General features: G+C 48.6%; 30 protein-coding genes and 1 tRNA gene. 15 read left to right on the top strand and 16 right to left on the bottom strand.

Features of this window, described 5'->3' with window-relative positions; all coding sequences use genetic code 11:
* Window positions 1–161 precede the first annotated feature (161 nt).
* From CSQ88_RS13455 to CSQ88_RS13425, 7 genes are all read right to left on the bottom strand, one after another.
* A complete protein-coding gene (locus CSQ88_RS13455; RefSeq protein WP_099398613.1) occupies window positions 162–437 on the bottom strand; it encodes a hypothetical protein in 276 nt (91 codons plus the stop codon).
* Window positions 434–826 carry a phage holin family protein gene (locus tag CSQ88_RS13450; RefSeq protein WP_143449480.1) on the bottom strand — a complete coding sequence of 131 codons (393 nt, stop codon included), beginning with the start codon at window positions 824–826 and terminating at the stop codon, window positions 434–436. The genes CSQ88_RS13455 and CSQ88_RS13450 overlap by 4 nt, the downstream gene beginning before the upstream one ends.
* Before the next feature lie 2 nt (window positions 827–828).
* Window positions 829–1,128, bottom strand: a complete 300-nt coding sequence (locus CSQ88_RS13445; protein WP_099398611.1) for a YqjD family protein — start codon at window positions 1,126–1,128, stop codon at window positions 829–831.
* A gap of 71 nt (window positions 1,129–1,199) precedes the next feature.
* A complete protein-coding gene (gene nadC, locus CSQ88_RS13440; protein ID WP_099398610.1) occupies window positions 1,200–2,033 on the bottom strand; it encodes a carboxylating nicotinate-nucleotide diphosphorylase in 834 nt (277 codons plus the stop codon).
* A 70-nt stretch (window positions 2,034–2,103) separates the two neighbouring features.
* Window positions 2,104–3,456 carry a phosphomannomutase/phosphoglucomutase gene (locus CSQ88_RS13435; RefSeq protein ID WP_218963086.1) on the bottom strand — a complete coding sequence of 451 codons (1,353 nt, stop codon included), beginning with the start codon at window positions 3,454–3,456 and terminating at the stop codon, window positions 2,104–2,106.
* Window positions 3,457–3,466: 10 nt separating this feature from the next.
* On the bottom strand, window positions 3,467–4,465 hold the full coding sequence (locus tag CSQ88_RS13430; RefSeq protein WP_099398608.1) for a YheT family hydrolase: 999 nt from the start codon (window positions 4,463–4,465) through the stop codon (window positions 3,467–3,469).
* Window positions 4,466–4,591: 126 nt separating this feature from the next.
* On the bottom strand, window positions 4,592–6,196 hold the full coding sequence (locus CSQ88_RS13425; RefSeq protein ID WP_099398607.1) for an ABC-F family ATPase: 1,605 nt from the start codon (window positions 6,194–6,196) through the stop codon (window positions 4,592–4,594).
* An 824-nt stretch (window positions 6,197–7,020) separates the two neighbouring features.
* Here CSQ88_RS13425 and CSQ88_RS13420 point away from each other — a divergent pair.
* Together CSQ88_RS13420 and CSQ88_RS13415 are read left to right on the top strand one after the other, a co-directional pair.
* Complete coding sequence (locus CSQ88_RS13420; protein ID WP_099398606.1) at window positions 7,021–8,538, top strand: hypothetical protein; 1,518 nt, start codon at window positions 7,021–7,023, stop codon at window positions 8,536–8,538.
* Window positions 8,539–8,645: 107 nt separating this feature from the next.
* Window positions 8,646–8,735, top strand: a tRNA-Ser gene (locus tag CSQ88_RS13415).
* Window positions 8,736–8,904: 169 nt separating this feature from the next.
* Here the strand turns inward: CSQ88_RS13415 and CSQ88_RS13405 are convergent.
* The 5 genes from CSQ88_RS13405 to edd form a co-directional block, all read right to left on the bottom strand.
* On the bottom strand, window positions 8,905–9,978 hold the full coding sequence (locus tag CSQ88_RS13405) for a porin (RefSeq protein WP_099398604.1): 1,074 nt from the start codon (window positions 9,976–9,978) through the stop codon (window positions 8,905–8,907).
* A 288-nt stretch (window positions 9,979–10,266) separates the two neighbouring features.
* A complete protein-coding gene (locus CSQ88_RS13400) occupies window positions 10,267–11,394 on the bottom strand; it encodes a porin (RefSeq protein WP_099398603.1) in 1,128 nt (375 codons plus the stop codon).
* Window positions 11,395–12,230: 836 nt separating this feature from the next.
* Complete coding sequence (gap, locus tag CSQ88_RS13395; protein ID WP_099398614.1) at window positions 12,231–13,247, bottom strand: type I glyceraldehyde-3-phosphate dehydrogenase; 1,017 nt, start codon at window positions 13,245–13,247, stop codon at window positions 12,231–12,233.
* Window positions 13,248–13,465: 218 nt separating this feature from the next.
* A complete protein-coding gene (gene eda / locus CSQ88_RS13390; protein WP_099398602.1) occupies window positions 13,466–14,092 on the bottom strand; it encodes a bifunctional 4-hydroxy-2-oxoglutarate aldolase/2-dehydro-3-deoxy-phosphogluconate aldolase in 627 nt (208 codons plus the stop codon).
* A gap of 127 nt (window positions 14,093–14,219) precedes the next feature.
* Window positions 14,220–16,046 carry a phosphogluconate dehydratase gene (gene edd, locus CSQ88_RS13385; protein WP_099398601.1) on the bottom strand — a complete coding sequence of 609 codons (1,827 nt, stop codon included), beginning with the start codon at window positions 16,044–16,046 and terminating at the stop codon, window positions 14,220–14,222.
* A 304-nt stretch (window positions 16,047–16,350) separates the two neighbouring features.
* Here edd and zwf point away from each other — a divergent pair, with 304 nt between their 5' ends.
* The 12 genes from zwf (at window position 16,351) to CSQ88_RS13325 (ending at window position 40,124) form a co-directional block, all read left to right on the top strand.
* A complete protein-coding gene (gene zwf, locus CSQ88_RS13380; RefSeq protein ID WP_099398600.1) occupies window positions 16,351–17,805 on the top strand; it encodes a glucose-6-phosphate dehydrogenase in 1,455 nt (484 codons plus the stop codon).
* 64 nt (window positions 17,806–17,869) lie between these two features.
* The gene (pgl, locus tag CSQ88_RS13375) at window positions 17,870–18,571 is read left to right on the top strand and encodes a 6-phosphogluconolactonase (protein WP_099398599.1); all 702 of its coding nucleotides are present in this window, start codon (window positions 17,870–17,872) and stop codon (window positions 18,569–18,571) included.
* Between the two features lie 120 nt (window positions 18,572–18,691).
* Window positions 18,692–19,543: a transcriptional regulator HexR gene (hexR, locus tag CSQ88_RS13370; protein ID WP_099398598.1), complete on the top strand. Its 852-nt coding sequence runs from the start codon at window positions 18,692–18,694 to the stop codon at window positions 19,541–19,543.
* A gap of 21 nt (window positions 19,544–19,564) precedes the next feature.
* Window positions 19,565–21,211 (top strand): glucose-6-phosphate isomerase, encoded by a 1,647-nt coding sequence (pgi, locus tag CSQ88_RS13365; RefSeq protein WP_099398597.1) that lies wholly within the window; start codon window positions 19,565–19,567, stop codon window positions 21,209–21,211.
* A gap of 125 nt (window positions 21,212–21,336) precedes the next feature.
* On the top strand, window positions 21,337–23,994 hold the full coding sequence (gene aceE / locus CSQ88_RS13360) for a pyruvate dehydrogenase (acetyl-transferring), homodimeric type (protein ID WP_099398596.1): 2,658 nt from the start codon (window positions 21,337–21,339) through the stop codon (window positions 23,992–23,994).
* A gap of 102 nt (window positions 23,995–24,096) precedes the next feature.
* Window positions 24,097–25,737, top strand: a complete 1,641-nt coding sequence (gene aceF, locus CSQ88_RS13355) for a dihydrolipoyllysine-residue acetyltransferase (protein ID WP_099398595.1) — start codon at window positions 24,097–24,099, stop codon at window positions 25,735–25,737.
* 211 nt (window positions 25,738–25,948) lie between these two features.
* The gene (gene lpdA, locus CSQ88_RS13350) at window positions 25,949–27,727 is read left to right on the top strand and encodes a dihydrolipoyl dehydrogenase (protein WP_099398594.1); all 1,779 of its coding nucleotides are present in this window, start codon (window positions 25,949–25,951) and stop codon (window positions 27,725–27,727) included.
* 250 nt (window positions 27,728–27,977) lie between these two features.
* Window positions 27,978–32,840 (top strand): EAL domain-containing protein, encoded by a 4,863-nt coding sequence (locus CSQ88_RS13345; protein WP_099398593.1) that lies wholly within the window; start codon window positions 27,978–27,980, stop codon window positions 32,838–32,840.
* Window positions 32,841–32,913: 73 nt separating this feature from the next.
* The gene (locus CSQ88_RS13340; RefSeq protein ID WP_099398592.1) at window positions 32,914–34,044 is read left to right on the top strand and encodes a two-component system response regulator; all 1,131 of its coding nucleotides are present in this window, start codon (window positions 32,914–32,916) and stop codon (window positions 34,042–34,044) included.
* Between the two features lie 145 nt (window positions 34,045–34,189).
* Window positions 34,190–37,978 (top strand): PAS domain S-box protein, encoded by a 3,789-nt coding sequence (locus CSQ88_RS13335; RefSeq protein WP_180273654.1) that lies wholly within the window; start codon window positions 34,190–34,192, stop codon window positions 37,976–37,978.
* A 61-nt stretch (window positions 37,979–38,039) separates the two neighbouring features.
* Complete coding sequence (locus CSQ88_RS13330) at window positions 38,040–38,564, top strand: glutathione peroxidase (RefSeq protein WP_099398590.1); 525 nt, start codon at window positions 38,040–38,042, stop codon at window positions 38,562–38,564.
* Window positions 38,565–38,876: 312 nt separating this feature from the next.
* Window positions 38,877–40,124: a lytic polysaccharide monooxygenase gene (locus CSQ88_RS13325; protein ID WP_099398589.1), complete on the top strand. Its 1,248-nt coding sequence runs from the start codon at window positions 38,877–38,879 to the stop codon at window positions 40,122–40,124.
* A gap of 169 nt (window positions 40,125–40,293) precedes the next feature.
* On the opposite strand, the gene ahpF is transcribed toward CSQ88_RS13325, so the two are convergent.
* Window positions 40,294–41,838, bottom strand: a complete 1,545-nt coding sequence (gene ahpF, locus CSQ88_RS13320; RefSeq protein ID WP_099398588.1) for an alkyl hydroperoxide reductase subunit F — start codon at window positions 41,836–41,838, stop codon at window positions 40,294–40,296.
* A 122-nt stretch (window positions 41,839–41,960) separates the two neighbouring features.
* Entirely contained in the window at window positions 41,961–42,524 is a 564-nt protein-coding gene (gene ahpC, locus CSQ88_RS13315; RefSeq protein ID WP_099398587.1) for an alkyl hydroperoxide reductase subunit C, read from the bottom strand.
* Between the two features lie 244 nt (window positions 42,525–42,768).
* Between ahpC and CSQ88_RS13310 the strand changes: the two genes are divergently transcribed.
* Complete coding sequence (locus CSQ88_RS13310; RefSeq protein WP_099398586.1) at window positions 42,769–43,347, top strand: TMEM175 family protein; 579 nt, start codon at window positions 42,769–42,771, stop codon at window positions 43,345–43,347.
* 39 nt (window positions 43,348–43,386) lie between these two features.
* On the opposite strand, the gene CSQ88_RS13305 is transcribed toward CSQ88_RS13310, so the two are convergent.
* Both CSQ88_RS13305 and CSQ88_RS13300 read right to left on the bottom strand, forming a co-directional pair.
* Window positions 43,387–43,686: a YkgJ family cysteine cluster protein gene (locus tag CSQ88_RS13305; RefSeq protein WP_099398585.1), complete on the bottom strand. Its 300-nt coding sequence runs from the start codon at window positions 43,684–43,686 to the stop codon at window positions 43,387–43,389.
* Between the two features lie 782 nt (window positions 43,687–44,468).
* Window positions 44,469–47,150 (bottom strand): bifunctional acetate--CoA ligase family protein/GNAT family N-acetyltransferase, encoded by a 2,682-nt coding sequence (locus tag CSQ88_RS13300; RefSeq protein ID WP_099398584.1) that lies wholly within the window; start codon window positions 47,148–47,150, stop codon window positions 44,469–44,471.
* Window positions 47,151–47,435 lie beyond the last annotated feature (285 nt).

The following is a 47,435-nucleotide window of genomic DNA, read 5'->3' as shown; positions in this document are numbered from 1 at the left end:
TCGTTTTGATACCTGCTTCGCCAGTTAAATATTGCTGAACGACAGAGAGCTTGAATTGCGTTGAGTACTTGGACATAAAAACACCCCAAAAATATGGACGGGTGTCCAACTTTTGGGGTGCAGTTCACATTGTCCGGCTTTTTGCTTTCATCAGTACTTTATCAATCTGGCTGCCTGCGTTTTTTTATCACAAAACGCACAATCTGCAGCGCAGCCAGAGCAAGGGCAAGATGCTTTTTAATACCTTCAGAGCGCAGAGCCAATCTGGCCAGCTTTAACCAGCCCAGTACGCCCCCTGTTGGCTGGCTCATTGCCAGGCCTTCTTGCAATAAATTCACAGGCTGAGCAAAAGACTTAAGCTCTTGCCTGAGCGCCTGACGCTGCTGCTCAGCTTTAAGCTGCAAAAACTGCTTGCGGTAGAAGCGCGCTAATTTCATGCGTCTTCCTCTGCGGCAATATGAAGCAAAGCCTTACGATCACGGACCAGCTCGGCACAGCTTGCGGGGAATAAATCCGGCGCATGCTTCAGGCGGTGTCTTAAATAACAGGCAAAAGCAATTGCCCCGCCGCCATAGACCAGCATTAGCCCTAGCGCGACCGCAATGCGGTGGCTGTCCCAGAAAATAATCAGCAGCAAAACAGCTGCAAGCGCAAGGCACAGGCCCCCCAGCACAACAGCGACCGCACCCAGAATAAAATCAAGCACCAGCCGCTGCAAAGCATCCTGCAGCTCCAGACCAAACAGCTCAAGATGCGTGCCAAGTAAGCCTGCAGCCTGCGCCATAATCCGCCGCACGCCAGCTAAAAATGGAGGCGAAGACTTCACGATTAACGACGCGAAATCAACATACCTACCAGTGCACCAACCGCAGCAGCCACACCAATGGCCTGCCACGGATGATCGTGCACATATTCATCCGTTACTTTTGCAGCCTGTTTTGCCTTAGCCACGGCAACTTGCTCAACTTCATACAGGCGGGTTTTTGCAGCACGCAAACGCTCTACAGCACGGGCATACAGCGCTTCGGCATCTTTGCCCCCTGCCTGAGAAGCTTCAGCCAGCAATTGCTCTGCTTCTTGTAAGATATCTTGTGATTGATCGAGTAATGTTTCACTGTTGGTATTCATAAGAAAAGCTCCTTAGAACTACATGAGAAAAAAACTGACACAAGCTAAGAGACAGCGCAAAAGTTCCTTACTTACACAAAACGCATAGAGAGATCTATCGCCTGAATATCCTTAGTGAGCTTGCCAACAGAAATACGCTGTACGCCTGTTTCGGCAATCTCTCTGACGGTGGTCTCATCAACCCCGCCCGAGGCTTCAAGCACTGCACGATCGCCTGCAAGCGCAACCGCTGCACGTAAATCGGTCAGATTCATATTATCGAGCAAGACTAATTTCGCCCCGGCATGTAACGCCTGCTCCAGCTCATGCAGGGTTTCTACTTCTATCTGAATACTAACACCAACAGGTGCTAATTTTTCTGCTGCATGTAAGGCTGCGGCAATACTACCAGCGGCCATAATATGGTTTTCTTTAATCAGTATGCCATCGTAAAGGCCAATGCGCTGATTCTCTCCTCCGCCTGCGGTGACAGCATACTTCTGAGCAAGCCGCAAACCCGGCAACGTTTTACGCGTGTCATGGATTTTTGCCTTAGTGTGTGCAATTAACTCCACATAACGCCGCGTTTCAGTGGCTACAGCAGAGAGCGTTTGCAGAAAATTCAAAGCACTGCGTTCGGCCGTTAATAAGCTGCGCGCTGCACCTTCGATACGGCAAAGCGGCTGATCTGCAACAACTTGTTCCGCTTCTTTGATCAGCCATTCTACTTTTACCCCGGCATCCACCTGGCGAAATACTTCATCAAACCAGGCCTGGCCACAAATCACCGCGCTTTGCCGTGCTATGACTGTGGCTGTGCCCTGCACATCGTCCGCAATCAGCATAGCAGTCCAGTCACAAATTCCCAGATCCTCCTGCAAAGCAGCAGAGACTTGGGCGGCAATAAGGTGAGAAGCAGGAATCATTGTTTTTCCATCATTCAATCTTTAGGGATAAGTGGCCTTGCTGCCCGGTTCAGGTTCAAGGCCTTATAAATTACTCACAACAGGGAAGCACTAAAGGGGCAATGGCGGCCGCCAGCTCTTGCTGAATTCTGGCTAAGCCCAGCGCCGTTTTCGCCTCCATTCTGAGTGTAAGCACGGGCGTAGTATTAGACGCCCTGATCAAACCAAAACCATCTGCATATTCAATACGTAATCCGTCGATCGTAAAAATGCGTAAGGCACGCGGGAAAACCGCATTTTTAGCAATATCAGCCACAAGGCCATGGCCATCCTGCTCTAAAGCCACTTGTAACTCAGGGGTAGAAACCGACTGGGGCAAAGCCGCGAGCATCTGGTCTAAATCGCGGCCGGCAATCATGCTTAAAAACCGCGCACCTGCAAAGAGCGCATCATCATCAGGCCAGTCTTTAAAGGCAAAATGCCCGGATAACTCCCCGGCCAGTAAAGCCTTTGAAGCGTACATATGGCGCTTCATATGTCCATGGCCGGTAGGAATCGCAGTGCATGTGCCGCCTTTGCGGCTCACCCAGTCACTAATTAAACCACTTGATTTCACATCATATAAAATATGCCCCGGTTGCTTTTCCAGCAGCGCCGCAGCAAACAGCATCAGTAAGCGATCACCGGGAATACTTTCACCGTGGCGGGTAACCACGCCCAGACGATCGCCATCACCATCAAACGCGAGGCCAATATCCGCCTGCTGCTCCTGCACCACCCGTTTTAAATCGGCCAGATTGGCTTCAACCTGAGGATCTGGATGATGGTTTGGAAATGCGCCATCCACCTTGCAATAAAGCTCAAGCACCTCGCAGCCTAGGGCGCGGTATAAATCCGGCGCAAAAGCGCCAGGAACACCATTACCGCAATCCACCACAACTTTAAAGCGCTTAGCAATGGGGCATGCAGCCATTACGGCCGCATAATACGCGTCGGCAATATGCAGCATTGTATGCTCACCCTGCCCCCGGACAAAATCATCGGCTTCAATTCGTTGCCGTAAAGCCAGCAAGGCTTCACCATCGATGGTTTCGCCTGCCAGCGTAATTTTTATACCATTATAGTCAGCAGGATTATGGCTACCTGTAATCATCACCCCCGATCCAGCGGCATAATTACGCGCAGCAAAATAAAGCAAAGGCGTAGCGGCCAAGCCTAAATCCAGCACATTTATCCCGCTTGCCAGCAGTGCATCAATCAATGCCTGAGCTAATGCGGGGCTGGAAAAACGTCCGTCTCTTGCCAGCGCAATTTGCTTTACACCACGCTGATGTGCTTCTGCACCGATACCAAGACCAATAAACTGGGCAGCTTCAGGGGTAAGCAGTGAAGTTTGCGCACGAATATCATAGGCTTTAAAAAGCCGGGGAGAAATGACTGGCACGTGTTCTTCCTTAACGGGGTAAAGGCAAGTGGCTCTGAAAAAAACGATGCAGGGTTTGCGGCAGCCATTGCAATTTACCCGGCATGGCGCCCGATGCAAAGCCCACATGGCCACCTTCCAGAGGTTGTACCAGAGTAACGTGCCCTGACACATCGCTTTGCGCGGGCAAAGATTCTGCCGGGACAAAGGGATCGTTTTTCGTGTTTATGACCAGGCTGGGCAGGCTGATCTTAGATAAAAAAGGCTTACAGCTCGCGCTTTGCCAGTAGTGCTCTACACTCTTAAAGCCATGAACCGGGGCCGTTACCAAATGATCAAACTCCCGCAGCGTTGTGGCAAGACGCAGGCTGTACTGATCCAGAAAAGGGTTATCGACGAGTTTCAGTTTAGCAAAGGTTTTCTTACGTAAGCTGCGCAAAAATTCACGCGTATAGACCCGGCGATTAAACCCCTGATCCAATGCATTGCCTGTGGCCGTTAAATCCATGGGCGCACACACCGCCGCAGCCGCATTAATAACTGCCGCCGCAGCATCACCCTGCTCTCCCAGCCATTTGAGTAATGCATTCCCCCCCAGAGAAACACCAACCGCAAAGATAGGCACATCGGGATGCTGGGCACGAATGCGGCAGAGCACCCAGTCTATTTCACCAGAATCCCCTGCATGGTAAGCCCTGGGTAAACGGTTGATCACATTGCCACAGGAACGAAAATGCGGCACAACGCCCCGCCAGCCTTGTGTATACAGAAAATCAAATAAAGAGGTGGCGTAATGACTGCGCGAGCTCCCTTCCAGCCCATGAAACAACACCACCAGAGGCGTGCCTGCACGGCCATCAACCCAATCCACCACAATGGAATCCAAATCAGGTGTAATCCAGGATTCCCTGCGATATGCAGGTGCTTTTTTCCACATCAGCGTGGCAGGATAAATGGTTTGCGCGTGCCCGCCCGGCAACCAGACAGGGGCAGAATAAGCCGGTATAGCAAAGGGAAAAGCGCGAGACATAGAATGAAACCCGGACAAACAACAGAAAAAAGGGGCGAATTAACGCCCCTTTATTTTACTACAAATGCTTACACATCATTTGCTTCAGATTTCAAATAAATAACATCTTTGCAATTGAACCTGCGTTTAATCAAGACCACGGCTTGCCAGGTAATCCTCATAACCACCCACATAGTAGTTATATGTGCCATCACCATTCAGCTCTAAGATTTGCGTAGCCAGCGAGCTTACAAAAATCCGGTCATGGGATACAAATAATAGAGTGCCTTTGAATAAATCCAAAGCCAGATTCAAAGATTCGATCGACTCCATATCCATATGGTTAGTCGGCTCATCCATAATCAGCACATTAGGTGTTTCTAAGATCAGCTTACCGTACAGCATGCGGCCTTTTTCACCGCCTGACAGCACTTTGACCGATTTTTTAACATCGTCACCACCAAATAATAAGCGGCCCAAAATACCGCGGATCACTTGGTCATCTGTGCCTGGCTGGCTCCACTGCTTCATCCAGTCAAACAGCGTGATATCTTCTTCGAAATCAGCTTCATGATCCTGAGCAAAATAACCCAGCTGCGCTTTTTCTGCCCATTTAATCTTGCCACTATCTGGCTTAATCACATCCATCAGCAGCTTCATCAGCGTGGATTTACCCACACCATTACCACCAATCACGGCAATTTTCTGGCCTGCTTCCAGAATCAGATCCAGATTTTGAATCAAAGGCTTATCAAAAGACTTTGAAACCAAGGACAGCTCAACAGCCTGACGGTGTAGCTTGGCTTTTTCATCCACTTCAAAACGAATATATGGATTCTGACGGCTGGATGGTTTTACATCCACCATGCCTTCTTTAATCTTATCAGCCAGCTTCAGACGGCTGGTCGCCTGACGAGCTTTGGATTTATTGGCAGAGAAACGCGCAGCAAAGGAATTAAGCTCAGCCACTTTTTCTTTGGCTTTCTGATTATCTGTCAGTAAACGCTCTCGTGCCTGCGTAGAAGCAATCATGTAATCATCGTAAGTGCCCGGATAGATGCGAATTTCACGGAAATCCACATCAGCCACGTGAGTACATACCTGATTCAAAAAGTGCCTGTCGTGCGAAATAATAATCATGGTGGAATCACGCTCATTGAGCGAGTTTTCCAGCCAGCGAATGGTGTTGATATCTAAGTTATTAGTTGGCTCGTCGAGCAGCAACACTTCCGGATTAGAAAACAGCGCCTGCGCCAGCAATACGCGAAGCTTCCAGCCCGGTGCCACATCACTCATCGGGCCAAAATGCTGCTCAATCGGAATACCTGCCCCCAACAGCAATGCGCCAGCGCGCGCTTCAGCCGTGTAACCATCGTATTCGGCCACTTTGCCTTCCAGCTCAGCAGCACGCATATAATCATCTTCTGTTGCTTCTAAATTTGCATAAATCGCATCGCGCTCAGCCAGTACCGCCCACAGCTCTGTGTGGCCCTGCATGACCACATCAATGACGCGGCTGTCTTCAAAAGCAAACTGATCCTGCTTCAGCTTACCTAAGCGCACACCTGGCTCTAAGCTTACATTCCCGGCTGTTGGCTCTAAATCGCCACCCAGAATCTTCATAAATGTAGATTTACCGCAGCCATTTGCGCCAATCAAACCATAGCGATTGCCATCACCAAATTTTACTGAAACCTTTTCAAATAAAGGCTTTGCACCAAATTGCATTGTAATATTAAAAGTACTGATCATGATTCGTTTACCCTATTGCTGCACACAAACACCGTTGTATTATTTAAAAAAATGATGGCTTGCCGCTTTCGCACAGATTCTTAATCTGTAATATTTAAAGCACTCATTTTGCTTTGTTGACTATGGCTCAAACACAGTGCTGTTTTTCTAAAACAAGCACAAAGCTGCTCCTTGCTTATTTATATAAATCAGCCAAGCATGCCAAGTGCTGTCTACCCTGTTTCCATACAGATACATCATTGTATTTTAAAGAAAAATATCTTTTGCTATTTTGCCTGGCTAGATACAGCAGCCCTACACAATGTACTGATTTTCCTCTTTACAGCGCACAAGCATCATTAAGAGTTATAAACGGGTATGCGCCACCGCAAAGCTATGCAGCCTGTTGCGCCAGCATAAAGGTGGGGATTTTATCACAGCACGGCTACTTGATCGCCATGCCATGCATACCAACCGATCAGATGCAGCACAGAAAGGGTGAAAACAATAGCTGCAGCGGCATTAATTCCGTAAGCAAAGCTTTAATCAGCCAGAGCTGCAACGCTATACTAAAGCGACTTCCTTTCAATTTACCTATACTCATGTGGTACTTATCACTGGCAGCATCTGCTGTTGTAAAGCATAAAATAATGACGACAACATATTGCTTTCTATTTATGTAAAATAGCGCGGCATTTAGCCTGAATAATTAACACAATTAGCTTTCAATTATATTAAGAATATAAAATATTAAGCATAATAATATCGCCACTTACTGAGTCTTCATTCAAAAAAACTAATTAAATATCTTTTAACCACTTTTGTGCAGCAAGGTAGGACAAGCAATGTTTGATATCAAAGGCCTTGTAAATTCACTCTTTCAGTCTACCCCGCAAGAGGGCGTTTTTGATTTAAAGTCAGCCACCATTTTTATGGAAGAGCTGCCTGAAAGCGATATTTTGCAAGCACAAATAGAAATTGTAAAAGCGTTAAAACAACTCAATAGCAATCCTAAAATCAGCATGAACGAACGCTTCAAGACGATTCCCTATCTTGAAGAAAAAGCCCAACCACTGCAAAGCCACCTATTAGATATTTATCATGGGCGGGTTATAGAAGAAGGCACCACATCTCACCAGGTGCTGCCTGCCATTTTGAATTTCTGGTATGAAATGGCAACGGGATATTTAAGCTGCATTAAGCAAGGCAGCCAGAAGAAATTTATCTCATCACAAAAAATTGAATATTTCACACTCAGGGCAATGGATCTTTATGCGATCCAGGCACAGTACGCTTATATGCGCCATTTAGAAATTGACCACCATATTTGGCGCAACCTTAACCGCCTTTATCTGTTTGCCGAGCAAGGTGGTTTTGCAGATAAGCCCCAGATCAGCCCGGCCAATATCAGTATTTATCAGATCTATGTGCAAGCATTAATGCTATCTTTGTCTGCGCCGGAAAAAATACAATCTGCACAAATTGAGCTTATCGCCATCTGGCTGAAAAAATGGGCTGCTGATCTGGTTTTAGATAAAGAACTCAAACCTCATCATCACTTATTTGCGATCAATATATCTGGCAGCACGCCCCCCAAAAGAATTCGCCGGGATATGGTTGGGGAAAACTGGCGCTACTGGTCTGCAGATTCAATTACCGCGCAAATCACGCCATTAATTGAACAATTCAGCAAAGGGCAAACCCCTGCAGCCTTAGGCCTGCCGGCTGAATCGAACTCTCCTTCCAATTTAGAACTATTGCATACGCTGCGTAATTTGTGGTCCCGTGATGCGCTTACCCCTGTAAGAAAGCACGAAAGGCAAAGCAATAATAAATCAATCCGGGTGATTACAGGCTTACACAACATCGTGCCATTTATAGCCCAGCAGGGAAAAGTAGCCACAAACAGCGCAGATCAGATCAATGCAGAAAAGTGGGAACTGGGAGATGAAAGCAGCAGCGGATTTGGCTTAAATTACCATAGTGAAACTCAAATTGAAGTGGGTGAGCTATTGGGCCTGAACAATATAACAAACCATCCATTTACAATTGGCATTGTGCGGCGTTTTAACCGCAGCCAAAAAGGCTATGTCAGCGTTGGCGTAGAAACACTGACTCAAAGCCCGATTATTGTTGAGCTTACCCCCTTGCTGGCCGAAGAAAGTACGGCATGTATTTATGCACCGGAAGGCCCGAGCAGTAACCCTGCACGTTTTTTGATTATTCCTCAGGCTATTTTTGCAGATAGCAGAGAATATAAATTTACAGCACAGGGAAAAAGCTACCGTATCCGCCTCTCCCCCGCTCTGGAACACACGCCCAGCTTTGTATTAGCCAAATTTACAGTGCTGGAAAAACTCTAAACACCACCTGGCCATTATTTTTTATCTATTTAAACAAATTTCTTTACACATTCTAAAAAGTTCCGCTATAATGCGTTCCTGTCTGAGTCGCAAGACAAAGACCCCAAGGAAGTGTGGCCGAGTGGTTTAAGGCAGCAGTCTTGAAAACTGCCGAGGATGCAAGTCCTCCGTGGGTTCGAATCCGACCGCTTCCGCCAGGATTCAAAAAAATCCCCTGATGAAAATCAGGGGATTTTTTCATTTGTGCTCCCCGTAAAGATACGCCTCAAGTACGCCACTGCCTGTTACTCAAAAACAAACATCAACAATGCAAAAAACCCCGCCGAAGCGGGGTTTTGATATTGTTTATTACTTAAACAATTAAGATTAGAAGCCTGTCCATGTACCAACAACCAGACGTTGCATGCTGTCTTTACCGCCCGCAATACCTTGGTTTTGCCATGTAAAGCCAACTGGAGTTTTGTCAGCTGCGCCCAATTTAATGTAGCGATATTGAACAAAAGCCATGGTGTTTTTAGAAACATTGTAACCAAGCTGAGTGCTAAACTGATCAGCCTTGTTATCACCGCCACCGTTATCCTTGATGTGAGTCCAACCTGCATTCAAAGATAATTTGTCATTGAAGCTGTAACCCACTTTACCGTGGATCGCATCTTCTTTCACATCAGTACGGTCAAACTTGTCGTGAGCCCAGTCCAAAGACAATGTAACCGGACCAAACGCGCCACGTGCACCAACAAAGAATGTGCTGTCGTAACCTGTTGCAGCCTGTGCAGCTTTACCAGCCTTGTCAATTGTACCGTCAAGCTTAAATGTTGCTTTTTCTGCTTCGGTTGCATTCTTTTGTGCAAGGTAAGAAGCATCAATATGGAAAGCACCAAATGTTGCGCCACCACCTAATTCATAACCTTGTGAGCCGTTCTTTTTATCTGTAAAGCCATTACCCAGATCAACAGATGCAAAAACGTTTACGTTGCCAAAAGTACCTTCGTAGCCAACCGCGTTGTCAAAGAATGCAGCTGAACCCACACCACGGTCTTCACCAGCGTTACCCGAGCCATCCGTTAGGTAAGGCCAGTCTTTTTGTAAGTAAGTTTGTTGGAAAATACGACCAAACTTAACTGTACCCAAGCCACCTTTCACACCAATGAAAGCTTCACGAGTACCAAAAGCAGCTGAGCCAGTCGCTTTGTCGCTACCGCCAGGGCCTGGTTTTTGGGAGATGCGCCAGATTGTGGACGCGCCATTATCCCATTTATCTGCACCGTCAAAGCTCAGAATAACTGGAGTATCAATCGCAAACTTACCCTTACCATCAGTCGTTTGGTTAGAGTAGTACATTACGTCCAGTTCAGCAGAACCACTAATTGTAACTTCTGCGTAAGCAGAAGCGGAGCATACTGCTGCAACAGCAGCAACGATCAGAGCACGTTTAAACATTATTCATCTCTCTCTAAAAGGGAATATGGTTTTTTTTAACTTCAGTACATCAAGGCATATTTGCTTGTGTTACGAAGCAAGAATACTCAATAGGTACAAACCCATGCAATATTGCGTCGCGTATCTGCAACATTGTGTATCCCAAATGCAACATACCCCTTATGAGAATGGCGTAAATGCTGGCATGCACGAAAAAACGCCACGATTTACATCGTGGCGTTTTTTTATACTTTAAAGCATCAGCCCAACATTGAATGCCAGCCTGTCACTCTTATGGCAGGTTCTGAATTAGAACGCTGTCCATGTACCTACTAACAGGCGAGTGGAGTTTTTCTTGTCTGAACCAATAGCAAAACCATCAAGCTGAGAAGAACCAGTCATTACGCTAGCCTGACCAGCAGTATCTAACATGTGATGACGAACTTGAGCAAAAGCAACGGTGTTCTTAGACAGTGTGTAGTTGTACTGAGCGTTGATAACGTTCATACCGTCATCACGTTTTGCACCGTCAGTTTTGCTATCTTGAACACGCTGGTAACCCAGGTTGAAGTTGTTTTTGCCCATAGTGTAACCACCAACCAGCAAGAACTGATCAACCGCAGTTTTGCTGCCTGCCTTGTCGCCTGCAACACCACCCAGATTTACTACACCACGCCATTCATTACGTTTGTAACCAGCAGCTAAATCGAAGGCACCCATTTTGTACTTAGCATCGAGGTTGTAAGTACGTGCTGAGTTTTCAGCTGCTGAGTCATTAGCGGTGAAGTCACCAGAATGTCCCCAACCTTCCCCAGCCTTACGACCAAAAGTGCTGGCTTCGGAAGACAGGTTCTTAGCGTTTTTAGCTTCAGAAACACCAGCAGCAACATTGAAACCGTAACCAGTGTAGTTCGCTGTCAATTCCATTGCACGTGCTGTGTTGCGGCCGTTGCCTAAATCGTATTGACCAGCAAAGCTGAAGCCATTGAATTTAGGAGAGAAGTAGCTTACGCCGTTCGCGTATTGAACTTGTTGTGAACCAAAGTCAGCCCACAGGTTACCTTGACCTGAAGATGCAAAACCATCTAACTCAAGGTATTGGTTAGAGAACTGGTTACCGAAGCGAACTTCACCGAATTTAGTTTCGTAACCGATCCAAGCTTCACGTTGGCCAAAGCTGTCGTAACGATCTGGAGTCGCTACTTTTTGCGCGATGCGCCATTTCAGTGTATCGCCAGTATCAAGCTTATCGCGACCATCAACATTGATAACAACAGCGATTTCTTCAGCAACTTTGCCTTTACCATCTGTACCAGCTTGGTTGGTCTTGTACATCAAGTCCATTTCAGCAGAACCGCTGATTGTTACATCGGCGAATGCAGCAGGAGCTGCAAACATTGCGGATACGGCAGTAGCGATAAGAACGCGCTTAAACATACTGAGATTCCTTTATCAATTTTAGAGCCACGAATTCATAGTTGAATTCGGATCCATAGGATTTGAAAGACCACTCAGCAGCGCATTTTATTTAAAGCCAATTCAGTAAAAAAACCGAATCTACTTAATTAAAAATTGAGCGAGCTAAGTGCTCCGAAGCCCGTATATAACCACAGCGATTAATTTTGTTCTGCTGTAAAAATACCAAACCCCTATACGTAAAAATACCAACCAAATATCGATATGGCATACACTAGGTAATACAATTTATATATTAATAATCGAGCGCAAAAATACATTAAAATATATAAAACATGCTGTAAATTTTATGCAAAAATTAAGTAAATATTTAACTTTTTTTTAAACGAAAATAATATATGTAAATCAGAAAAAATGAACAATTTATTTAAATGTCATTTAATCGCGCCGTAATTATTTTCCCTGACTCAACTAATAGAACACTAAAAAAAGCCTCAGAATCTGCCAGCAATTCAGCAATAAAACAGCTCGCAAGCGCATTCATGTTGCACATTTGCAACATGGTTTTTGCTTAAAAACAGACACTTTAAATACTCAGATTTAATTTACCGGGCCCCGCCAGGCTGACCTTCACTCATTCCCAAAGCAAAATAACGCGCCCAATCTCACAGATAGCCGCACAGGGCATGCGATTAGCCATCGCCATTCACTCTTAGCATGAGGCCTTGCAAACGGCCCCAGCGCCGCGAAATAAGCGCTGTATGAGGCGTCTGCTCCAAGCCCCAGGAAACAGCAGGCAAAAAAATACCCGCATTGCTGCGGGTATTTTTTTAAACCGGTTAAAGCTTTAGAAGCGCTTATTTAGCGTTCCACAGAGCCTTAGTGGTATCAAGCATACGGTTGGAGAAGCCCCACTCGTTATCGTACCAGGACAATACTTTCACCAGCGTGCCACCGGAAACCTTAGTTTGCGATGCTTCGTAGGTAGAAGACGCTGGATCATGGTTGAAGTCGATCGATACCAATGGCAGGTCGTTATAGTTCAACACGCCTTTCATTGGGCCTTCGGACGCTTCTTTCATGATTTGGTTGATTTCTTCAACAGTCGTTGCACGAGCAGCAGTGAAAGTCAGATCAACCAGAGACACATTGATGGTTGGTACGCGAACAGCGAAACCATCCAGCTTGCCTTTCAGCTCTGGCAATACCAGTGCAACCGCAGCAGCAGCGCCAGTCTTAGTAGGAATCATCGAATGCGTTGCAGAACGGGCACGACGCAGGTCTTCGTGATAAACGTCTGTCAGAACCTGATCATTGGTGTAGCTGTGGATCGTGGTCATCAAACCAGAAACAAGACCAATTTTATCGTTCAGAGGCTTAACCAGCGGCGCAAGGCAGTTGGTTGTGCATGAAGCGTTAGAAATAACGGTATCGCTTGCTTTCAGCGTGTCGTGGTTTACACCGAACACGATAGTTGCATCAACATCATTACCACCAGGAGCGGAGATAATGACTTTTTTCGCGCCAGCAGTAATGTGTGCTGAAGCTTTTGCCTTGCTGGCGAAGAAGCCGGTACATTCCATCACGACATCAACGCCGATTTCTGCCCATGGCAGATCAGCCGGATTACGCTGAGCACAAACACGGATTTTGTCGCCGTTTACAACCATGAAATCGCCATCAACCGATACTTTGCCAGCAAATTTGCCATGCACGGTATCGTATTGAGTCAGGTGAGCATTAGTCTTAGCGTCGCCCAGATCGTTAATTGCCACGATTTGGAATTCATCAGTACGGCCAGACTCATACAAAGCGCGCAGTACATTGCGACCGATACGACCGTAGCCGTTAATTGCGATACGAATTGCTGCCATTGCCTGGTGCTCCTCAGAGAGTTCAGAAAAAACGCGCTCGCTACAGAGGCGCGCATAAAAAAATTGAATACAAAGAATACCCAACTGTCGTCTTGCTGACGATATGGCTATTCCCTATAAATAATGAAATATTGATGTAAATCTTAGGGCAGGCAAATTTTTATACCCACGCACAGGACGATGCAAGACGCGCGGGCACAAATCAAACCGCCAGGTTTTTATGACTTAGCTAATGCAGCTGCGGCACGGGCCAGCGCGGTAATACCAGCCCAATCGCCAGCAGCAACCATTTCTTTAGGTGCCAGCCATGATCCGCCCACACACCCAACATTTGGCAAGGCCAATAGCTTAGGTGCTGATTCCGGGCTTACGCCACCAGTCGGGCAGAATAAAATTTGCGGCAATGGGCCGCCCATTGCTTTAAGCATGCTTAAACTGCCTGCTTGCTCGGCAGGGAATAGTTTAAGTGCATCGAAACCTTCTTCCAGTGCTGCAATCGCCTCGGATGGTGTCATTACACCGGGGAGTAATTCAATTTTTGCTTCGCGGGCAGCAGCAGCCAGCTTAGGTGTCAGGCCAGGTGTCACCGCAAATACCGCACCTGCAGCTTTAGCTTGTGCAAATTGCTCCGGGCGAACAACGGTGCCCACGCCCACAATAGCACCGGGTACGTTATCTACAATGGCACGTACAGCAGCCAAAGCGGCATCGGTACGCAGAGTGACTTCCAGTACACGAATACCGCCTTCAACCAAAGCCTTGGCCAAAGGGACTGCGTGCTCTACTTTCTCGATTACCAAAACCGGCATCACCGGACAAGAGCGCATGATTTCGCGAATTTGCATGGGGTTGTTCTTCCTGTTCTCGTAAATTATTTAATTGATCAGATTGGGTCAATTCCATTTTTATACACTTAAGGGCTGCTTCAGCCGCCCTTAAAGCAAAGGAATCAAGCCAATCCGAATGACTTCATTAATGGGCAAGGCCCATGCTGATTGCGCCTTCTTCAGCGCCAGTTGCTGCAGCTCGGAATGTGGCGAACAACTCGCGCCCCATACCATGCTCATTAGCGGATAAATCCGCTGTATCCACGGTACGAGCGGCCCATTCAGCAGCATCGACCTTCGCTTCAACCACACCCGCATCCGCATCAAGGCGGATGATGTCACCATTTCTCACCTTGCCCAGAGGGCCGCCATTCAAGACTTCTGGCGTCATATGAATAGCAGAAGGCACTTTGCCCGACGCGCCAGACATACGGCCATCGGTCACCAAAGCCACTTTAAAACCACGATCCTGCAAGAGGCCCAGCACAGGTGTCAGCTTATGCAGCTCTGGCATCCCATTGGCACGCGGCCCTTGGAAGCGCAGAACCACCACAAAGTCTTTTTCCAGCTCGCCGCGCTTAAATGCTGCCAGCACATCGTCCTGATCATCAAACACAATCGCCGGCGCTTCTACACAGCGATTTTCTGGCTTAACCGCAGAAATTTTGATGACAGAGCGGCCAAGATTACCCGCCAGTAAACGTAAACCACCGTCAGCGCTAAATGGGTTACTTGCATGGCGAACCACATTATCATCGACAGGCTCAAGAGGAGCCGGACGCCATACCGCCTTGCCATCTTCGCCAAGGAAAGGCTCGTTCGCATACGGGCGCAAGCTCTTACCGGCTACCGTCAGCACGTCTTCATGCAACAAGCCCGCATCGAGCAACTCGCGAATTAAAAAGCCCATTCCGCCCGCAGCATGGAAGTGATTTACATCGGCCGAGCCATTTGGATAAATTTTTGCCAGTAAAGGAATAATGGCTGATAAATCGTCAAAATCGCTCCAGTCAATAATGATGCCCGCAGCGCGTGCAATGGCAATCAAGTGAATAGTGTGATTGGTCGATCCGCCGGTGGCCATCAGGCCAACAATGCCGTTCACGATGCATTTTTCATCGACCACTTTACCTACCGGCGTAAATTCATCGCCTTTATAAGTAATTGCAATCGCGCGTTGTGCCGCAGCAACAGTCAGGGCTTCGCGTAAGGGAGTATTAGGGTTAACGAAAGCTGCGCCAGGTAAATGCAGGCCCATCACTTCCATCAGCATTTGATTTGAGTTGGCTGTACCAAAGAATGTACAAGTACCCGCACCGTGGTAAGAGCCTTCTTCAGAAGCCAGTAGCTCTTCACGCCCGCATTTGCCCTCAGCAAATAACTGACGCGCTTTGGCTTTTTCACTATTTGCAATACCCGAAGTCATCGGGCCGGCAGGAACAAAAACAGTTGGCAGGTGGCCAAACTGCAGGGCGCCGATCAATAAACCCGGCACAATCTTGTCACAGACACCTAAGCAAACTACGCTGTCAAACACATTATGCGAAAGGCCCACAGCGGTGGACATAGCAATCACATCACGGCTGAACAGGCTGAGCTCCATACCTGGCTGGCCTTGCGTCACACCATCGCACATGGCGGGAACACCACCTGCAAATTGGGCGGTAGCACCTGCCTGACGCACGGCTTCTTTAATAATGGCGGGGAAGGCTTCAAAAGGCTGATGCGCCGACAGCATGTCATTGTAAGCAGAGACAATTCCCAGATTGGGCTGACGCATTTCGCGCATCATAATTTTGTCGTTTTCTGGCGCTGCGGCCCAGGCATGAGCCTGATTGGTACAGGCTAAGCCTTTACGCAGCGGCTCCTTACTGGCCGCCTTTTCAAGGCGGGCTAAATAACGGGAGCGTGGGCCTTGGCTTCTTGCGATAATACGCGCAGTGACTTCGGCAAGCTTGGGATGAACGGACATAGACAAAGGCTCCGAGTTACGGCGCGATCACAGCACGCCACGTGCGTTTCTATAAAATTGATCGTAGTTTTACTACAAAGCATCTATAACTTCAACCGCATCAGCGTGGATTGTTCGTTTCATTGCGCTGCATCAATAGTCAACATTTACACAGGGTTACCATTCTGCGCTACGTGTTAACCCCCACCATTCAGGGCCCTTGGCGAATTTCGTTTGCGCCGCTATTTAGCTGTGTAGTAAGATTACAAAGTCTTACGTGCCCGCCAAGGCCCGAAAACCGACTCAAGAATAAGGACTCTCGCGGATGACTCAGATCGACGCTTTCGACATGGTGCTGTTCGGCGGCACTGGCGACTTGGTAATGCGCAAATTACTTCCTGCGCTCTACCATCAACATCAAGAAGGCAATCTGCCCCAAGAAGGACGCATCGTCTGTCTGGGCCGCAGCGTTCCGGATACTGCCGCTTACCTCAAAAAAGCCCATGCTTTAGCTGTAGGCTATCTGGGCAAACACTACAACGACGCCGACTGGGCAACGTTTGCTGAACGGATTGAATATCTGCAACTGGATGCCAATCACCCTGCAGAATTCACCAAGCTGGCCGATGCACTGAATGCATTTCCAAAACGCGTTCGCGTGTTTTATCTGTCAACTGCACCTGATTTATTCGCCCCTATTTCAAAAAGCCTGTCTGAAGTGGGCCTTGCCGCTGGCAATGCCCGCGTGGTGCTTGAAAAGCCGCTGGGACACGATTTAGCTTCATCAAACAAGATTAATGATGAAGTCGGTGAATATTTCCAGGAACACCAAATTTATCGCATCGACCATTATCTGGGCAAAGAACCTGTTCAGAACTTAATGGCTTTACGCTTTGCAAACACATTACTTGAGCCACTATGGCGCAGAGAATGGATTCGCGATGTACAAATCACCGTTACCGAGCAGGTAGGTGTTGAATCGCGTGCCGATTTCTACGATAAAACCGGTGCGCTGCGTGATATGGTACAAAACCATCTCTTACAGCTGCTGACAATTGTCGCCATGGAGCCGCCTGCATCGATCGATGCCGACGCGGTTCGTGATGAAAAGCTTAAAATTTTACGCGCCTTAAAACCCCTCTCTACTGAAGATGTGCACACCAAAGTCGTGCGCGGTCAGTATCGTGCAGGTGCAGTGGCTGGCAAGCCAGTACCTGGCTATCTGGATGAGCCGGATGTTCCGGCTGGCTCAAAAACCGAAACCTTTGTTGCTCTGAAGGCTGAAATCCAAACCTGGCGCTGGGCAGGTGTACCGTTTTATCTGCGCACCGGCAAACGTTTATCCGAGCGTCTTGCTGAGATCGTGATTAATTTCCGTGAAGCGCCGCATTCTATTTATGGCCGCACTGCCAGCACACCAAACCGCTTGGTCATTCAGCTGCAACCCGATGAATCCGTGCGCCTTTATATGATGGCAAAAGAGCCTGGCAATCAGGGCCGCCTGCGTCCTGTGCATCTGGATATGGATTTCAAAGAAACCTTCAAAACACGCAGCCCTGAAGCGTACGAGCGCCTGTTGCTGGATGTGATTCGTGGCGATCTGTCGCTGTTTGTACGCCGCGACGAGCAGCGTGCCGCATGGCGCTGGGTTGAGCCTATCATTGATAACTGGGAAAGCAGCTCTGATGGCCCTAAGCCATACACGGCAGGAACATGGGGGCCCGCTGCTTCATCCGCCCTGCTGTCCCGTGACGGCCTGTGCTGGCACGAAGAAGATTAAATCAAGTATTTGAATCAGGCGGGCCAGTTTTCTGGCCCGCTCTTTCATTATCATGAGGTAAAGCATGTCATCACTGTCATGGCACGAATGTTCATCCAAAGACGAATTAGATCATCAACTGGCAGATTTTATTGCTGAGCAATTAAGCACTGCCATTGCTGCACGCGGCCAGGCGGGGATTGCTGTCTCAGGAGGCAGAACACCGGCAGGCATGTTTAAAGCGCTGCGCGTAAAAGAATTAGACTGGTCAAAAGTCATCGTTACCTTAGCGGATGAGCGCTGGGTTGCTCCCGACCATGCTGATAGCAATGAACGCCTGACGCGTGAAAACCTGCTGCAGGATAAGGCTGCCAAAGCGACTTTTATTTCGCAAGTGTCGGATGCCAGCTCCGCCCATGAAGGCCAGCCAAGCATCGAAGCGCGCCTCGCTGCACTGCCCTCGCCACTGGATGTACTGATTTTGGGCATGGGAGATGATGGCCATACCGCATCGCTTTTCCCCAACGCTGCAGAGCTTGAAAGCGCCTGTGTATCCAGTGCCCTGTGTGCAGCCATCACCCCTCCGGCAGCGCCGCATCAGCGCATTACGCTCACCCTGCCTACGCTTGCCAAAGCGCGGTCGGTAATCGTACATATCACTGGCGAGAGTAAAAAAGCATTATTGCAAGTGGCACTCTCTGAACAAAAACCACTTACAGAGCAATACCCTATCCGCCGTGTTCTGGATAAGGCAGAAAGCGCCAAACACTTGTTCTGGGCAGCCTGATTCGGATGCTTCAACTACCTAAGCGCTTTTGCAAAATTTTCCCGGCCGGTATTCACAGCCGGGAAGATTTTACACAAGGGCTTCACCCCCATAAAACTCGTGTTTGAGTGAGAAAAAGACATGCTCGAACGTATCAAGGCCGCACTCGATAGCCTCAGCAAATCAGAACGAAAAGTGGCAGAGCTGGTTATTGAACAACCTAATCTGGTTGCCAATGCTCCGATTGCGCAAATTGCCGACTTAGCGCTTGTTTCACAGCCTACCGTGATTCGTTTTTGCCGCTCACTCAACTGCTCTGGCTTGCAGGATTTCAAGCTGCGCCTTACACGCAGCTTGGTATCCGGCGTGCCCTATGTGCACTCGATGGTGAGCACGGATGATTCAGCACATGATTTGGCGCGTAAATTATTCGACAACAATATTTCGCACCTGCTGCGCTGCCGTAATGAGCTCGACACCGAAGTACTGGAGCGTGCCATTACGATCATGTCGAATGCCAAAAAAATTGAAGTCTATGGGCAGGGACAATCGGGCGCCGTCGCAATAGACGCACAGAATAAGTTTTTCCGCTTAGGTGTGCCTACCGTGTCCTATACCGACCCGCATATGCACGGCATGAGTGCATCCATGCTAGGGCCGGGGGACGCCGTTGTTGCTATTTCCAACTCGGGCCGCACGCTCGATTTATTGCGCTCAGTAGAAATTGCCCGCGATGCCGGGGCCGATGTGATTGGGATTACCCATTCCAAATCACCGCTGGCCAAGCGTTGCTCGCTCTGCCTTTTTGCCGACACGATGGAAGATCCTGATCTTTACACCCCAATGATTACCCGAATTGTGCATCTGGTGATTATTGACGTACTTGCCGTCGGTGTAGCACTCAGGCGCGGACCAGAACTCATAGACCAACTCGAAAAAATGAAGCGCAGCCTCAAAGAAAAGCGTGTTCGTGGTCATGACAACTACAGCTGATTTTTAAGGACTTATCCACACATGCAAAACCTGACACAAACACCAGCCTGGCTTGCTTTAGAAGAACATTTCAATGAAGTGTCTTCTTTGCATCTGCGCGATCTGTTTAAGGACGATCCACAGCGCTTTGAAAAGTTTTCACTTGAATCAGGCGGCCTGTTTTTTGATTACTCAAAAAACCGCATCACAGCAAAAACCATGACTTTGCTGATGGATCTGGCCCGACAATCCGGCCTGCAAGAGCGCATCAAAGCCATGTTTGCTGGCCAGAAAATCAATACCACAGAAAACCGTGCCGTATTGCACACTGCGCTGCGCAATCTGGATAAGCATCCATTGATTGTGGATGGCGAAGATGTCATGCCTAAAGTGAATGCCGTTAAAGATAAAATCGGCGTTTTCTCGGATAAAGTCCGCTCGGGTGAATGGCTGGGTTACACCGGCAAGGCGATTACCGATATTGTAAACATCGGTATTGGCGGCTCGGATCTGGGCCCGCTGATGGTTTGTCAGGCGCTGAAAGATTACGGCCACAAACGCCTGAAAATGCATTTTGTTTCCACCGTTGATGGCGACCAGGTTGTATCCACACTGGCAGAACTTAATCCGGAAACAACGCTCTTTATTATTTCTTCCAAAACATTTACCACCCAGGAAACGCTGACCAATGCCCGCACATCACGCGCATGGTTTGTAAAAGCTTCGGGTGATGAAAAACATATTGCCAAGCATTTTGTGGCCGTTTCAACCAATGCCAAAGCTGTCAGTGAATTCGGTATTGATATTGAAAATATGTTTGAATTCTGGGATTGGGTAGGTGGCCGCTACAGCCTGTGGAGTGCCATTGGTTTGCCGATTGCAATTTATCTGGGTAAACACAATTACCAGGATCTTTTGCATGGTGCATATACCATGGATCAACATTTCTGCAGCAAGCCCTTAGAGCAGAATTTGCCGGTGATAATGGGGATGCTTGGGGTTTGGTACGTTAATTTCTTTGGCGCATCCACCCAGCTTATTTCACCCTATAACCAATCGCTTTATCGCTTCCCTGCGTATTTGCAACAGCTGGATATGGAATCAAACGGTAAAACGGTTGATTTGAATGGAAAACGCGTGAATTATCGCACCGGGCCTGTTGTATGGGGCGATACCGGTATTAACGGCCAACACGCGTATTACCAGCTATTACATCAGGGCAGCCAAATCGTACCCGTCGATTTTATTGCCACAATAGAACATCCGGATATTCCTGAACCGCACAATACCATTCTGATGGCGAATGTATTTGCCCAGACAGAAGCGTTTTTACGCGGCAAAAATGAATCGGAAGTTCGCGCAGAATTAGATGCACAGGGTATTACCGGCGAAGAACAGGATGCTTTAGTTCCGCATAAAGTATTTGAAGGTAATCGCCCGACCAATACCATCTTAATGCAGCGTTTATCACCGCGGCGTTTAGGTGCACTGATTGCTTTGTACGAGCATAAAGTATTCGTACAAGGCACGGTCTGGAATATTAATTCCTATGACCAATGGGGTGTTGAATTAGGCAAACAATTGGCAAAAGCGATTGAGGCTGATTTAACTACACCAGGTTTAACCACTAACCATGACGCTTCGACCAACGGTCTGGTGAATTATTACAAGCGAAATACCCCCCGTTAAACGGGATGTATTTTTATATGCCTATTACAATGCAGGCCTTTTAAAGCAGGCTGGTCCACACAACCGGCCTGCCTCCGCATCAAAATCTGCGGAGTTATTAACCCACACACAAGGTAGAGAGACCAATGGCAGAGCAGCTTCATGACCTCGATCCCCAAGAAACGCAAGAATGGCTAGAGTCACTCGATAGCGTCCTCGAAAAAGAAGGCGCAGAGCGCGCCCATTTCCTGGTTGAAAAGCTTGTAGATCATGCACGCCAAGACGGCGTCAATATTCCGTATACCGCGACCACGGCCTATATCAATACGATTCCAGCGCACCTGCAAGCTAAGCACCCAGGTAAGCCTAATCTGGAAGAACGTATTCTGGCCTACACCCGCTGGAATGCAGCAGCCATGGTGGTTAAAGCTAATCGTGATGAAGCAGAGCCAGGCGGCCATATTTCTTCATTTGCCTCCGCGGCCACTTTATACGATATCGGCTGGAATCATTTCTGGCATGCGCCTTCTGAAAACCACGGTGGTGACTTAGTTTACTTCCAAGGTCATTCTGCACCTGGCGTTTATGCTCGTGCCTTCCTTGAAGGCCGCATTACTGAAGAGCAACTGAATAAATTCCGCCGTGAAGTTGATGGTGGTGGTTTATCGTCTTATCCACACCCTTGGTTAATGCCCGATTTCTGGCAGTTCCCAACGGTATCGATGGGTCTTGGCCCATTGATGGCCATTTACCAAGCCCGCTTTATGAAGTACTTGGACGATCGTGGTTTTAAGCAAAAAGGCGATCGTAAAGTTTGGTGCTTCTGCGGCGATGGCGAAATGGACGAGCCAGAATCGCTAGGTGCAATTTCCCTCGCTGGCCGTGAAAAGCTCGACAATCTGATCTTTGTGATTAACTGCAACTTACAGCGTCTTGATGGCCCTGTACGCGGTAATGGCAAAATCATTCAAGAGCTGGAAGGCGACTTCCGTGGCTCTGGCTGGAATGTGATCAAGGTAGTCTGGGGCACAGGCTGGGATGCCATCCTTGCTCAGGACAAAAAAGGCCTTCTGCAAAAACGCATGATGGAAGTAGTCGATGGTGAATACCAGACCTACAAATCCAAAAACGGCGCTTATGTACGTGAACACTTCTTCGGTGCTTACCCAGAGTTGCTCGACCTCGTTTCAGCGATGTCGGATGACGATATCTGGCGTCTGACCCGTGGTGGTAACGATCTTTATAAAGTATACGCAGCCTATAAAGCCGCTTCTGAGCACAAAAACCAACCAACACTATTGCTGGTTAAAACCGTTAAAGGTTTCGGCGTAGGCGCGGCTGGCGAATCACAAAACGTCGCGCACAACACCAAAAAGTTGTCCGATACCGATCTGCTTTACCTGCGTGATCGCTTTAATATCCCGCTAACCGACGAAGAAGCGATTGCTTGCAAATTCTACCGTCCTGCTGACGATAGCCAAGAGCTAAAGCATATGCACGAACGCCGTGCGGCGCTGGGCGGCTTTGTGCCATCCAGAAAGCCAGTTGACGAGCCACTCGAAGTGCCAGGCTTGGATGCACTGCAAGGCTTATTGGGCAGCACTGGCGAGCGTGAAATGTCCACTACCATGGCCTTTGTTCGTATCTTGAACACCCTGGTGAAAGACAAGAAAATCGGAAATCGCATCGTGCCTATCGTGCCGGATGAATCCCGCACCTTTGGTATGGAAGGCATGTTCCGTCAGCTGGGTATTTGGTCGCACGTGGGCCAGCTGTACGAGCCACAAGATGCCGACCAGCTGATGTTCTACAAGGAATCCAAAACTGGTCAGGTATTGCAGGAAGGGATTAACGAAGCAGGTGCGATGAGCGACTGGATTGCTGCGGCAACCTCCTACGCCAACCACGGCGTGACCATGATTCCGTTCTACATCTACTACTCCATGTTTGGTTTCCAACGGATCGGTGACCTAGCATGGGCAGCGGGCGATTTACGCGCTCGCGGCTTCTTAGTGGGCGGTACGGCTGGCCGCACCACGCTAAACGGCGAAGGCTTGCAGCACCAGGATGGTCATGGGCATCTGTTTGCTGAATTTATCCCGAACTGCGTGTCCTACGATCCAACCTTCGCTTACGAGCTGGCGGTGATTGTGCAGGACGGTATGCGCCGCATGTATCAAAACCAGGAAAACATTTATTACTACCTGTCAGTAATGAATGAAAACTACAGCCACCCGGCTATGCCAGAAGGCTCCGAAGCCGGCATCCTGCGCGGTATGTATATGTTCCAGGAAGGCGCAAAAGACGCTGCTCTGAAAGTGCAGTTAATGGGTTCAGGCACGATCTTCCGCGAAGTAATTGCTGCGGCTGAGCTGCTGAAAGCCGATTTCGGCGTGGATGCAGATATCTGGTCTTGCCCAAGCTTTAACGAACTGCGCCGTGATGGTATGGCGGTTGAGCGTCACAATATGCTTAACCCGTTGGCAGCGCAGCAAGTGCCTTATGTTACGAGCTGCCTGACTGGCCGTACCGGCCCTGTGATTGCGGCAACCGATTACAAACGTGCGTTTGCAGATCAGGTGCGTGAATACGTTCCTGCTAAATACGTTGTGCTGGGTTGTGACGGCTATGGCCGCTCTGATTCACGTAAAGCATTGCGCAGCTTCTTTGAAGTGGATCGCTTCCACGTAGCGGTTGCTGCACTGAAAGCCTTGGCTGACGAAGGCAAAATTCCTGCAGCGAAAGTTGCGGAAGCCATCGAAAAGTACGGCATTGCAAATCGCCCAGCGCCTTGGACCGTGTAAAGCAGTGAGGCTTTGCCCTCAGGCACCTGGCTGAAAGGCAAAGCACCGGGGAGGGACAAGCGCCCTCCTCCTCACTCCATACCCCTCACAGGATTCGTATATATGAGCACATTGATTGAAGTAAAGATCCCCGACATCGGCGGCCACGAGGGCGTTGAAGTGATCGAGGTTTTTGTAAAAGCTGGCGACACCATTGAAGTAGAGCAATCGCTCATTACATTAGAAACCGACAAAGCGACGATGGAAGTGCCATCGACCCACGCCGGTGTAGTAAAAGAAATGAAGATTAAAATTGGCGATAAAGCCTCTGAAGGCAGCATCGTTTTACTGCTGGAAGCAGCCGACACCGCCAGCACAGCAGCGCCTGCAGCGGCGGCTCCGGCAGCGGCTCCGGCAGCGGCACCTGCCGCTGCGCCGGTTGCAGCGCCGGCAGCCGCCAGCGTGGCCAGCAGCATTGAAGTGCGCGTACCGGACATCGGTGGCCACGATGCAGTTGACGTGATTGAAGTATTTGTAAAAGTGGGCGATGTGGTTGAGAAAGAACAATCACTGATCACACTGGAAACCGATAAAGCGTCTATGGAAGTGCCATCGCCGGAAGCGGGCGTCGTTGAAAGCATCTCCCTGAAAGTGGGCGATAAAATCAGCGAAGGCGGCCTGATTCTGGTACTGAAAGGTACCGCATCAACAGCGGCTCCAGTGGCAGCAGCCGTTGCAGCCCCTGCACCAGCGCCTGTTGCTGCAGCTCCGGTACCCGCAGCAGCGCCTGCCCCTGTAGCAGCCGCAGCGGCTCCGCGTACCATCAACGAAGCAGGCTTCAAAAAAGCCCACGCCTCGCCTTCGATTCGCAGCTTTGCCCGTGAATTAGGCGTTGACCTGAGCCTGGTTAACGGTACCGGTCCTAAAGGCCGCATTTTGCATGGCGATGTGCAAGCCTATGTGAAATCCATCATGAGCGGCGCAGTCGCAGCGCCAAATGCGGCCGCTGCCGCCGTAGGTACGGGTTCTGGTCTGGATCTACTGCCATGGCCAAAAGTTGATTTTGCCAAGTTTGGCCCGATCGAAACCAAGCCGCTGACCCGCATCCAGAAGCTCTCTGGCGCCAACCTGCATCGCAACTGGGTTGTTATCCCACACGTTACATTTAACGACGAGTGCGATATCACCGAGCTGGAAGAATTCCGCAAATCCATCGGTAAAGAGTGGGAAAAATCAGGCCTTAAACTCTCGCCACTGGCCTTTATCATTAAAGCCGCTGCCGAAGTGCTGAAAGCCTTCCCAACCGTGAATGCGAGCCTCGATGGCGATAATCTGGTATTGAAGCAGTACTACAATATCGGTTTTGCGGCAGACACGCCAAATGGTCTGGTTGTACCGGTGATTAAAAACGCCGATCAAAAAGGCCTCAAGCAAATCGCCAAAGAATTGACCGAGCTTTCCGCCCTGGCGCGTGAAGGCAAGCTCAAGCCTACCGATATGCAAGGCGCAACCTTTACCATTTCCAGCCTTGGCGGCATTGGTGGCACCAGCTTCACGCCTATCGTCAACGCACCGGAAGTGGCGATTCTTGGCGTGTGCAAATCTCAAATCAAGCCGATCTGGAATGGCAAAGAATTTGTGCCACGCCTGATGTGCCCATTGTCGCTCTCTTTCGATCACCGCGTGATCGACGGCGCACTGGCTGGCCGCTTCACCGTGCAACTAGGCAAACTCCTAAGCGACATCCGCCGCTTGGTGTTGTAAGCCTCAGCTTAAAAATTTAATGCTAAAACCCAAATCTTAAAACACGGAGTTAAGGAGAACACGGAGCAACACGGAGAAAACCCTCACTTAGTTTTTCTCCGTGAAACTCCGTGTCCTCTGTGTCCTCCGTGGTTCAAGGTCTGGGTTTTCAATCCTTTTGTAGTCTGTGAGCCAGCTTGCGATGCACTTACTACCATTAATGGAATAAATGATGAGCAATCTAATCGAAATTAAAGTCCCCGATATCGGTGGCCATGACAATGTGGATATCATCGAAGTCTTCGTAAAAGTCGGCGACACAGTGGCCGTTGAAGAGTCCTTGATTGCGCTGGAAACCGATAAAGCAACAATGGAAGTGCCTTCTACCCACGCCGGTGTGATTAAAGAAGTGAAAGTCGCCGTGGGAGGCAAAGTATCCGAAGGCAGCCTGCTAGTGATTCTGGAGGTTGCCGCCAGCGCAGCAGCAACTCCGGCCGCGGCTCCAAGCCCGGCCGCAGCTGCGCCAGCCCCTGCACCACAAGCCGCTCCTGTCGCTGGCAGCCACAGCGGCGCTGCCGACTACGAATGCGAAATGGTCGTGCTCGGTGGTGGCCCTGGTGGTTACTCTGCGGCTTTCCGCTCTGCTGACCTTGGCATGAAAACCATCGTGGTTGAGCGTTTCTCAAAGCTTGGCGGTGTGTGTCTGAATGTAGGTTGTATTCCTTCTAAAGCCCTGCTGCACAATGCAGCGGTGATTGACGAAGTAAAACACCTGGCAGCCAACGGGATTAAATTTGGCGAGCCAGAAGTCGATATCGACGCACTGCGCGGCTTTAAAGAAAAAGTCATTGGCAAGCTCACCACCGGTCTGGCGGGTATGGCCAAGGCACGTAAAGTGGAATTCGTGCGCGGTATTGGCCGCTTTATTGACCCGCATCATCTGGAAGTGCAAATCACTACCGGTGAAGGCAAAGAAGTCACTGGCGAGACCAAAATCATCAAGTTCCAGAAAGCGATTATCGCCGCTGGCTCTTCCGTATTTAAGCTGCCTTTCGTGCCAAATGATCCACGCGTAGTGGATTCAACCGGCGCGCTGGAGCTGAAAGCCGTGCCAAAACGCATGCTGATTTTAGGCGGCGGGATTATTGGTCTGGAAATGGGTACGGTTTACTCCACACTGGGCGCTCGCCTGGATGTAGTAGAGATGCTCGACGGCCTGATGCAGGGCGCGGATCGCGATCTGGTTAAAGTATGGGAAAAATGGAATGCCCACCGCTTTGACAACATCATGCTCAAGACCAAAACCGTTGCACTGGAAGCCAAAGAAGACGGCATCTGGGCGACTTTCGAAGGCGAAAACGCCCCGAAAGAACCACAATGCTACGACCTCGTACTGCACGCCACTGGCCGCGTACCTAACGGCGGCAAAGTGGGCGCAGAAAACGCCGGTGTGATTGTGACTGATCGCGGCTTTATCCCGGTCGACAAGCAAATGCGCACCAATGTGCCGCATATTTTTGCGATTGGCGATCTGGTTGGCCAGCCTATGCTGGCGCACAAAGCTGTGCACGAAGCACACGTGGCCGCTGAAAATGCAGCGGATCACAAAGCCTTCTTTGATGCCCGCGTGATTCCAGGCGTGGCCTATACCGACCCTGAAGTGGCCTGGGTAGGCGTGACCGAAGATGAAGCCAAGAAAAACGGCATCAACTACGGTAAAGGCGTATTCCCATGGGCAGCTTCTGGCCGTGCGATTGCCAATGGCCGCGATGAAGGCTTTACCAAGCTGATCTTTGATCAGGACACCAAGCAAATCATCGGCGGCGCGATTGTTGGCCCGCACGCTGGCGATATGATCGGTGAAATCTGCCTTGCGATCGAAATGGGTTGTGATGCCGTGGATATCGGTAAAACCATCCACCCTCACCCAACCATGGGTGAATCCATTGGTATGGCCGCCGAAGTATTTAAAGGCGTATGTACTGATCTGCCTCCGCAAAAAAAGAAATAATTTCTTTTGCGCAGTAAAAAAACCCGGCTTGCCGGGTTTTTTTACGTTTAAACCTTTGCAGTTTCAGAAACGGATAAGACACATCAAAGACCTCTCAATTATTCTTACAATAAAAAAACAAAAAATAACCAATTTCCAATTAAAAACATACCTTTAAATTGACATTAAATTACAAGTAACTTGAACCTTTTCAAGACTAACCTAAGCTGTAAAAGGAAATAACAAAAAAATCACTCAAGAGACGCTCTTAATGCCTGCCGTGTTCAGCGATACAAGCCAGTTGCAACTTATCGATCAGATACCTGGCTGCATTTACTTGTGTCATGCCAGCGGGCAATGCCGCTATACCAACTCAGCCTTACAAACAATGTTTGGCCTTACTGCAGAAGAATGTGCGGGCTATGGATGGCTGAAAAGTCTGCACCCTGATGACAGCAAGCTGGTACACGAACAATGGCTGCAGGCGCTCAGTACACAAGCTGATTTTGAGCTTTCCTTTCGCATTTTGCCGCCGGATCAGGGCATACGATATGTCCGCGCCAAAACCCGCCCACTGTGGGATGCACACGGGCAAATCTCCGGCTATATCGGCTCAATAGAGGAGATCACCTTTGAGCACAGCCCTCTGAAGCACAGCCTGCACCTGATTGAAACTTCCCCCATCCCTCATGTGCTTTTCAATGCACAGGGCGAAATCATTTACCTGAACCCGGCATTTAGCAACAGCTTTGGCTATCAGGAAACAGATCTGCCTCAACTAAGCCGCTGGTGGGAGCAAGCCTTTCCCGATCAGGCCCGCTGGCAGTGGGTTAATGCTCAGAATATACAGCCTGCCCAGCTCAGCACAGATTCCGTTTCCCCGGCTTCAGAGCTGACAATTTGCTGTAAAAATGGCGGCTTTAAAACAGTTAAAGCCAGCCAGACTCTGTTAACACTGGGGCAAGAGAAGGCACAGCTGATCACCCTGATCGATTTAAGCGAGCTTTATCAGCAAAAAGCAGACTTACAAGAACAAGCTCAGCGCTATCGCCAGCTGTTTGATAAGGCCGATTTGTCTATCTGGAATCAGGATATGACGGCCCTTTTAACCCACCTCACCGCACTGCGTGAAGCGGGGATTACTGATCTGGCGGCCTATCTTGAAGAAACGCCGTCTTCCTTACTGAATATGATCAGTATGTTCAAAGTTATTGATATCAACCCTGCCACGCTGGCCTTATTTGAAGGAACAAGTAAGGCTGAATTTATGCAAGGCTTTGCAAGTTTATTTGGAGAAAGTGCGCTCACTGTTATTCGCCAGGAGCTGCTGGCTTTCTGGCGCAAGGATGCCATTTTTCGCAGCGAAATTAATCTTAAAACGCTGCAAGGCAGATCATTTCAGGCACTGATCTCCTACCCCATTCCTTCAACAGAGGAAGAAGCCCGCATTGTGCCGGTAAGTATTCAGGACATCAGCGAGCTGAAAGAGAGCGAAAGCCGCTGGCAATTTGCGATTGAAGGATCAGGCGATGGGCTTTGGGATTGGGATATAGGCAGTAATACTGTTTTTTACAGCCGCCGCTGGAAAGAAATGCTCGGCTTTACTGACGAAGAACTTAACAATACGCATCAGGAATGGGAAAAACGGATACATCCGGCAGACAGGCTTAAAGTCATTAATAAGGTAAAGGCCCACCTGAAAGGCAGCACGCCATTTTTTAGTAATGAATACCGTATCCGCAGCAAAGATGGCAGCTGGAAATGGATCGTTGATCGCGGCATGGTGGTCAGCCGTGATGAAAAGGGCCAGCCGCTGAGAGTGATTGGCACTCACCATGATATTACCGAACGCAAAAACAATGAAAATGCACTCTTAGCCAACCGGGCCCAGCTGGCAGGCATGATTGATTCGGCCATGGATGCCATTGTCACCACCGATGCCGAATTCAACATTATTCTGTTTAATCAGGCAGCAGAAAATATGTTTGGCTATCCGGCCCAACAAATGCTGGGCTGCCCGATTGAAGTACTCATCCCCGTTAAGCTGGCAGTGCAGCACCGTGCGCAGATGCACAAATTTGGCGGCCAGGGTGAAGGCCATCGCAAAATGGGCGGCAGCTCAGCACGCCAGGTGATGGGCAAACGAGCCGATGGCAATGAGTTTCCTATCGAAGTGGCCATTTCTTACCTGGAAAATTTTGGCAGCCCCATTTACACCGCCATGGTGCGCAATATTACAGACCGGCTGGCCTATGAAACCAGCTTATTGCAATTAACCACAACGCTGGAACAGCGTGTTATTGAGCGTACTTATGAGCTGGAAGCGGCTAAACAACAAGCAGAAAACGCCAATCTGGCAAAAAGTGCATTTCTGGCCAATATGAGCCACGAGATTCGCACCCCGCTCAATAGCGTACTGGGCATGGCGCATTTGGCCCAGCTCACCCCCTTAAATGCCAAACAAAGCGATTACCTGCAAAAAATCACACTATCTGCAAATCACCTGCTTGATCTGATTAATGACATTCTTGATTTTTCAAAAATTGAAGCCGGTAAAATGGAAATCAGCAGCCATGATTTTTCTCTGCATGAGCTGATTGACCATGTGCGTGAATTAATTCAGCAAAAAGCAGAAGAAAAAGGCCTGCAACTCCATATTGTAATTGGCATACAAGTTCCCTCATTTTTACGGGGTGATGATTTACGTATCAAGCAAGTGCTGATTAATTTACTCAGTAATGCCATTAAATTTACTCAGGATGGCAAAATAACTTTAACCGTTAATTTAGATTCAAATGAAAATCTGGCTTTTAGTGTACGCGATACTGGAATAGGGATTCCCGCAAACGCGCAAGCGCAATTGTTTCAATCATTTCAGCAGACAGATAACTCAATTACCCGCAAATACGGAGGAACAGGCCTGGGGCTTGCAATCAGCAGGCAGTTAGTACAGCTCATGGGAGGGGAATTAACCGTCACCAGCCAGCCGGATCAGGGCAGTGAATTTAAATTCAGCCTCAGCCTGCCAACAATTAATGCGCTTGCTCCTTCACCGGCCCATCAGAATCATTCAATCAGGGATCATTTCCTTGTAGGAAAGCATATATTACTGGCAGACGACCATCCGTTTAATCAGCAAATTGGTGCCGAACTAATACAAATAGCCGGCGCAGAAGTGGTGATTGCCAATAATGGGCTTGAAGTACTGCAATTAGCCAAACAACACCATTTCGACGCAATACTGATGGATGTACAAATGCCTCAGATGGATGGCATTACCGCCAGCCTAGCCCTTAGAACAATGCCCGCATTTGATTCAGTACCCATTATCGCCATGACAGCCAATGTATCACGCGAATATCGCCAAAATTGCCTGAATGCAGGTATGAATGACTTTATCGGCAAACCCGTGCAGGCAGAGAAAATCTATCAGATACTGGCTTACTGGCTTGGGCCTCACGCTGCAAAGCTACCCGAAATAAAACGCCCTCAGCCAGAAGCAGAGCCCCCCCGGGAAGAAGCATCCCTGACCGGCTGCGGCGGTGAGCTCACTGCCCCAATTATCGATTTTTCAGAGTTACGCAGCATGCTGGGCGATGATACCGACCGCCAGCGCAAATATTGTGCAAAATTTGTGCAATCTTTTGAAGAAGGGCTGAGCAATATTCTGAAGGCCCATGAAAGTCATAACCTGATAGGCCCTGAATGCCACAAACTGAAATCCATCGCCCGTACGGTTGGCGCAATGCCATTAGGCCTGCAGCTTGCCTCCATGGAAAAACTCGATCAAACCACGCCATCCGATGTGCAATCAGAAAAAATCAGGCAGCTGCAATCTTTATTTCTGCAAAGCTGTGAAGCGCTGCAAAAAAATGGCTTGCTGGATGGAGCAGGCAGCCCAACACCAGGCGCAGCGCATGTGCCGGAGCACAGCCCGCTTTGCATCCTTTTAGTAGACGATGACCGCTTTATTCTGGAAATCATCCAGCAACATCTGAATGATTTAGGCATTACGCAAATCCTGTCATTTTTAAAAGCAGAAGATGCACTTAAAAGACTTGCCCTGCCCCCTCAGCCTGACTGGATTTTTTGCGATTTACAAATGCCCGATATGGATGGCGTCGCCTTTTTGCGCCAGCTGGGTTTGCTGCAGTACGAAGGCTATATCGCCATTCTTTCTGCAATGGATAAGCAGGTATTAAAAGCGGCAGAACGGCTGGCGCATTCTTTTCACTTAAAGCTGGGCGGATCGCTCACCAAGCCGGTCAAAAAAGAAGAGCTGGCACAAATATTACTCCTACACCCCGCGCATTCAGGCACAGAGCACGCTGGCAGCCACATGCCCCAGTTGCAACTGCTTGAAGATGAAATACGCAACGGCCTTGCCGCAGGTGAGGTGGAACTCTATTACCAGCCCAAAGTTAGCACCAACGGGCGCGGCGTACTTGGGGCAGAAAGCTTAGCCCGCTGGCGTCACCCCCTGCGTGGGCTGCTTGGGCCACATTTATTTGTTCCGGCCATTGAAGCTTTAGGCTTAATCGATGATCTCACCCTCTGTGTATTAAGGCTGGCCAGCCGTCAGCTACGAATATGGCTCGATCAGGGTGAGCACATCAAATTATCGATTAATGTATCGATGGGCAATCTGCACCGGCTGGAGCTGCCAGAGCTGTTTCAGGAAGTACTGCGCGAAAGCAATATCAGCCCCGAGCTGATTACGCTGGAAATCACCGAAACCCAGCTGACCCATGATTACGTGCTCAGCCTCGATATCCTGACCCGCTTAAGGATTATGGGTTTTGGCCTCTCTGTAGATGACTTTGGCACGGGCTTTTCGACCATGGAGCATTTAATTCAGATTCCATTTACCGAATTAAAAATCGATAAGGCCTTTGTCAGCGGTGCCACCTCCGATGCTTCCGCCCGAACCATTCTGGAACACAGCGCAGATTTAGGCCGGAAATTTTCCCTTAACCTGGTAGCAGAGGGCGTAGAAACGCAGGCCGACTGGGATTTGGTTTCCAATATGGGCTGCCACGAAGTACAGGGCTATCTGATCGGCCACCCAATGCCCGCAACCGAATTTATACACTGGAAAAAAATGTGGGAAAGCCACCTTTCCAGCATCAAATAAGCGGCAAAGCGATGAATTTTTTTATTCTGCAGATCCATTAAAAACCTCAGGCCCTGAGCCAAGGATCAATATCATGAACGACAAGCCACTGGTACTCATTGTTGACGACGATCTTTTTATGCTGGATTTTATCTTTGATGCCCTCAGCGAAACATGTAATGTGATTACGGCAGAAAATGGCAAAGCAGCTTTGCAGCTGGTGCAGCAGCAGCATCCCAAACTGGTATTGGCAGATGTAAAAATGCCGGAGATGGATGGCTATGAGCTATGCCGCCAGATCAAAGATGATTTTGATATCAGCGATACGCCTGTACTGTTTTTATCAGCGCTGGATGGTATCGAGGACAGGCTGCAGGGCTTTGATGTAGGTGGAGAAGATTTTGTCCTCAAGCCTGCTAACCCCAAAGTATTGCAAGCCAAAGTGGCGCATGTTCTGCAGCTGATTGAAGAGCGGCAGCAATTAAAATCTCAGGCTCAATACGCTACCAATACCGCCATGCTGGCCATGGCCAGTATGAGTGAAACGGGCTTACTGATCGAAGGGATTAAGCGTTTTAATAATTGCGCTGCCCCGCTCGATTTAGCCAAGGCTTTAATCAGCGCCATCGCCCTGTTTGAGGTAGACAGCGTTGTTGAGCTGATTCTTCCCGAAGGAGGCTCTTTAGCCGTCAATGCGCGGGGACCCGCCAGCGCATTGGAAACCTCGATCATGCACCATATGTCCACGATGGATCGCATCACTCAGTTTAAAAGCCGTATGGCGATTACTTACCCGCATATCAGAGTACTGATCAGCAATATGCCAGAGCATGATGAAGACCGCTGTGGCCGCCTGCGCGACAATCTGGCCATTCTGATTGAATCGACCGAATACCGGCTTGAAGCACTCAATATCATGGTTAAGGCCAAAGAACGGGATATTGCAATTGGGGCAACGATTAAATCGCTCACAGATGCACTAAGTAAAATAGACGAGCAGCAAAGAAACGGCCGTACCTCCATTGCCATTATTCTGAGCACAGTCACTTCCCGTATTGAAGCGGCCCTTGTGGGTTTGCAATTAACCGAACGCCAGGAAAGCTCATTAATCGACATTGTGAGCCGGGGCTTAGAAGAAGTCTCCAATACCATCAGTGCCGATGCTGATTTTCAGGATCAGCTGAGCAGCGCAATCAAAGCGCTCCAGAACACCATTTACAGTTAATCAGATGATGAATCAGCTTCAATAGCGTACCAGCAATCATTGACACACTTTGCTCTGTACAAAAACATACTTACTCAAAGTTGACAGCACTATGATTTTAAACTTGAGACCACTGCGTTCACTACAAAACAGAGTTATCTTACTAATGCTGTTGCTCTTTGTTGCCTCGATTCTATTGCTGACATTCTATGCAAAACGTGTTTTTCAAAAAGAAATGCTGCATCTGGTCAGCAATCAACAGCTCACCAGCGTGAGTATTATTGCAAATGACATTGACCATCACTTACAAGAAAACATAAATGCACTAGAGTACTTTGCAAAAAAAATAACGGCACAATCCTTAAAAAACCCGCCAGCCCTTCAATCTGAGCTTGAAAACCATAATATGCTGCAAGAGTTATTTAACGCAGGCAGTTATATCAGTACCGCCGAAAACAATTTAATCATCCCTTCTGTTTCCCTTGCCCAGCACCCCATCAGCTATGCCCTTTACCAGTCATCGGTTCGGCAGACGCTGGCACAGGGGATCAATTCGATTTCTAATACACAACAGGATCAGCAACAAAAAAACCCCATATTTGTGATCACGGTTCCCATTAAAAATAATCAGGGGCAAGTGATCGCAGCCTTATCCGGCGTTATAAATCTGTACAAACCTAACTTTATTAGTGAAAAAATTAAACATAACAATGGAAAAACTGGGGGCTATGCCCTGATCGCACCAGAACAACACCTCATCATCGCCGCCACCGATCAACGTCTGGTCATGAAACCAACGCCCGCAGGCGTAAATCTCATTGCTGACCGGATGATGCAGGGCAAAGAAGGATCTGGCATTTTTGTTGATTTACTCCAAACCGAAGTATTCACCTCGGTTAAAAAAGTAAACTTGGCTGACTGGTATGTTGCAGCGGCCCTTCCCACTGACGAAGCATTTTTTCCTATTCAACAAGCAGAGCGGCATCTTCTGGGCATCATTTTTTTGATAACGCTGGTCTTATCCCTGCTGATTGCCTGGATATTAAAACAACAACTTTCTCACCTGCACACGGCAATTAAGTGCCTCAATACCATGGCGGAGAGTGACGCCCCCCCCCGCCTGCTTCCCATTGTCAAAAACGATGAAATTGGAAACCTGCTCAGCAGCGTTAACCACTTACTGACCACTCTGGGCAAGCGGGAAGACGCGCTGAAACAAAGTGAATTATTCATACGGACAGTAACCGAAAACATACCGGGAATGCTGGCTTACTGGACACCTGATTTACATTGCGCTTTTGCGAATAAAGCCTACTGCCAGTGGTTTAATCATAGTGTGACCCAAATCCACAATATCGCCATGCAAGATTTACTAGGCCCTGAGCTGTTCCAAGCCATTAAACATTACATTCATGGGGCACTGGAGGGTAAAGAACAAAACTATGAACGCTCATTAATCAAATCCGATGGTAAACAAGCTTATCTGCTGGCACAATATATTCCCCATTTTCAGGCAGAAAAGATTCAAGGTTTTTTTGTATTACTCACTGATATTACTGCAATTAAACAAGGAGAGGAGCAATTAAGATTAAGTGACGCAGCACTTAAAGCAATATCACAAGGCGTACTGATCGCCGATGCCAGTCGGAATATTATTTCAGTTAACCCTCCTCTGCTTGCCATTACCGGATTTAGCCCGGAGGAATTCATCGGGCGCAATTGTAATTTTTTACAAGGCCCCCTATCCAGCCCTGAAACTATCAATGCAATTCGTAATGCACTTAATTCCGGAAAAGAATTTAATGGCGAAATTATTAACTACCGCAAAGATGGAAATTCATTCTGGAACGATTTGAGCATTTCACCTGTATTTAATGAAAATGGCGTTTTAACTAATTTCATAGGCATTACCCGGGATATTACCGAAAGAAAAAACTCAGAAAAAGAAAAATTAAACAAACAAGAGCAACTCTTAGGCATGATTAATACTGCCATGGATGCCATTGTAAGTGCAGATGCACAATTTAATATCATTTTATTTAATCCTGCAGCAGAAAAATTATTTGGCTACTCTGCAAAAAACATACTGGGTCAGCCGATTGAATGTTTACTTCCAATAGGTCTTGCAAATGAGCACCGGGAAGAAATGATACAATTTGCAAAAAACAAAGAAAAACCAAGACAAATGCAAGGCCGCTCTGTAAGACCTGTAGTAGCAAGACATCAGCAAGGACATGATTTCCCTGCTGAAATTGCAATTTCATATTTAGAAAACAATGGGCAACCTATTTTTACCGCAATGATCCGCGACCTCACTGAACGTAAATTACTTGATGAGGCACTCATGCAATTTGCTGCTACTTTAGAGCTGCGTGTTATTGAACGGACACAGGAACTAGGAGCAGCAAAGCTGCAGGCAGAAAATGCAAATCAAGCTAAAAGCGCATTTTTAGCTAATATGAGCCATGAAATTCGTACGCCTCTCAATAGTGTACTGGGTATGGCTCATCTGGCTCAGCTGACAGAATTAACGCCAAAACAGCGTGACTATCTGCAAAAAATTACTTTATCTGGCACACTTTTGCTTGATTTAATCAATGATATTCTGGATTTTTCAAAAATAGAGGCGGGTAAGTTCGATTTAAACACTGTAGATTTTAATTTATCTGACCTTATTCATCATATTAGCGGGCTTATTCAGCATAAGGCCACAGAGAAAGGCCTTACGCTCAATATTCAAATCGATAAAAATACCCCGCTTGCTTTGCATGGTGATGATTTACGCATTAAACAAGTACTGCTGAATTTACTCAGCAATAGTATTAAATTTACCGACAGTGGCAGTGTTACTCTCATTGTTCATCCTTATACAGAGCATTACACCTTGCAATTCAGTATTATCGACACAGGCATCGGCATTACTCCTGAAGTGCAAAAATTACTATTTCAGTCTTTTCAACAAGCGGACAACTCCATTACCCGAAAATATGGTGGCAGCGGGTTAGGACTAGCCATCAGCCGTCAGCTGGTACAGCTCATGGGCGGTGAATTGTCAATGAAAAGTGAATTAGGCAAGGGCAGTGAATTCACCTTCCATATTGTGCTTAATAAAGCAAAAACAGACCCATCCACATTAGTAATGCCAGATAAAGTAAAAGACAATGAATTATTCTTTAAAGACAAGCTAATTTTACTGGCAGATGACCATGCTTTTAATCAGCAAATTGGAAGCGAGTTATTAGAACTAAAAGGTGCTAAAGTAATATTGGCAAACAATGGACAAGAAGCCATTCAATTAGCACAGCAATACCAGTTTGATGCCATATTAATGGATGTACAAATGCCTGAAATGGACGGCATTACCGCCAGCCAGATTTTAAGAAAAAATCCCGATTATGACGCAGTTCCAATTATTGCAATGACAGCCAATATTTCAACAGATTACCGTCAGCGCTGCACCCAGGCAGGCATGAACCATTTTATTGGTAAACCTGTGCAGGCAGAAAAACTCTATCTGGCGCTAATGATCTGCTTCAGGCAGCAAACTGAACCAGAGCTCCCTTCTTCAGTAAGCCCTAAAGATATTACCCCAGCTTCTGAAGGCCAGTGGATAAACCACCAAGAGCTGCAAAGTATGCTGGGTGAAGAAATAACACGCCAGCGCAAATACTGCGAACGTTTTTCAGAAGCCATGAAGGGCGGGCTTGCAACCATTGACGACGCTCTGGCCTACAACCAGCCCGATTTAATTAAAACAGAATGCCACAGACTTAAAGCCATAGCGAATACGGTGGGCGCACTGCCACTTGGTGAACTACTCGCCAAACTTGAGAAAAACGAGCACACTTCTGAAGAGCTAAAGCAAGCAATCGTAGAATTAAAATTACATGTTCAGCATAGCTGTGCAGCGCTAAAAAATATGGATCTGCTCGATCACTCATTAGAAATTCAATAAGCAGATAGCTCAATCCGGTTTACTTACCACGGCTCCTCCTTAACGCCACAAGGATTATTATATGCGTATCCTCGCACTGCTTGGTTTTTGCAGCTCTGTCAGCCTGGCCGCCTGCCCGCCTTTGCTTGATTACCAAAGTAAAACGCTAAAAGGGGAGAATTTTGATTTTTGCAGTTATAGCGGCAAACCTATTTTAGTGGTGAATACCGCCAGCAAATGCGGCTTTACCCCGCAATTTGATAAATTAGAAAAAATCTACGCCAAATATAAAGACCAGGGGCTGCTTGTGGTGGGGTTTCCATCCAATGATTTCAAGCAAGAGCTGGCCGATAATAAAGAAATTGGTGATTTCTGCCGCCTCACCTATTTTGTAGAGTTCCCCATGCTGGAGAAATCCAGCGTACGCGGCGCCAATGCAAATCCGCTGTTTAAACGGCTCAGTACTGCTGCCGATACCACACCCAAGTGGAATTTCTACAAATATTTAATTGCCCCGGATGGCAAAACAGTCACAGCCTACAGCTCGATCACCGAGCCTGACGATAAAGAAATCATCAGTAAAATTGAAGGCTGGCTGAAAAAATAATACACATACAGAGCCATCCCCAGACTCTGCTAAACAAAGCAAAACCGGCAGGGCCGCAGCATTTTGCTGGGTTGGCGTTGCCACTCAAACGGCTGAATCAGGAATGAGAGGCTGAAGCCATACTGCTTACTTTTATTAAGCAGGCTTATCTTCTATTCAGTCAGGCACAAAACAAACAACATTTGTAATTAAACATAAGTACTTTATCCACGAAACCCCAATTGAGTTTTCTCATATCTTTCAATAAGCTGATTATGGTTATTTGGCGCAGATCAAAAACCATAACCCTTATAAACAATGGATGAGAAAACAATGAATAAATATGCTCTGCCAGCCCTGCTGGCCAGCCTGCTGGCCCCGCTTGCCAGTGCCCATGGCACCATGGAAGTGCCAATCAGCCGCATCTTAAGCTGCTTTAATGAAGGCCCTGAAAACCCCAAAACGGCAGCCTGCCAAGCCGCAGTGGCACTATCCGGCCCGCAAATGCTTTACGACTGGTCTGGTGTAAATCAGCTGCCCAATGGTAATCACAAAGCTTTTGTACCGGATGGCCAGCTTTGCGCCGGAGGAAAATCAAATTATGCGGGGATGAACCTGGCCCGTACCGACTGGCCGGTAACCCCCATTGCACCTAATGCGAATGGGCAATTTGATTTTATTTACACCGCCCCCGCCGCACACCAAACCCGCAACTGGCAATTTTTTATTACCAAAGATGGCTGGAATCCTAACAAACCTTTAGCCTGGTCTGATCTGGAAGACGCCCCATTCTGCACCTTAGGCAATACAGCAGCAGTGGATAAAAAATACAAACTCACCTGCCCGCTGCCTAAAAAAACCGGCGTGCACATTATTTATAATGTGTGGCAACGCAGCGACAGTGATGAAGCGTTTTACTCCTGCTCGGATGTTAATTTCTCTGGCAGCCTCTCTACCTATAAAGAGCTGGGCCAAATCCGCGCTCAGCAGGATTTAAAAGCCGATACCAAGGTCACTTTCCGCCTGTTTGATAAAGATGGCCGCGATGTGGAAAGCTTCTCTGTCACCACTGGCTACGATAGCCAAACCGGAGAAAATACATCTTTAGCCGCCAACTGGCCTTTCTATCTGGCGCAAAAAGTGAATATCAACTCGCGCTATATCAGCGTAGGCGTGCTGGCAAACAACGGCAGCGTATCCCCGGTTAAATCAGTGCAAGACAACCGTGTGTATGTCAGAAACAATGGGGAATACAGCTTTAAAGTGGATATTGGCGGCGTGATTGTGCCAACACCAACGCCAACACCTGTACCAACGCCTGTTCCGACCCCAGTTCCTACACCTGTACCAACACCAGTGCCAACGCCTGTTCCGACCCCGGTTCCTACACCAGTACCCACACCGCCACCATCAACAAGCTGCGCACCTGATTGGAAGGCAGGCAGCACCTATGCCACGGTCAACACGAGGGTCAGCCAGAACCTGCATAACTACCAAAACAAATGGTGGACCGTCGGTGAAGAGCCCGCAAAAAGTGGCCAGTGGGGCGTGTGGCAAGACTTGGGCGCTTGCAAGAAGTAAATCTTTTAGGGCGGCGGGAGCAACCCGCCGTTTACGTAGCTTTTAAGACATAAACCTGGCAGGTTTCACCCGCCCTGAAAATAATGCAATGCTTGCAAGTGAGAGGCAATGCAAACAGCCGCGAAAACCCCAAGGATTTTCGCGGCTGTTTTATTGAAAGATGCCTACTTTAACTGCGCATCAAATGATCAAATGCACCAAGAGAAGCTTTTGCACCATCGCCCATGGCAATCACGATTTGCTTAAAGGGCACTGTGGTTACATCGCCTGCGGCAAATACACCAGGTAAGGAGGTCTGCCCGCGGTTATCCACCTCAATCTCACCATGTTTGCTTAAACCCAGCGTGCCTTTCAGCCAGTCGGTATTGGGCAGCAAGCCAATTTGCACAAAAATCCCGGCCAAACCGACCTGATGCGATTCACCGCTCTGGCGATCGGTATATTGCAGGCCGCTGACCTTCTGCCCATCGCCCAGCACTTCGGTAGTTTGCGCTTGCTTAATCACCACCACATTCGGCAGGCTGTAGAGTTTTTTCTGCAATACGGCATCGGCGCGCAGCTCTGCGCCAAACTCCAGCAGGGTAACGTGTTCCACAATCCCGGCCAGATCAATCGCAGCTTCTACGCCAGAATTCCCTCCGCCCACTACCGCAACACGCTTGCCTTTAAACAGCGGGCCATCGCAATGCGGGCAATAAGCCACGCCACGGCCTCGGTATTCTTTCTCCCCTGGCACATTCATTTCGCGCCAGCGTGCACCGGTCGCAATAATCACTGATTTACTTTTTAAGGTTGCACCACTGGCAAGGCGAATCTGGCTAATACCGTTTTCATCGAGGCTCAGCGCTTCGGCGCGTTGCAGATTCATAATATCCACATCGTATTGCTTTACATGCTGCTCCAGCGCGGTGACCAGCTTTGGCCCTTCGGTTTCTTGTACAGAGATAAAGTTTTCGATACTCATTGTATCCAGCACCTGGCCGCCAAAACGCTCGGCCACCACGCCAGTGCGAATCCCTTTACGCGCGGCATATACCGCCGCTGCCGCACCCGCTGGCCCACCGCCAATCACTAGTAAATCAAACTGATCTTTGCCTGAAATCGCTTCAGCCTGGCGCTCTGCCGAGCCGGTATCAAGCTTAGCCACGATTTCTTCAATGCCCATGCGGCCCTGGCCAAAAGCTTCGCCATTCAGATACACCGAAGGCACCGCCATAATCTGCCTTGCGTTCACCTCATCCTGATACAGCGCGCCATCAATCATCACATGGCTGATTTTGGGATTAAGCACCGCCATTAAATTAAGCGATTGCACCACTTCCGGGCAGTTTTGGCAGGTGAGCGAGATAAACGTTTCAAAACGTAGCTCGCCCGGCAAGGTCTTAATCTGCTCAATCAGTGCTGCTTCAATCTTGGGCGGATGGCCCCCCACTTGCAGCAGACCCAATACCAGAGACGTAAATTCGTGCCCCATGGGAATCCCGGCAAAACGCACGCGGGGCTCTTCGCCAACACGGGCAATCCCGAAGGAAGGCTTGAGTGCGGCATCCTCAAATCGCAGGGTGATTTTGTCTGACAGCTCGGTAATTTCTTGCAATAAGCTTTGCATTTCCTGAGCAGCAGCGCTTTCGTCCACAGAGGCAATCAGCTCAATCGGAAATTGCAGTTTTTCTAAATAAGCAGCAAGTTGAGTTTTGATATTGGATTCAAGCATGATGAATTCTCCACAATAGTTTTTATTGAAAAAGCGCCTGGCGCCAGTTTAAAAAGTGCTTTTGCAATAAAAGCGATCATCGTAGGGCGGTTGAAAACCGCCCTACGCATTTAATTAACTCATTAAATCTTGCCAACTAAATCAAGCGACGGTGCCAGTGTTTCTGCACCTGGCTGCCATTTAGCCGGGCAAACTTCGCCTGGGTGCTTGGCAATATATTGAGCGGCCTGCACTTTGCGCATTAGCTCTGCTGCAGAGCGGCCAATACCGTTATCGTGGATTTCACACAGCTTGATCTGGCCTTCAGGGTTGATCAGGAAGGTGCCTCGCAGTGCCAAGCCTTCTTCTTCGATCATCACATCAAAATTGCGGGTCAGCGTGCCGGTAGGGTCTGCCAGCATCGGGTAGTTAATCTTTTTAATGGTGTCTGATGTATCGTGCCAGGCCTTGTGGGTGAACTGGGTATCGGTAGAAACCGAGTAAACCTCTACACCCATTTTTTGGAATTCCGGGTAAAAATCAGCCAAGTCGCCTAATTCAGTTGGGCAAACAAAAGTGAAATCAGCCGGGTAGAAGAACACAACCGACCACTTGCCTTTCAGATCCGCGTCAGTCACGGAAGTAAATTTACCTGCGTGGAATGCGTTAACTTTAAATGGTTTAATTTCGCTGTTAATCAAAGACATGGTGTAACTCCTAAGTAGAGAAAGTGTTGTTTGTGAAGCAGTGAAGTCATCTTAAGCCCCCGCCTCTCTCAGGTCTAATTGATAGTTTAAATCTTACACATTGAAAATTGCTATACACAAAATCTATCCAAACATCATAGCAAGAACGTCTCTGCAACACGCACAAGCGGGCTGCAAATGACGGTTGAGAAAGCCCGGCCTGATTCAGCTAGAATAAAAAAAACGACTTAAATGGACAGCAAGAATGGGCAAAACGCGTTTGGAAGCATTTAGTGACGGGGTGATCGCTATTATTATCACCATCATGGTTTTGGAGCTTAAAGTGCCGCACGGGGAAGATGCCCATGCGCTCTTGCCAATGATCCCCATTTTCTTAGGCTATGTATTCAGCTTTATCATGGTGGGGATTTACTGGAATAATCATCACCATATGCTGCATATCGTGCACAAAATAAATGGCCCGGTTTTGTGGGCCAATTTGCACTTACTTTTCTGGCTGTCTTTGATTCCGGTCACCACCGCATGGATGCAAGAAAGCCACTTCGCCCCGCCAGCAGTCGCTCTGTATGGCTTTATACTTTTTATGGCTAGCGTGGCCTGGCCAATACTGGCCCACTTTCTGATTAAAATTCACGGCAATCAATCCGAGCTGGCCATCGCTTTTGGCGAAGACCGCAAAGGGAAAATATCGATGCTGATGTACCTGCTCGCCATCCCGCTCGCCTTCCTAAATGTATGGATAGCGATTAGTCTATATATTGCAGTGGCCGTGATCTGGTTTATTCCGGATCAGAGAATTGAAAAAAACCTGCATCACGAATAGAGGCAGGTTTTAAACTGGTTTTCTTTAGCGAAAGCGCGCTTATTGATTGAGCTGCCAGCGGGCGGTCAGGATGGGGATGCGCTTTCTTTGCTCCATGCAATCAAAATCACCCTCCTGATAATCCCGGCAAATCCACGGTCTTTGCTCATAGATCGTACACATCATGCTGCGGCGATCCAGCGCCGCACACCAGCCATCCTCCAGCCTGTGCATAATCTCGCCGCCCCAGGCATCCTTCTCAACATACTCCGGCGGCACATCATCATCCCCGGCAATCAGCATCACTTCCAGCTGGCAACAACAGGCTTTACAGGTACTACAGGATACGGCGGAGGACATAAAGTTACTCAATTGTGCGGTGTTTTATAGGGATTGCATCATTTGCGGGGCGGGTAAAACCCGCCTGACTTGTTGTGAGATTATAAGTTCGGCGGATTTCGCTCCAGCGCACCAAACAATCAAAAAGATCATTTTTATTAGTGCCTTCGGCACGTTGATTTAGGTGCGGGAGTCCCCCGCATGGGACTCCCTTTCTTGAACGGCCAAGAAAGGAAGCAAAGAAGGCCGCCCCGAACAGCACGAAGGCCCCTCACTGCGGACAATCGAGACGGCGGCTGCGGGACTCACTCGCTTCGCTCGCTCAAACATCCTCGCCGAAACCCCGCCCCGCTTGTTCCACGTTTCGGCGTGCTTCAGGGGAGATTTAAGCCCCGTGCGACTAACCGTGATGGAAGCCAAGGTTAGTCAATTTGATAATGCCTAGGGTCTGTTGACGTTTCATTCACAATTGCGCTGCGCCGGAAAACGGCCAAGCACAAGGCATGCGACGAAGGCAATAACTGGTTATTGTCGAGGAGCATAACGCAGTGAATGGCCGTTTTCCGGCTCAGCCCTTCGGGTTGACTGCATTTTTGGGGCTGCACATCGTTAAAAATCGCTAATGGTACTCGTGCCATGTCGCAATTTTTGCCTTGTTCAGCCCCAAAACTGCAGCCAACGCAGCCGTGAATGAAACGTCAACAGACCCTAAGATCCAAAGAAAATAACTTAATTCAATGCCTGCTTTTCTCCGTGAAACTCCATGTTCTCTGTGCCCTCTGTGTTTTAAGACTTGGGTTTTGCTACAACTCCTTCACCACCCACTTCAGCCCATTGTCTTCCGGGTGAGTCTGAATCGTGAAGCCAAGGTGCTTCATAAAGGCCAGCATGGTTTTGTTGCTGGTGAGCACTTCGCCTTCGATAGTCGATAAGCCCATATCGCGGGCGGCGGTGAAGAGGGCTTCCATCAGGCGGTTACCAAGGCCCTTGCCTTGCCAGGCATCATCAATCACCACGGCAAATTCGCAGCTGTCTTTATCGGGGTTGGCAGTATAACGGGCTACGCCGATAATTTGCTCGCCCTGGCCTGCCTGCACCGTGGCGGCAATGGCCATTTCTCTGGCGTAATCCAGATGAGTAAAACGTGCCAGCAGGCTTTGTGGCAGGGATTTAAGCACGCTCATATAGCGGTTATAGCGTGTCTCATCCGATAGGCGGCTGACAAACTGAATCAGCAAATCTGCGTCCTCCGGGCGGATGGGACGCAAAATCATGGGCATGCCGGTTTTGAGCTGGGTGAGCTGCATTAAATGCGATGGATAGGGATGAATCGCCATATGTGCGTAACGGCGGGCTTTGGGATCTACTGCAGCCACAATAATGCTGGCATCCACCGCTATCACGCCGTTTTCGTCGCTGATCAGCGGGTTGATATCCAGCTGCTGAATCTGCGGTAATTCGCAAACCATTTCCGATACGCGCAGCAGCACATTTTTAACCGCCTCGATATTCACTGCTGGCTGGTTTCTGAAAGGGGCGAGCATTTTTTTAATCCGCGTGCGGCGGATCAAATGCTCGGCCAGATAATCATTTAAGGGCGGCAGCGATACCGCGATATCGTTAAATACTTCTACCGCAATCCCCCCCGCACCAAAGCTAATCACCGGGCCAAAGGCCGAATCGTTGACGACCCCCACCATCAGCTCACGGGCGTACTTTTTGCCGTGCATGGGTTGCACCGTCAGGCCGCGCACACGCTCAACGCCCAGCTTATCGTGGGCACGGCTGAGCATTTTATTGGCTTCGCTGGCCACTGCAATCAGGCTGTTTAAATTAAGCACTACGCCGTCGATATCGGTTTTGTGCATCAAATCGACGGCGTCTATTTTCAGCACCACCGGCAGGCCCATGCCCATAGCGGCATTGACTGCATCATCGGCGCTATTGGCACGCACCGTCATGGCGACGGGAATATGAAACGCACGCAAAATTGCTTTTGATTCAATTTCATCCAGCAGGCTGCGGCCATCGGCCAGCACTTTATCAATCACCATGCGTGCAGTTTCCATATCCGGCGCTTCCCACTCACCCAGCGGGGCAGGAGTTTGCAATAAGAGCTGCTGGTTATGCTGCCATGCGGCTAAAGAATAAAACACTTCTACGGCGTGCTCAGGCGCAGAAAAGCTGGCACAGCCTGCCTTCACCAGCAGCTTGCGGCTGGCGTCGACTTTTTTGCCGCCTATCCACGCCATCAGCAGCGGCTTATCGCTGCTTTTTTTCAGAGCAATCATCGCTTCGGCAGTACGTAAATGATCAGTGCCTGCCTGCGGGGTAAACACCACCAGCACGCCATCAATATTTGGGTCGGCCAGTACGGCTTCAACCACCAGTTTGAATCGCTCCGGTGAGGCATCCCCCAGGATATCGACCGGATTATTACGGCTGGCTTGTGCGGGCAGATTTTTAGCCAGCCAGGCCACTGTAGCCAGAGACAGCTCTGGCAGCTGCACATGCAAATCACGCGCCCGGTCTACCGCCATCATCCCGGCACCGATGCCGTTAGTTACGATAGCCAGACGGCGGCCCTTGGTTTTAAACGTACCATTTAATACTTTTGCAGCCGTAAACAGCTGATTAATTGAGCGCAGGCGCAGCACACCGGCCCGCTTAAGCGCGGCATCAAATACATCATCACGGCCGATCAGCCGCTCAGAATGGGTACGGCCATGCGCGGCAGAAGCATCGTTATAGCGCCCTACTTTCAGCGCCATTACCGGCTTGGAGCGCGCCGCAGCCCGCACCGCCGACATAAAAGTGCGTGCCTCGTGCAGGTCTTCGATATACAGCAAAATGCTCTGGGTTTTAGGATCTGCCACTAGGTAATCCAGTACCTCGCCCACATCCACATCGACGGCCGAGCCTAAAGACACCACTGAAGAAAAACCCACATCGTGCGATTCGGCCCAGTCTAAAATCGCCGAGGTAATCGATGATGATTGCGATACCAGCGCCATGCTGCCATTTTTTAACTTGCCCTGATAATTACCCGCCATTAATTTAGCGCTGACACGGCACAGGCCAAAAACGGTAGGGCCAATAATCCGCAAGCCATAATGCCGGGCCCGCTCCATGATTTTTTCCAGCAGAATCTGGCTTTTTTTATCTGTCCCCACAAAATCGCAAGACATGATCACGGCGGCTTTAATACCCTTCCTGCCACTTTCCTCAATTAAATCCATCAGAGTTTTGGCGGGGGTTGTGATAATGACTAAATCCACCACCATCGGCACCTTAGCTAAGGATTTAAATGCCGCGATGCCCTGCACCTGCTCGTGATGCAAATTAACAGGGAATAATTTCCCCGTGTAACCGCCATCCAGCAAATTGGCAAACACAGTAGTGCCTACCGCGCCAGGCGTTTCAGACGCACCCACCACCGCCACAGAGCGGGGATCAAACAAAGGAGAAAGATAGTGTGGTTTCATGGCTGACAGATCATAAAAGGCTGACCCCTAGTGTATACCGGCAATGTGCTTACTGCAGTGTAGGTATTACTTTTATCAGGCAAATTCTCACTCACCTTTATGCCAGTACATGCGGGCCTTCCTTTTGCGCTTTATCATAAGAAAGGCTTAAAAACTTTCCTGATTATGTCTCTTGCTCAATTAAGGCTTGAAATACCCCTCTTGGACAAGGTTTAGCCTGCATCACGGCTTTGAGTAATCGAGGAATCAGAGCGCACAGGTCTGCTCGACGATTGAAACGGTATT

This window comes from Iodobacter sp. BJB302, assembly GCF_002735645.1.
GTDB lineage: Bacteria > Pseudomonadota > Gammaproteobacteria > Burkholderiales > Chitinibacteraceae > Iodobacter.
Note: the sequence above shows the minus strand (reverse complement) of the source record. Positions and strands in the feature narration are given on the sequence as shown.

Bases quoted from the DNA above. Each gene is read 5' to 3' on its own strand.
- CSQ88_RS13455 (WP_099398613.1), bottom strand. From the start codon at position 437: ATGAAATTAGCGCGCTTCTACCGCAAGCAGTTTTTGCAGCTTAAAGCT.
- CSQ88_RS13445 (WP_099398611.1), bottom strand. From the start codon at position 1,128: ATGAATACCAACAGTGAAACATTACTCGATCAATCACAAGATATCTTA.
- nadC (WP_099398610.1), bottom strand. From the start codon at position 2,033: ATGATTCCTGCTTCTCACCTTATTGCCGCCCAAGTCTCTGCTGCTTTG.
- CSQ88_RS13430 (WP_099398608.1), bottom strand. From the start codon at position 4,465: ATGTCTCGCGCTTTTCCCTTTGCTATACCGGCTTATTCTGCCCCTGTC.
- CSQ88_RS13425 (WP_099398607.1), bottom strand. From the start codon at position 6,196: ATGATCAGTACTTTTAATATTACAATGCAATTTGGTGCAAAGCCTTTA.
- CSQ88_RS13420 (WP_099398606.1), top strand. From the start codon at position 7,021: ATGTTTGATATCAAAGGCCTTGTAAATTCACTCTTTCAGTCTACCCCG.
- CSQ88_RS13405 (WP_099398604.1), bottom strand. From the start codon at position 9,978: ATGTTTAAACGTGCTCTGATCGTTGCTGCTGTTGCAGCAGTATGCTCC.
- CSQ88_RS13400 (WP_099398603.1), bottom strand. From the start codon at position 11,394: ATGTTTAAGCGCGTTCTTATCGCTACTGCCGTATCCGCAATGTTTGCA.
- gap (WP_099398614.1), bottom strand. From the start codon at position 13,247: ATGGCAGCAATTCGTATCGCAATTAACGGCTACGGTCGTATCGGTCGC.
- eda (WP_099398602.1), bottom strand. From the start codon at position 14,092: ATGCAAATTCGCGAAATCATGCGCTCTTGTCCGGTGATGCCGGTTTTG.
- edd (WP_099398601.1), bottom strand. From the start codon at position 16,046: ATGTCCGTTCATCCCAAGCTTGCCGAAGTCACTGCGCGTATTATCGCA.
- zwf (WP_099398600.1), top strand. From the start codon at position 16,351: ATGACTCAGATCGACGCTTTCGACATGGTGCTGTTCGGCGGCACTGGC.
- pgl (WP_099398599.1), top strand. From the start codon at position 17,870: ATGTCATCACTGTCATGGCACGAATGTTCATCCAAAGACGAATTAGAT.
- hexR (WP_099398598.1), top strand. From the start codon at position 18,692: ATGCTCGAACGTATCAAGGCCGCACTCGATAGCCTCAGCAAATCAGAA.
- pgi (WP_099398597.1), top strand. From the start codon at position 19,565: ATGCAAAACCTGACACAAACACCAGCCTGGCTTGCTTTAGAAGAACAT.
- aceE (WP_099398596.1), top strand. From the start codon at position 21,337: ATGGCAGAGCAGCTTCATGACCTCGATCCCCAAGAAACGCAAGAATGG.
- aceF (WP_099398595.1), top strand. From the start codon at position 24,097: ATGAGCACATTGATTGAAGTAAAGATCCCCGACATCGGCGGCCACGAG.
- lpdA (WP_099398594.1), top strand. From the start codon at position 25,949: ATGAGCAATCTAATCGAAATTAAAGTCCCCGATATCGGTGGCCATGAC.
- CSQ88_RS13345 (WP_099398593.1), top strand. From the start codon at position 27,978: ATGCCTGCCGTGTTCAGCGATACAAGCCAGTTGCAACTTATCGATCAG.
- CSQ88_RS13340 (WP_099398592.1), top strand. From the start codon at position 32,914: ATGAACGACAAGCCACTGGTACTCATTGTTGACGACGATCTTTTTATG.
- CSQ88_RS13335 (WP_180273654.1), top strand. From the start codon at position 34,190: ATGCTGTTGCTCTTTGTTGCCTCGATTCTATTGCTGACATTCTATGCA.
- CSQ88_RS13330 (WP_099398590.1), top strand. From the start codon at position 38,040: ATGCGTATCCTCGCACTGCTTGGTTTTTGCAGCTCTGTCAGCCTGGCC.
- CSQ88_RS13325 (WP_099398589.1), top strand. From the start codon at position 38,877: ATGAATAAATATGCTCTGCCAGCCCTGCTGGCCAGCCTGCTGGCCCCG.
- ahpF (WP_099398588.1), bottom strand. From the start codon at position 41,838: ATGCTTGAATCCAATATCAAAACTCAACTTGCTGCTTATTTAGAAAAA.
- ahpC (WP_099398587.1), bottom strand. From the start codon at position 42,524: ATGTCTTTGATTAACAGCGAAATTAAACCATTTAAAGTTAACGCATTC.
- CSQ88_RS13310 (WP_099398586.1), top strand. From the start codon at position 42,769: ATGGGCAAAACGCGTTTGGAAGCATTTAGTGACGGGGTGATCGCTATT.
- CSQ88_RS13305 (WP_099398585.1), bottom strand. From the start codon at position 43,686: ATGTCCTCCGCCGTATCCTGTAGTACCTGTAAAGCCTGTTGTTGCCAG.
- CSQ88_RS13300 (WP_099398584.1), bottom strand. From the start codon at position 47,150: ATGAAACCACACTATCTTTCTCCTTTGTTTGATCCCCGCTCTGTGGCG.